Source organism: Bradyrhizobium monzae (assembly GCF_021458635.1).
Classification (GTDB): domain Bacteria; phylum Pseudomonadota; class Alphaproteobacteria; order Rhizobiales; family Xanthobacteraceae; genus Bradyrhizobium.
Window position 1 is genome coordinate 55834 of the sequence record NZ_JAIRDQ010000008.1, and the last position, 55966, is coordinate 111799.

Annotated in this window: 50 protein-coding genes, 3 tRNA genes and 1 pseudogene (1 of these 54 cut by a window edge); 28 read left to right on the top strand and 26 right to left on the bottom strand. The window is 64.4% G+C overall.

The features are described 5' to 3' along the window. Positions 1 to 656, bottom strand: partial view of a GNAT family N-acetyltransferase gene (locus K3F49_RS26400; RefSeq protein ID WP_234683849.1) — the 5' portion only. It extends 526 nt beyond the left edge of the window; the window shows 656 of its 1182 coding nt (coding positions 1–656); it begins with the start codon at positions 654 to 656; its stop codon lies off the left edge, out of view. A gap of 129 nt (positions 657 to 785) precedes the next feature. Between K3F49_RS26400 and K3F49_RS26405 the strand changes: the two genes are divergently transcribed. After that, entirely contained in the window at positions 786 to 1829 is a 1044-nt protein-coding gene (locus K3F49_RS26405; RefSeq protein WP_234683850.1) for a polysaccharide deacetylase family protein, read from the top strand. 55 nt (positions 1830 to 1884) lie between these two features. Here the strand turns inward: K3F49_RS26405 and K3F49_RS26410 are convergent, their stop codons facing one another. Beyond that, positions 1885 to 2094 (bottom strand): DUF2842 domain-containing protein, encoded by a 210-nt coding sequence (locus K3F49_RS26410; protein ID WP_234683851.1) that lies wholly within the window; start codon positions 2092 to 2094, stop codon positions 1885 to 1887. Positions 2095 to 2190: 96 nt separating this feature from the next. On the opposite strand from K3F49_RS26410, the gene K3F49_RS26415 reads away from it, so the two are divergent. After that, the gene (locus K3F49_RS26415) at positions 2191 to 3273 is read left to right on the top strand and encodes a COX15/CtaA family protein (protein ID WP_234683852.1); all 1083 of its coding nucleotides are present in this window, start codon (positions 2191 to 2193) and stop codon (positions 3271 to 3273) included. Positions 3274 to 3280: 7 nt separating this feature from the next. Here K3F49_RS26415 and K3F49_RS26420 read toward each other — a convergent pair whose 3' ends face one another. The 4 genes from K3F49_RS26420 to K3F49_RS26435 form a co-directional block, all read right to left on the bottom strand. Next, positions 3281 to 3622, bottom strand: coding sequence for a hypothetical protein (locus K3F49_RS26420; protein WP_234683853.1), 342 nt, complete (start codon positions 3620 to 3622; stop codon positions 3281 to 3283). Positions 3623 to 3740: 118 nt separating this feature from the next. Then, positions 3741 to 5021, bottom strand: a complete 1281-nt coding sequence (locus K3F49_RS26425) for an O-acetylhomoserine aminocarboxypropyltransferase (RefSeq protein ID WP_234683854.1) — start codon at positions 5019 to 5021, stop codon at positions 3741 to 3743. 138 nt (positions 5022 to 5159) lie between these two features. Continuing rightward, positions 5160 to 5744 carry a CoA-binding protein gene (locus tag K3F49_RS26430; RefSeq protein WP_234683855.1) on the bottom strand — a complete coding sequence of 195 codons (585 nt, stop codon included), beginning with the start codon at positions 5742 to 5744 and terminating at the stop codon, positions 5160 to 5162. A gap of 108 nt (positions 5745 to 5852) precedes the next feature. Then, positions 5853 to 6677: an enoyl-CoA hydratase gene (locus K3F49_RS26435; RefSeq protein ID WP_234683856.1), complete on the bottom strand. Its 825-nt coding sequence runs from the start codon at positions 6675 to 6677 to the stop codon at positions 5853 to 5855. Between the two features lie 86 nt (positions 6678 to 6763). Here K3F49_RS26435 and K3F49_RS26440 point away from each other — a divergent pair, with 86 nt between their 5' ends. From K3F49_RS26440 to K3F49_RS26465, 6 genes are all read left to right on the top strand, one after another. Further along, positions 6764 to 7192, top strand: coding sequence for a PaaI family thioesterase (locus K3F49_RS26440; RefSeq protein ID WP_234683857.1), 429 nt, complete (start codon positions 6764 to 6766; stop codon positions 7190 to 7192). A gap of 158 nt (positions 7193 to 7350) precedes the next feature. Further along, the gene (gene rplM, locus K3F49_RS26445) at positions 7351 to 7815 is read left to right on the top strand and encodes a 50S ribosomal protein L13 (RefSeq protein WP_091965253.1); all 465 of its coding nucleotides are present in this window, start codon (positions 7351 to 7353) and stop codon (positions 7813 to 7815) included. A 2-nt stretch (positions 7816 to 7817) separates the two neighbouring features. After that, positions 7818 to 8297 (top strand): 30S ribosomal protein S9, encoded by a 480-nt coding sequence (gene rpsI, locus K3F49_RS26450; protein ID WP_166097019.1) that lies wholly within the window; start codon positions 7818 to 7820, stop codon positions 8295 to 8297. Positions 8298 to 8526: 229 nt separating this feature from the next. Next, positions 8527 to 9759 (top strand): GGDEF domain-containing protein, encoded by a 1233-nt coding sequence (locus tag K3F49_RS26455; protein ID WP_234683858.1) that lies wholly within the window; start codon positions 8527 to 8529, stop codon positions 9757 to 9759. 57 nt (positions 9760 to 9816) lie between these two features. Further along, positions 9817 to 10053, top strand: a complete 237-nt coding sequence (locus K3F49_RS26460) for a hypothetical protein (protein ID WP_234683859.1) — start codon at positions 9817 to 9819, stop codon at positions 10051 to 10053. A 99-nt stretch (positions 10054 to 10152) separates the two neighbouring features. Continuing rightward, a complete protein-coding gene (locus K3F49_RS26465) occupies positions 10153 to 10449 on the top strand; it encodes an antibiotic biosynthesis monooxygenase family protein (protein WP_025036647.1) in 297 nt (98 codons plus the stop codon). Positions 10450 to 10540: 91 nt separating this feature from the next. Here the strand turns inward: K3F49_RS26465 and K3F49_RS26470 are convergent, their stop codons facing one another. Further along, positions 10541 to 11665: an AI-2E family transporter gene (locus tag K3F49_RS26470; RefSeq protein ID WP_234683860.1), complete on the bottom strand. Its 1125-nt coding sequence runs from the start codon at positions 11663 to 11665 to the stop codon at positions 10541 to 10543. A 247-nt stretch (positions 11666 to 11912) separates the two neighbouring features. Between K3F49_RS26470 and K3F49_RS26475 the strand changes: the two genes are divergently transcribed. Together K3F49_RS26475 and K3F49_RS26480 are read left to right on the top strand one after the other, a co-directional pair. Then, positions 11913 to 12686: a gamma-glutamyl-gamma-aminobutyrate hydrolase family protein gene (locus tag K3F49_RS26475; RefSeq protein WP_234683861.1), complete on the top strand. Its 774-nt coding sequence runs from the start codon at positions 11913 to 11915 to the stop codon at positions 12684 to 12686. A gap of 102 nt (positions 12687 to 12788) precedes the next feature. Beyond that, complete coding sequence (locus tag K3F49_RS26480; RefSeq protein ID WP_234683862.1) at positions 12789 to 13400, top strand: hypothetical protein; 612 nt, start codon at positions 12789 to 12791, stop codon at positions 13398 to 13400. Positions 13401 to 13548: 148 nt separating this feature from the next. Here K3F49_RS26480 and K3F49_RS39475 read toward each other — a convergent pair. Next, a pseudogene (locus K3F49_RS39475) lies at positions 13549 to 13758 on the bottom strand (hypothetical protein); the annotation flags it as partial. Positions 13759 to 13909: 151 nt separating this feature from the next. Between K3F49_RS39475 and K3F49_RS26490 the strand changes: the two are divergent. Further along, positions 13910 to 15283: an NfeD family protein gene (locus tag K3F49_RS26490; protein ID WP_234683863.1), complete on the top strand. Its 1374-nt coding sequence runs from the start codon at positions 13910 to 13912 to the stop codon at positions 15281 to 15283. After that, the gene (locus tag K3F49_RS26495; RefSeq protein ID WP_452101124.1) at positions 15283 to 16041 is read left to right on the top strand and encodes a slipin family protein; all 759 of its coding nucleotides are present in this window, start codon (positions 15283 to 15285) and stop codon (positions 16039 to 16041) included. Before K3F49_RS26490 ends, K3F49_RS26495 begins: the two co-directional genes overlap by 1 nt. A 78-nt stretch (positions 16042 to 16119) precedes the next feature. Here K3F49_RS26495 and glnA read toward each other — a convergent pair whose 3' ends face one another. Both glnA and K3F49_RS26505 read right to left on the bottom strand, forming a co-directional pair. Further along, complete coding sequence (glnA, locus tag K3F49_RS26500) at positions 16120 to 17529, bottom strand: type I glutamate--ammonia ligase (protein ID WP_234683864.1); 1410 nt, start codon at positions 17527 to 17529, stop codon at positions 16120 to 16122. A gap of 150 nt (positions 17530 to 17679) precedes the next feature. After that, positions 17680 to 18018 carry a P-II family nitrogen regulator gene (locus K3F49_RS26505; RefSeq protein ID WP_007603495.1) on the bottom strand — a complete coding sequence of 113 codons (339 nt, stop codon included), beginning with the start codon at positions 18016 to 18018 and terminating at the stop codon, positions 17680 to 17682. A 381-nt stretch (positions 18019 to 18399) separates the two neighbouring features. Here K3F49_RS26505 and K3F49_RS26510 point away from each other — a divergent pair, with 381 nt between their 5' ends. Continuing rightward, entirely contained in the window at positions 18400 to 19899 is a 1500-nt protein-coding gene (locus tag K3F49_RS26510) for an NAD(P)H-hydrate dehydratase (RefSeq protein ID WP_234683865.1), read from the top strand. After that, entirely contained in the window at positions 19899 to 20336 is a 438-nt protein-coding gene (locus tag K3F49_RS26515; protein WP_234683866.1) for a GNAT family N-acetyltransferase, read from the top strand. Before K3F49_RS26510 ends, K3F49_RS26515 begins: the two co-directional genes overlap by 1 nt. Before the next feature lies 1 nt (position 20337). Here K3F49_RS26515 and K3F49_RS26520 read toward each other — a convergent pair whose 3' ends face one another. Beyond that, on the bottom strand, positions 20338 to 21654 hold the full coding sequence (locus K3F49_RS26520; RefSeq protein WP_234683867.1) for a multicopper oxidase family protein: 1317 nt from the start codon (positions 21652 to 21654) through the stop codon (positions 20338 to 20340). 154 nt (positions 21655 to 21808) lie between these two features. On the opposite strand from K3F49_RS26520, the gene K3F49_RS26525 reads away from it, so the two are divergent. The 8 genes from K3F49_RS26525 to K3F49_RS26560 all read left to right on the top strand — a co-directional run bounded on the left by K3F49_RS26525 (position 21809) and on the right by K3F49_RS26560 (position 30376). Then, positions 21809 to 21893: transfer RNA gene (locus K3F49_RS26525), tRNA-Leu, on the top strand. A gap of 182 nt (positions 21894 to 22075) precedes the next feature. Beyond that, the gene (gene tig, locus K3F49_RS26530) at positions 22076 to 23434 is read left to right on the top strand and encodes a trigger factor (RefSeq protein ID WP_234683868.1); all 1359 of its coding nucleotides are present in this window, start codon (positions 22076 to 22078) and stop codon (positions 23432 to 23434) included. Between the two features lie 284 nt (positions 23435 to 23718). After that, positions 23719 to 24351, top strand: coding sequence for an ATP-dependent Clp protease proteolytic subunit (locus tag K3F49_RS26535; protein WP_200515574.1), 633 nt, complete (start codon positions 23719 to 23721; stop codon positions 24349 to 24351). Positions 24352 to 24815: 464 nt separating this feature from the next. Next, positions 24816 to 26087: an ATP-dependent Clp protease ATP-binding subunit ClpX gene (gene clpX, locus K3F49_RS26540; RefSeq protein ID WP_018320118.1), complete on the top strand. Its 1272-nt coding sequence runs from the start codon at positions 24816 to 24818 to the stop codon at positions 26085 to 26087. Positions 26088 to 26409: 322 nt separating this feature from the next. Beyond that, positions 26410 to 28833, top strand: coding sequence for an endopeptidase La (gene lon / locus K3F49_RS26545; RefSeq protein ID WP_234683869.1), 2424 nt, complete (start codon positions 26410 to 26412; stop codon positions 28831 to 28833). Between the two features lie 69 nt (positions 28834 to 28902). Continuing rightward, positions 28903 to 29307 carry a GFA family protein gene (locus K3F49_RS26550; RefSeq protein ID WP_234683870.1) on the top strand — a complete coding sequence of 135 codons (405 nt, stop codon included), beginning with the start codon at positions 28903 to 28905 and terminating at the stop codon, positions 29305 to 29307. 63 nt (positions 29308 to 29370) lie between these two features. Continuing rightward, positions 29371 to 29447: transfer RNA gene (locus tag K3F49_RS26555), tRNA-Val, on the top strand. 68 nt (positions 29448 to 29515) lie between these two features. After that, positions 29516 to 30376 (top strand): class I SAM-dependent methyltransferase, encoded by an 861-nt coding sequence (locus tag K3F49_RS26560; protein ID WP_234683871.1) that lies wholly within the window; start codon positions 29516 to 29518, stop codon positions 30374 to 30376. A gap of 30 nt (positions 30377 to 30406) precedes the next feature. Here K3F49_RS26560 and K3F49_RS26565 read toward each other — a convergent pair whose 3' ends face one another. Genes K3F49_RS26565 through K3F49_RS26585 form a run of 5 tightly spaced genes read right to left on the bottom strand, consistent with a single transcriptional unit; the run spans position 30407 to position 37208 of the window. After that, a complete protein-coding gene (locus K3F49_RS26565) occupies positions 30407 to 31390 on the bottom strand; it encodes a cation diffusion facilitator family transporter (protein ID WP_234683872.1) in 984 nt (327 codons plus the stop codon). A gap of 23 nt (positions 31391 to 31413) precedes the next feature. Continuing rightward, positions 31414 to 34605, bottom strand: coding sequence for an efflux RND transporter permease subunit (locus K3F49_RS26570; protein WP_234683873.1), 3192 nt, complete (start codon positions 34603 to 34605; stop codon positions 31414 to 31416). Beyond that, the gene (gene ihpB, locus K3F49_RS26575; RefSeq protein ID WP_234683874.1) at positions 34598 to 35572 is read right to left on the bottom strand and encodes a divalent metal ion exporter adaptor subunit IhpB; all 975 of its coding nucleotides are present in this window, start codon (positions 35570 to 35572) and stop codon (positions 34598 to 34600) included. The genes K3F49_RS26570 and ihpB overlap by 8 nt, the downstream gene beginning before the upstream one ends. Next, positions 35569 to 36843, bottom strand: coding sequence for a divalent metal ion exporter subunit IhpA (gene ihpA / locus K3F49_RS26580; RefSeq protein WP_234683875.1), 1275 nt, complete (start codon positions 36841 to 36843; stop codon positions 35569 to 35571). The genes ihpB and ihpA overlap by 4 nt, the downstream gene beginning before the upstream one ends. A 56-nt stretch (positions 36844 to 36899) precedes the next feature. Then, entirely contained in the window at positions 36900 to 37208 is a 309-nt protein-coding gene (locus tag K3F49_RS26585) for a hypothetical protein (protein WP_234684097.1), read from the bottom strand. Between the two features lie 276 nt (positions 37209 to 37484). On the opposite strand from K3F49_RS26585, the gene K3F49_RS26590 reads away from it, so the two are divergent. Together K3F49_RS26590 and K3F49_RS26595 are read left to right on the top strand one after the other, a co-directional pair. Then, complete coding sequence (locus K3F49_RS26590; RefSeq protein ID WP_234683876.1) at positions 37485 to 38108, top strand: class I SAM-dependent methyltransferase; 624 nt, start codon at positions 37485 to 37487, stop codon at positions 38106 to 38108. A gap of 414 nt (positions 38109 to 38522) precedes the next feature. Further along, complete coding sequence (locus K3F49_RS26595; protein WP_234683877.1) at positions 38523 to 39413, top strand: hypothetical protein; 891 nt, start codon at positions 38523 to 38525, stop codon at positions 39411 to 39413. A gap of 40 nt (positions 39414 to 39453) precedes the next feature. On the opposite strand, the gene K3F49_RS26600 is transcribed toward K3F49_RS26595, so the two are convergent. The 8 genes from K3F49_RS26600 to K3F49_RS26635 all read right to left on the bottom strand — a co-directional run bounded on the left by K3F49_RS26600 (position 39454) and on the right by K3F49_RS26635 (position 47646). Next, positions 39454 to 42609: an efflux RND transporter permease subunit gene (locus tag K3F49_RS26600; RefSeq protein WP_234683878.1), complete on the bottom strand. Its 3156-nt coding sequence runs from the start codon at positions 42607 to 42609 to the stop codon at positions 39454 to 39456. Then, on the bottom strand, positions 42606 to 44027 hold the full coding sequence (locus tag K3F49_RS26605) for an efflux RND transporter periplasmic adaptor subunit (RefSeq protein WP_234683879.1): 1422 nt from the start codon (positions 44025 to 44027) through the stop codon (positions 42606 to 42608). Before K3F49_RS26605 ends, K3F49_RS26600 begins: the two co-directional genes overlap by 4 nt. Further along, complete coding sequence (locus K3F49_RS26610; RefSeq protein ID WP_234683880.1) at positions 44024 to 44422, bottom strand: FixH family protein; 399 nt, start codon at positions 44420 to 44422, stop codon at positions 44024 to 44026. Before K3F49_RS26610 ends, K3F49_RS26605 begins: the two co-directional genes overlap by 4 nt. Before the next feature lie 129 nt (positions 44423 to 44551). Further along, positions 44552 to 44974 carry a hypothetical protein gene (locus K3F49_RS26615; RefSeq protein WP_234683881.1) on the bottom strand — a complete coding sequence of 141 codons (423 nt, stop codon included), beginning with the start codon at positions 44972 to 44974 and terminating at the stop codon, positions 44552 to 44554. Between the two features lie 123 nt (positions 44975 to 45097). Beyond that, positions 45098 to 46345, bottom strand: coding sequence for a peptidase T (pepT, locus tag K3F49_RS26620; RefSeq protein ID WP_234683882.1), 1248 nt, complete (start codon positions 46343 to 46345; stop codon positions 45098 to 45100). Between the two features lie 106 nt (positions 46346 to 46451). Next, positions 46452 to 46751 (bottom strand): HU family DNA-binding protein, encoded by a 300-nt coding sequence (locus K3F49_RS26625; protein ID WP_234683883.1) that lies wholly within the window; start codon positions 46749 to 46751, stop codon positions 46452 to 46454. Positions 46752 to 46997: 246 nt separating this feature from the next. Continuing rightward, positions 46998 to 47074, bottom strand: a tRNA-Asp gene (locus K3F49_RS26630). Positions 47075 to 47442: 368 nt separating this feature from the next. Further along, positions 47443 to 47646, bottom strand: coding sequence for a hypothetical protein (locus K3F49_RS26635; protein ID WP_148773714.1), 204 nt, complete (start codon positions 47644 to 47646; stop codon positions 47443 to 47445). A 262-nt stretch (positions 47647 to 47908) separates the two neighbouring features. Here K3F49_RS26635 and K3F49_RS26640 point away from each other — a divergent pair, with 262 nt between their 5' ends. Further along, a complete protein-coding gene (locus tag K3F49_RS26640; RefSeq protein ID WP_234683884.1) occupies positions 47909 to 48811 on the top strand; it encodes an alpha/beta fold hydrolase in 903 nt (300 codons plus the stop codon). A 5-nt stretch (positions 48812 to 48816) separates the two neighbouring features. Here K3F49_RS26640 and K3F49_RS26645 read toward each other — a convergent pair whose 3' ends face one another. Continuing rightward, positions 48817 to 50109 (bottom strand): spinster family MFS transporter, encoded by a 1293-nt coding sequence (locus K3F49_RS26645; RefSeq protein WP_234683885.1) that lies wholly within the window; start codon positions 50107 to 50109, stop codon positions 48817 to 48819. A 62-nt stretch (positions 50110 to 50171) separates the two neighbouring features. After that, positions 50172 to 51362 (bottom strand): aromatic ring-hydroxylating dioxygenase subunit alpha, encoded by a 1191-nt coding sequence (locus K3F49_RS26650; protein WP_234683886.1) that lies wholly within the window; start codon positions 51360 to 51362, stop codon positions 50172 to 50174. A 180-nt stretch (positions 51363 to 51542) separates the two neighbouring features. Here K3F49_RS26650 and K3F49_RS26655 point away from each other — a divergent pair, with 180 nt between their 5' ends. The 3 genes from K3F49_RS26655 (at position 51543) to K3F49_RS26665 (ending at position 55691) form a co-directional block, all read left to right on the top strand. After that, complete coding sequence (locus K3F49_RS26655) at positions 51543 to 52058, top strand: MarR family winged helix-turn-helix transcriptional regulator (RefSeq protein WP_234683887.1); 516 nt, start codon at positions 51543 to 51545, stop codon at positions 52056 to 52058. Positions 52059 to 52246: 188 nt separating this feature from the next. Further along, positions 52247 to 54520, top strand: coding sequence for a TonB-dependent siderophore receptor (locus tag K3F49_RS26660; RefSeq protein ID WP_234684098.1), 2274 nt, complete (start codon positions 52247 to 52249; stop codon positions 54518 to 54520). 34 nt (positions 54521 to 54554) lie between these two features. Further along, complete coding sequence (locus tag K3F49_RS26665; protein ID WP_234683888.1) at positions 54555 to 55691, top strand: PepSY-associated TM helix domain-containing protein; 1137 nt, start codon at positions 54555 to 54557, stop codon at positions 55689 to 55691. Positions 55692 to 55966: the final 275 nt, after the last annotated feature.

Consider the following 55966-nt stretch of genomic DNA (forward strand, 5'->3'; position numbering starts at 1 on the left):
ACGTCCGCGTCCGTCGTGGCAAGGTGATAGCGATAGCCGGTGAGCGCCTGGAGTTTCTTCTCCTTGCTCTTCAGCCGGCGGCGGAAGGAGTTGCTGATCCGGAATGCGGGCGGGCCACCCGGCTCCATCGCCAGTAGCGGGCAGCCGTTGATCGCGCTCTGCTGCGGCAGCAGCGCAAACGGGTTTTGCTGGTCATGCCAGCGCCGCGGCTGCTGCGTCAGCGCGAGAACGTCGACCTGGTCATGCAAGGGCGCGAACAGCACGTCGAGATCGGCGGCAACAGCCTGTGCTGCGAACTCGGCGTTCCACAGCCCCATGTTGAAGCTCGTGTGCTTGCCGCCCATGAAGCAGGCCGTGCGCAAGCCGTGGCCTTGGCGCAGCGCGAGCGGAAGCAGCGCGAGCGGCGTCCGCTCGGCATCACGGGCGATCACGACGCAGGAACGGGCGCCTTCGCGTTCCCCGACCGATCGCGCCCATGAACCCAGAAGATCGAACCGCTGATAGGGCGTGAAGAGATGACCGGGCTCCTCGAGGGCACGCCAGACCGTCTCGGCCTCTGCAATATCGCTGATGAGGTCGACATGCGCGATACGGCTCGCTTTCGACCGCGCTGGCGATTCTGCCGTCCGGCTTTGCATCGCCGCAGCCATGGTCATCCGCCAAACCTGTCGAGAAAACGAAGAATACGTATTTCGGCCTGTGGCCGACCTTTGCAAATAAATGTCAACAAAGGGTAATGACAATAGCTGAGGAAACGGGCCGCCGGCGAACGCGAAGGTGGGATATTGGCATCCGACGACAGATGGCTGGAGCGGTTGCGGCTCGAGTTGGCCTGGTTCACCGGCCGACCGCTGCTGCGCAGCCGCGGCGCAGGCGCAATCCTGCGCTTCGAGCGCGTGCGACCGCGGCGGAGAGGCGCATTCCAGCCGCTGCGACAAAACGAGATCACGCCGCAATTTCTCGATCGCGCCATTCGCGCGCTGAAGCGCTGGGATTATGATTTTCTCGGCATGGACGAGGTCTGCCGGCGCGCGGTAACGCTGCCGGAGAAGCACCGTTTCGTGGCGCTGACCTTCGACGGTGCGCCCAAGGACTTCATCCGCTTTGCCTATCCGGTGCTGGCGCGCTACGCCGTGCCGTTCACGCTCTACGTTCCCACCGCCTTTCCCGACGGCGTCGGCGAAGCCTGGTGGCTCGGGCTCGAGCAGGTGATCGCGCGCGAGAGCCGCATCAGCCTGATGATGGACGACAAGGAGCAACGCTTCACCGTGACGGGCAATGCCGAGAAGCAGGCGCTGTTTTCGCATCTCGAGAATTGGCTGCGCTCGCTGGCACCAGCCGATTTGTCGGCGGCGATCGCCGATCTCTGCACGCGCTACCGGATCGATCTCGCCGCACTCTCGCGCGAAGCATCGATGGATTGGGAGGATCTGGCCAAGCTGGCGGCCGATCCGAGTGTCACGATCGGCAGCGCGACCGTGAACTATCCGGTTCTCGCCACCATGAAGGACGCAGCCGCGCTGCGCGAGATGACGATGGGCAAGGCGGTGGCGGAAGCGTCATTCCGCCGCGATATCCGGCATCTGGCATTTCCGTTCGGCGATCGCACCTCGTTTCGGCGCAATCATGTCGTGATGGCGGAGGAGGCCGGCTTTGCCAGCGCGGTGTCCACGATTCCCGGAATCGTGGACGCAGAAGGGCGCACCAATCTGCGCGCGCTGCCGCGAATTTCCTGGGACGGAAGGGTGCGCTCGCTGCGCATGATGCGGGTGTTGGTGTCGGGCGTCGCCTTCGCGCCGGTGAAACCGACGGGCAGCGTTACGAGCTGACTCAGCGATGGTTAGAGCCTTCGCATCCGACAAACGCGCAAGCGCGTTTGCGGAGTTAGGCGCGATCGGGCCGCTGCATCCAGCTCACAATCGGCATGGCCGGCAGCACCCAGCCCATGCCGACCACCACGTAGTAGATCGCCTGCCGCCAGCCGGACTCGGCGATCCACGGCATCTGCGCCGCCGCCATGCCGAGCAGGGCCCAGACCGTGGCCAGCACCAGGAGCAGGATGGCGCCGAGGAACTTGCGGGTGCGGATATTCATGGCGGAGAACTGCGGCTTTCGCGTAACTTGCGCTGCGGGAGCGGGGGACTATAAGGGGCACGCAGTCCGGTTCAAGCTTTGGTTTTAACCCTTGAAATGACGACGAATTCCGCCCCGACCAACCCGCATCGCGCCGTGCGCTGGTGGTTGATTTCCGTGGCCGCCCTGATCGCACTGATGGTGCTGGTCGGCGGCGCGACGAGGCTGACGGAATCCGGCCTGTCGATCGTCGAGTGGAAGCCCGTTACCGGCAGCGTTCCGCCGCTGTCGGACGCGCAGTGGACCGACGCCTTCGAGGCCTACAAGAAGATCCCGCAATATCGCGAGCTCAACGCCGGGATGTCGCTCTCCGAGTTCAAGCAGATTTTCTGGTGGGAATGGAGCCACCGGCTGCTCGGCCGCTTCATCGGGGTCGCCTATCTGCTGCCGTTCCTGTTCTTCCTGTGGCGTGGCGGTCTGCCCGGTGAGTTGAAGCGGCGGCTGTGGCTGCTGTTCGCGCTCGGCGGCCTCCAGGGCGCGGTCGGCTGGTGGATGGTGGCATCGGGGCTGTCCGAGCGGGTCGAGGTGTCGCAATATCGGCTGGCGACGCACCTGGTGCTGGCGCTGCTGATCTTCGCCGGCATCGTCTGGACGGTGCGGCGGCTCGCCGATCGGCCGCAACTTGCCGTTCCGGCGCGGCTGCGGTTCACGAGCGCGGTGCTGGTGATCGTGACCTTCATCCAGATCTATTTCGGTGCACTGGTCGCGGGTTTGCGCGCCGGACGCGCCTTCAACACCTGGCCGCAGATCGACGGCGCCTTCATTCCGTCGGCGGAACGGCTGTGGTTCGAGACGCCGTGGTGGCGCAACATGTTCGACAATGTGCTGACGGTGCAGTTCGAGCACCGCATGACCGCTTATCTGCTGTTCACACTGGCGGCGCTGCATGCGCTCGACGCGCTGCGTTCACGCGCAGGCTCGGCGGCGAGCGGCGCGCTCTGGCTGCTCGCGGCGGTGAGCGTGCAGGCGGTGCTCGGTATCCTGACGCTGCTCAACCAGGTGCCGATCGATCTCGCGCTCTCGCATCAGGCGGTCGCGATCGCCGTGCTCACGCTTGCGGTGATGCAGGCGGAGCGCTTGTCATCGCGGCAATCTGCGGAGGCGCAGTCACGCACGGTCCCGCTCGGCCAGGCTGGTTGATCGCTGATCAGCAATAGCCGTAAACGCCGCAGGCGTAGGGCAGTCGCCAGAAATAGCTGACCTGCGGTCCGCCGTAGTACGGGCCCTGATAGTCGTAATCCCAGGGGCGGCCGTAATAGCCCGGCAGCGTGTTGGAGCCTGGCAGGAGCGGCGTCCCCGGCAGGTTGCGGACGTAACTGCCGACGCCATAGGCCGGCGAGATCAGCGCATCCTGATCTGTCTCGACATACACTCGTCGCTCCGGCGGCGGAACCGCAACCCGCCGCTTCGGCATGGTGGGCAGGTCGGCGGCGAAGGCGCCGGAGATGGTCAGCGTCGCGGCAAGGGCAGGCACCATCCAGCGCAGCATCGTCGGCTCCGAATCAAAAGGGGCGATCCAGTGACGATGTATGCGGCAGGTGTGGTTAATGACTGTTAACTGGAGCCGTCATTCTGGGGCTTCCGCGCGCCCCGGAATGACGGGCAGATTACGCGCCCAGCGCCTGTTCCAGGTCGGCGATCAAATCTTCCTTGTCCTCGATGCCGATCGAGAGCCGGACCACGTCGGGACCTGCGCCGGACTTGATCTTGGCGGCGTCGTCGAGTTGGCTGTGCGTGGTCGAGGCCGGGTGGATCACCAGTGAACGGGTGTCGCCGACATTGGCCAGATGCGAGAACAGCTGCAACTTCGACACCAGATTGACGCCGGCGTCGTAGCCGCCCTTCAGGCTGAAGGTGAACACGGCGCCCGCGCCCTTCGGCGCGTATTTGCGCGCGAGCTGGTTGTACTTGTCGCTTGCCAACCCGGCATAGTTCACCGCGGACACTGCGGGGTGGCCGGCGAGGAATTCGGCGACCGCCTTGGCGTTGTCGCAGTGCTTCTGCATGCGCAGCGGCAAAGTCTCGATGCCGGTGAGGATCATGAAGGCATTGAACGGCGATAGCGCCGGCCCGAGATCGCGCAGGCCAAGCACGCGGCAGGCGATGGCGAAGGCGAAATTGCCAAACGTCTCCTGGAGCCGGATGCCGTGATATTCCGGCCGCGGCTCCGACAGCATCGGATATTTACCGCCGGCCGACCAATCGAAGGTGCCGGCATCGACGATAATGCCGCCGAGCGAATTGCCGTGGCCACCGAGAAACTTCGTCAGCGAATGCACGACAATGTCTGCGCCGTGGTCGATCGGCCGGATCAGATAGGGCGAGGCCAGCGTGTTGTCGACGATCAAGGGCACGCCCGCCTTGCGCGCCACCGTCGAGATCGCCTCGATGTCGGTGATGCTGCCGGCCGGGTTGGCGATGGACTCGATGAAGATCGCTTTCGTGCGCGGCGTCACCGCGCGCTCGAAGCTCGCGACGTCATCGGGATCGGCCCACACCACGTTCCAACCAAAGCTCTTGAACGCATGCGCGAACTGGTTGATCGAGCCGCCGTAGAGTTTTCGCGCGGCGATGAACTCGTCGCCCGGCTGCAGCAATTGCTGCAGCACCACGACCTGTGCGGCATGGCCCGAGGCCACCGCAAGCGCAGCGGTGCCGCCCTCGAGCGCGGCGACGCGCTCTTCCAGCACCGCATTGGTCGGATTGCCGATGCGGGTATAGATATTGCCGAACGCCTGCAGGCCGAACAGCGAGGCGGCGTGGTCGGCATCGTTGAAGACGAAGGATGTCGTCTGATAAATGGGCGTCGCGCGCGCACCGGTGGTCGGATCGGGCTGTGCACCGGCATGCACGGCGAGGGTCGAAAATCCCGGAAGGCGATCGCTCATTGAGGGCGTCCTGTTCTTGTGGTCTGAAATCGCGCGGCATGCTGATCGTGACAGCGCCTGCCGTCAAGCCGCGGCTTCACATCGCAACGATCGTGCTACGCAGTGTCGCGTTCGCGAAACGAATCCTTCGCAATTGAGTCAGCTTTGCTCGCTCTTGTTTTTGGCCGCGCGATCGGAGGCCGCGGTGTCGCCACCGCCGACGCTCATCCGATTGAGGGATAGACGCATGCCCTGCGTCGGCGCCGGCGGGCGCTTGGAACTGAGCGTGCGCGAATTGACGCCCATCCAGGAGATCTCTGACGACAACCGGCCATATTCGATCTTGGGGCAGCGGTTCATCACGACCTTGATACCCGCAGCCTCGGCTTTTTCCGCCGCCGCATCGTCACGCGCGCCAAGCTGCATCCAGATCACCTTCGGCAACAGATCGAGCGTGAGGGCTTCCTCAACGACAGGCATGATGTGGCTGGAGTTGCGAAAGATGTCGATCATGTCGACGGGACGTCCGATGTCGCGCAGCGACGCGACGAAGGGCTTTCCGAGCAGCTCCTTGGCGACATGACCGGGATTGACCGGAATCATGTCGTAGCCGCGCTGCGCCAGATATTTGAACGCGAAATAGCTCGGCCGCACATTGACCGGCGAGGCGCCGACCATCGCGATCGACTTCACGCTGTTGAGGATGCCGCGGATGTAATTGTCGGGATAGGCGTCGTGGTTCATCTGTTGTTCTTCTTCCTTGTCATTGCGAGGAGCAAAGCGACGAAGCAATCCAGTCTGTTTCCGTGGAGGGCTTTCTGGCTTGCTTCGCTTCGCTCGCAATGACGAATGTCACTCATCCCGCCATGTCGGTGTGCGCTTCTCGATGAAGGCGCCGATGCCTTCCTCGGCGTCGCAGGCCATCATGTTCTCGGTCATCACCTCTGCCGCATAGCGATAGGCGTCCGCAAGGCTCATCTCGGCCTGACGGTAGAACGCCTCCTTGCCGAGCTTGACGGTGTAGGCGGACTTCAGCGCGACTTGTTGCGCAAGCTCAATCGCGGCGTCGCGCTCGGTGCCGGCGGCGACGACGCGATTGACGAGGCCGATCTCGCGGGCGCGCGCAGCCGGCACCGGTTCGCCGGTGAGCAGCATCTCCATTGCCTGCTTGCGCGGCACGTTGCGCGACAGCGCCACCATCGGCGTCGAGCAGAACAGGCCGATGTCGACGCCGGGTGTGGCGAAGCTCGCCGCATCCGATGCGATCGCGAGATCGCAGCTCGCCACGAGCTGGCAGCCGGCCGCGGTCGCGATGCCCTGGACCGAAGCGACCACCGGCTTCGGCAGACGCACGACCGCCTGCATCATCGCGCTGCAGGCGTTCATGAGTTCAGCGAAATAGGCGCGGCCGCGATCCGGATCGCTGCGGCGCGCGGTCAGCTCCTTCATGTCGTGACCGGCGGAGAAGGCGGGACCGTTGGCGGCGATCACGACGCCGCGGATGGACTTGTTGTCGCGGATCTCGTCGAGTTCGGCATGCAGGCCGGCGATCATCGCTTCCGACAGGCTGTTGCGCGCTGCCGGCCGGTTGAGGGTCAGCACCGCGATGGCGCCGACCATTTCGCGCAGCAGAATTGGCGGTTGCGGGGACGAGGCGCGGGCGGCCTGGGTGGACATCAAGGCGTTTCCGGTTGGATTATTGCAGTTGGATGATGCAGATAACCTAATGTAACAGGTCCCGTGAAGCGAGGGTGGGGAACAGCATGGCGGCAGCGAAAATGAGCGTGGCGGAGGTCGAGCAGTTTCTCCGTGCCGAGTTTCCCCAGGCGTTCGGCGGCGACGACGTCACGATCGAGAGCGCGGACGGCCAGACCTGCCTTTTGCGCCAGCGCTTCAGCGAACGGATGCTGCGGCCGGGTGGAACCGTCTCAGGCCCGACGCTGATGGCACTGGCCGATTTCGCCATGTACGTGGTGCTGCTGTCGGCCATCGGCCCGGTCGGGCTCGCCGTGACCACCAATCTCAACATCAATTTTCTGCGCAAGGGCCAGCCGGGACAGGACGTGCTGGCGGAGGCCCGGTTGCTCAAGCTCGGCAAGCGCCTCGCGGTCGGGGAGGTGAAGCTGCTGTCCGGGACGTCCCCCGATCCGATTGCCCACGTCACATCGACCTATTCCATTCCAAATATTTGAGCTTTTCGCAGGTAATATCGCACCTTAATTTCAAGATACTGATTTTGTTGATGTAATTTGCGTCGCTGGGCATTGACCGTTGCGCGTGTCTTCTCTAGAAACCCGCGCAGTCCGGTGCGGTGTTCGCGCCGCTATTCCCCGTCCACGGAAACTCTGACATGAAAACCTTTTCGGCAAAGCCGGCCGAGGTGACGAAGAAGTGGGTGCTGATCGACGCCAAGGGTCTGGTCGTCGGCCGTCTCGCCACCATCGTTGCCATGCGCCTGCGCGGCAAGCACCTCCCGACCTACACCCCGCACGTTGATTGCGGCGACAACGTCATCATCATCAACGCCCAGCATGCGGTCCTCACCGGCCGCAAGCGCGAGCAGAAGACCTATTACAAGCACACCGGCTATGTTGGCCACATCAAGGAGCGCACCGCGCGCCAGATCCTTGAAGGCAAGCATCCCGAGCGCGTGCTGGAGAAGGCCGTCGAGCGCATGATCCCGCGTGGTCCGCTCGGTCGCGTCCAGATGGGCAACCTCCGCGTCTATGGCGGTGCTGATCATCCGCACGAGGCCCAGACGCCCGAGAAGATCGACATCGCCAAGTTGAACCGCAAGAACACGAGGGCCGCATAATCATGGCCGAATCCATTCAGTCGCTCGACCAGCTCTCGCAGCTCAAGACCGCGGTGGCGCCCGATGCGCCCAAGCACGAGAAGAAGGTCGACAAGTTCAACCGCGCCTACGCCACCGGCAAGCGCAAGGACGCGGTCGCCCGCGTCTGGATCAAGCCGGGTGCCGGCAAGGTCACGGTCAACTCGCGCGAGGTCGAGGTCTATTTCGCTCGTCCCGTGCTGCGCATGATGATCGAGCAGCCGTTCTCGGTGGCCGCGCGCTCCGGCCAGTACGACGTGATCTGCACCGTCGCCGGCGGCGGTCTGTCCGGTCAGGCCGGTGCCGTCCGTCACGGCATCTCCAAGGCGCTCACCTATTTCGAGCCCGAGCTGCGCACCGTGCTCAAGAAGGGCGGCTTCCTGACCCGCGACTCCCGCGTGGTCGAGCGCAAGAAGTACGGCAAGGCCAAGGCCCGCCGGTCCTTCCAGTTCTCGAAGCGTTAATCGCTTCGGTCACATTCGCCGCGAAAGCGGCTTCAATGAAATGCAAAAGGGCGCTGATTTCAGCGCCCTTTTTGTTGTTCGTTTGTACGCAAATTGAAGACGAGTTTCCCGAAAACTTGGCCTCGGATGAAAACCTGAATGGAACTCGCGGGACATAGCGTCGCATCTGGAAGGGCGCGCAAATCGGATGTGCCGATCGCGTAACTGCTATGTTCAAGAGGGGGCTGACATGATGTCGCTCGATAGCATCACGCTCTATTTGGTCGCCACGATGGTCGCCGCACTGCTCGGCGCCATGATGGTGTTTTTCGGCAGACAGGAGAACAGCCCCGCGCTGAAATGGTGGGGCACCGCCTATCTGCTCGGCGCGGCGTCCGTCGCGTTGTGGACGGCGACCGGCGACAAGCTCGGCCCACACCTGTATCTCGCATTGAATGCGGTCGGCTTCGTTGCCTGCGGCATGGTGTGGAATGCGGCGCGCGTGTTCCACGGCCGCAAGCCGAACTGGCCCGGCCTCGTGCTCGGCGCGCTCGCCTGGGTCGCGACGGTGCTGCTGCTCGATCCCGCCGCGTCGATGCTGCGCATGATCATCGGCGCCGGCATCGTCTCGGTCTATGCGGCGCTGACCGCGAGCGAGCTCTGGGTCGAGCGGCGCAAGAGCCTGCAACGGCGCTGGCCGGCCTTCGTGGTGCCGGTGATGCACGGCTGCGTGCTGATGTTGCCGATCCTGCTCGGCAGCTTCCTGCGCCCGAACGATGCCGGCTTCTCCCACAGCGTCTGGGTCACCGTGTTCGCAGTCGAGCTCGTGCTCTATGCCGTCGGCACCGTGTTCGTGATCTTCATGCTGGTGTCCGAGCGTACCGTCACCGCGCACCGCACCGCGGCGTCGACCGATCCGCTGACCGGCATGCTCAACCGCCGTGGCTTCTCGGAAGCCTGCGCGCGCGTGATCGAGCGCGAGGCCAAGGGCGGCCGGCCCGTCACCGTGATGATCTTCGACATCGACCATTTCAAGTCGATCAACGACCGCTTCGGCCATCCCGCCGGCGACGAGATGCTGAAGCTGTTCTCGACCGTGGTCGTCAACAATCTGCGCATCTCGGACCTGTCGGGCCGTATCGGCGGCGAGGAGTTCGCCGCACTGCTGCCCTGCGCACTGGAGGAGGGGGTGCTGGTCGCCGAGCGCGTGCGCGAAGCGTTCGAGACCTCCGGCGTCGTGGTCGATGAAGGCCCGGTCGACACCACCGTCAGCATCGGCGTGGCCGGCGGCCCCGCCGGCACCGAGCTCGAGGTGCTGCTGGCCTCGGCCGACACCGCACTGTACCAGGCCAAGCGCAGCGGCCGTAACCGTGTTGAGGCCGCCGAGGAGCTGCCGTTGTCGCTGGAGAATTGGCGCCGTCAGAGCGCTGCGCGGATCGGTGTGCCCAAGGCAGAGTCCAAGCCACAGCCGGCGACGGCCTGAGACGAGAAGAGCGCGCGGTAATCCCCTGTTTACCATTCGGTTCCTACCATTGCGGTCATGGAATCGATCCGTCGACAGAACCCGCAGGCTGCCCTGATGTCGCTTGAAGCCGCTGCGGCCTCGGCCCGCGGCGGCTTTGCCTGTCTGTTCTCGACCGCGGACGAATACGAGACCGCGCTGATTGCCGAGCGCCGCGCCCAGGGACGCTACACACAGGGCCGCAGCTATTGGCCGATCGCGCTGTTTCTCGGTTGCGCGCTCATCGTTGCAGGCACCGTGCTGCTGTTCGCCTGAGAGCGCCGCATTTTCGGCCGGGCAGGGCGCCGTTTCGGCGCCTTTTTCTTTGCTCCCGGCTGCGGTAGATACGGCCACCAAACAAGAGGGTGGAAACCGATGATCACCGAGATCGCGCAAATCGACGTCAAGCCGGGCAGCGAAAAGGATTTTGAGGCCGCCGTCGCCAAGGCCAAGGCCGCCTTCGGCCGCTCCAAGGGCTTTCACGGGTTCGAACTGCACAAATCGATCGAGAAGCCGCAGCGCTATCGGCTGATGGTGAAATGGGCGACGCTGGAGAACCACACCGTGGATTTCCGCGGCTCCGAGAATTTCACGGAATGGCGCGGCCTCGTCGGCCAGTATTTTGCAGCGCCCCCGGAGGTCGAGCACACCGAGACCGTGCTGACGACCTGAGTTTGCTCTATTTTTGGAGCATGATCTCCGCGCAAACGCGTTCCGCGTTTGTCGCGAGGGAAAACCGCTTCACACTTTTCCGGATCATGCTCTACGCCGCCTCTGCCAGGGGCGGCGCCTGATACGTCTTGAAATGATCGATCATGACCTTGGCGATGGCGACGAGTGGTAGCGCCAACGCCAGGCCCCAGATCCCGAAGACGACGCCGAGCAGGATCTGGAATGCGAACAGCGTGGCCGGCGGGATGTCCAGCGCTTGGCGCTGGAGGATCGGCGTCAGCACATAGCTCTCCATCGCATGCACGCCGAGGAACAGGACCAGCGCCGATAGCGCCGGGATCCAGCCCGAGGCGAGGCTCGCCAGCACCACGACGACGCCGGCGATGATGGCGCCGACGGTCGGGATGAAGGCGAGCAGACCGGCTTGAATTCCCAGGATGAACGAGCCGGGGATGCCGATGATGGCAAGCCCGATCCAGGTCACGAGTCCGACCGCAATCATCACGATGATCTGCGCGATCAGCCAGCGCTCCAGCGTCTCGCCGATGCGATCGATGATGAGCGTCGCGCGGACGCGATGCTTGGCCGGTGCCAGAAACAGCAGTCCGTCGTGATAGACGCCGGGCTGTGCGGCGAAGGCCAGTCCCAGGAACAGCACGATGAAAACGTTGCCGACGGCGCTGATCGCGCCGAACAGCAGCTTGAAGGTCTGGCTCACGATCGCCCCGCCGCTGGAAGCAAGCGCGCCGGCGTTCGGCAATGGGGCGTGCGGGGCTGGCGTCGCGGCCGTGTCGCTGGCGGAAGAGGCGGGCGCGGCGTTGCCGAGATCGAAGAAGCTGGTGTCGATACCGCGGTGGTCGAGGAAGGATTTGACGTGTGCGATCTGCGATTTGATGGTGTTGCTCAGCAGCGATGCCTGCTCGGCGATGGTCGCGCCGCCGAGATAGGCGACACCTCCGAGCAGCGCCGCCAGCACGATGCAGACGATCGCAAGCCGCGCCGCGTGCGGCAGGTGCATACGGCGGCCGAGCGCATTGGTCAGCGCGTTGAGGCCGACGCCGAGCAGCATGCCGGTGAAGATCAGGAGCAGGGTGGCGGCAAAGTACCAGGTGAAGACCAGCATTGCCGTGAACAGCACGACCCCGATGCCGCCGACCGTGATCGCCCAGGCGAGATCGGAGCGGGTTTTGGGCTGTTCATCTCTGGAGATGGTCACATCACGTCCCTTTCGGAGCCGGCTGGCGCACTCTTTCGTGAAATCTTGCCTGGGATCAAGCCGGGCCCGTGCGCCGGATTGAAGCGCCCGTTGCCGGCAGAAGCCAGCGCCGCGGACGCGCAGGGGTGCCCCAAGGGGCACATTTGCGCAAAAATAGCATTGCCGTCCCGCGATCCCTTCTGTTGAATTTGTTCCATCCGGGGGGCATGTTTGGAGAATCTTTTTCGGCTGGAGGTCGGAACGGGAAATGAGAAAGCCGGTCGTCGGCGTGATCGGGAACGCCCATCGCGTCGAAAATCGATTTCAGGTCCAGATGGTCGGTGAGCGCAATTTGCGCGCAGTGGCCGAGGTCTCCGGCGGCTTGCCGGTGATGTTCGCGGGCTCGCCCGACATTACCGATATCGCCGCACTGCTCGATACCGTCGACGGTGTCGTGCTCACCGGGGCGCGCGCCAACGTGCACCCGACCCGCTTCAACGTCGACCCTTGCGAGAAGCACGAGCCCTACGACATCCACCGCGACGAGGTCGCGCTGGCGCTCTCGGTCGCCTGCGTCGCCCGCGGCATCCCGCTGTTCGGCATCTGCCGCGGCTTGCAGGAGATGAACGTCGCTTTCGGCGGCTCGCTGCACCCCGAGATCCGCGAAATCCCCGGTCGCATGAACCACCGCATGCCCAGGCTCGAGAATGGCGAGATCCATCCCGATCCGACCGTCGTGTTCGCCGACCGTCATGACGTCGACCTCACGCCGGGCGGTGCCTTCGCAAGGCTCCTCGGCTGCGAGAAGATCCGGGTCAATTCGCTGCACGGCCAGGGCATCCTCGAGCCCGGCAAGCGCGTGCTGATCGAAGGCCTCGCCGAGGACGGCACCATCGAGGCGATCCAGATCGCGGAAGCCTCGACCTTCGCGCTCGGCGTGCAATGGCACGCCGAATACGACCCGCAGCGCAATCCGATCAATCGCAAGCTGTTCGAAGCGTTCGGCGAGGCGATGGTGGCGAAACAGAGGGCGGCGGCGTAAGCGCGGACTTTTTGGCCGCATCGACATTGCGAACACAGCGGAGCCGGACGTGCGGCTCCGTGCTATTTCTCCATTGAATTTTCAAGCCGGAATTGCATTCCGATGATTTGCAGACTGACCGTTGCCGTCTCCGTCCTGTTCGCATTTCCCGCCATCGCTCAGACCGCTGCGCCGGCCGAGGGCCCGATCACCTGCGCTTCGCCGGTGGCGCCGAGCGACACCGCCAAGAGCCTGATGCAGCGCTACGGCAAGGAGGCCGTGGTGCAGGAGCTGCCCGGCGCGGAAGGCGAAACTTACAAGGGGCTGGTGTTGTTTCCGAAGGCGAACGACCAGCGGATCGAGGTCGCCTTCGCGGAAGACAAATCGAAGCGCGTCTCCGGCCTGACATTGCGCGACAGTGCCAGGACGAGCAAATGGAACGTCGATGGCATCACGATCGGATCGAGCCTCGCCGACGTGCAGAAGGCGAGCGGTAGAGCGTTCCTGGTCGCCGGTTTTGAATGGGACTACGGCGGCTTCGTCACCGACTGGAAAGGCGGCGCGCTCGGTCGTCCGATGCAGGGCGGCTGTCGCGTGACGATCCGCTTCGACCGGAAGTCCGCCGCGCCCAAATCGCTGCTGGGCGACGGCGTGAAGGTCGCCTCCGACAACGCGACGCTGGTGAAGTGGGCACCCGTGGTGACGGAGATCGGGGTGATTTTTCCGGGCAAGTGAGTGAGACGTGTGACTGCTACGAACCGCGCTCGCAATATCTCGGGCGGAATAAACCAATCAGCAAGAATTGGTGCGCGCCGACTATTTCGATTCCGATTCGTTCTTTGAGAACGAAGTGGAGTCAGATGCAGAACGAAAGTCGGTAGCCTCAAACAAAAAGGAGCCCCGAAGGGCGCCTTTCGTGTGTTGTGACCGTTCGAGCCGATCGAACCGCGACCGGGTGCGGGGTCACCCCCGAAGCGGGCGACTTCGATCACCTTCAGCGCGGGGTAAGCGTCGATGAAGTCGTCGTCGAACACGCCGCCGGCCTCGAGGAGGGGGCCTGATCGAGGCTCTCAAGGGTCTCGCGGAGTGGGCCTCACACCGTCGGGCCCCCGGCTCAGCATCCCGCCAGGGCTGCCGCATTACGCCCCCGTCCATTGCGTCGCACAATCGCAACGGCGGAGGACGCGCCTCCGCATTGAGGTTTGGGAGACGAACACCATATCTGGGGTAAGGGAGCCCTTGCCGTGCAGACCATGAAGGCGGCCCTCGTTGCGGCGATCGGCATCGTCGCTTGTCTTTCCAGTCTCCGTCCCGGCTCAGCGGAGGAGAATCGCCGTCTTGCACTCACCGTCACGATCGAGGGAGCCATTGGCCCGGCGTCGGCGAGCTACGTGAAGGAGGCCTTGGTCAAGGCCGCCGAACGACACGCCGAGATCGTGATTCTCCGAATGAATACGCCCGGCGGTCTCAACTCCAGCATGCGCGAGATCATCGCGGATGTGCTCGGCTCGTCCGTTCCCGTCGTCGGCTACGTCGCGCCGGCAGGCGCCCATGCGGCGAGTGCCGGTACGTATATTCTCTATGCGACCCATATCGCGGCGATGGCCCCAGGTACGAATATCGGCGCCGCGACGCCAGTGCAGATTGGCGGACCGCTTCCGGGCCTGCCAAGCGGCACACCCGACAAGGACAAGAAGGATGAGCCGAAGGATGCGATGACGGCGAAGGTGACGAACGATGCCGTCGCCTTCATCCGCAGCCTCGCCGAACTGCGCGGCCACAATGCCGATTGGGCCGAGAAGGCGGTCCGCGAAGCCGCCACCCTGTCCGCCAATGGCGCGTTGCAGGCGCACGCCATCGACCTCGTCGCGCGCGATCCGGCCGATTTGCTCAGGCAAATCGATGGTCGCGTGGTCGAGCTTGGGGGCGGCACGACGCAACGCCTGGCAACGCAGAACGCGATCATCGAAGCCGTCGATCCCGGGTGGATCTCCCGCTTCCTGGCGGTCGTCACCGATCCCAACGTCGCGTTCATTCTCCTGATGGTCGGTATCTACGGCCTGATTTTCGAATTCATGTCCCCCGGTGCCGTCGCTCCGGGAGTGGTCGGGACGATCTGCCTGCTGCTCGGCCTGTACGCCCTCAACCTGCTGCCGATCAATTATGCCGGGCTCGGCCTGATGCTGGTCGGGATCGCGCTCCTCGCCATCGAGGCGTTCAATCCGACAGTCGTGATCGGCCTCGGAGGCGTCGTGGCCTTTGTGCTCGGCGCCGTCATGCTGGTCAGGGTCGAAGCGCCGGGCTACCGGCTGTCGTGGTCGGTCATCGCCGTTGTCGCGGCGATGCTCACTGGTTTCGTTCTGATCGTGCTTGGCGCGCTTCGGCGCGCCCGCCGCGGCCCGCCACGGGTCGGCGCGCAAGCCATGCGAGGCCTGGCCGCCGAGGTCCTCGACTGGAGCGAGAACGAGGGGCACGTCTTTACCCATGGCGAACGCTGGCAAGCGCGCGGTGCCGACAGCTTCAAGCCCGGCGAGAGGGTCGAGGTCGCCAATATCATCGATTTGACGCTGGTGGTTCGGCGTCCGGGTCCTGTGACCGGCGAGAGAGGTCTACTCTGATGTTTGAATATTCGATTTACGCAGTGCTGGCGCTGATCGTCATTCTGTTTCTCACCCAGGCCGTTCGCATCCTCAGGGAATACGAGCGCGGCGTTGTCTTCACGCTCGGCCGCTTCACCGCGGTGAAGGGGCCGGGTCTCATCATCCTCATTCCGATCGTGCAGCAGCTCGTCAAGGTCGATCTGCGGGTGATGGTGCAGGTCGTGCCGCCCCAGGATGTGATTTCGCGCGACAACGTGTCCGTCAAAGTCAACGCCGTTCTCTACTTCCGCATTGTCGATCCCGAGCGCGCCATCATCAAGGTCGGGGACTACATGGCGGCGACCAGCCAGCTCGCCCAGACCACGCTGCGCTCAGTGCTTGGCAAACACGAACTCGACGAGATGCTCGCCGAACGCGACAGGTTGAACGCCGACATCCAGGAGATCCTCGACAAGCAGACCGACGTCTGGGGCATCAAGGTCACCGGCATAGAGATCAAGGACGTCGATCTCAACGAAACCATGGTACGCGCGATCGCCAAGCAGGCCGAGGCGGAACGGTTGCGACGCGCGAAGGTGATCAACGCGACGGGGGAACAGCAGGCTGCCGAAAAGCTGGTCGAGGCCGGCCGGATTCTGGCGCAGGAGCCGCAGGCGATGCAGCTGCGTTACTTCGCGGCTCTGCACGACATCGCCGGCGAGCGGTCGTCGACCGTCGTGTTTCCGCTGCCAATCGGCCTGCTCGATCATTTGATGCCGCGGCGCGAGACCCCGTAGTCGGAAGGTGCTGCGCTCACAAACGAAAAGGCGCCCCTCGCGGAGCGCCTTTGGTTTGTCGGATACCGTCCGAGCCGATCAGCCCGAATAGTACATGTCGAACTCGACCGGGTGGGGGGTCATTTCGAAGCGGGCGACTTCGGTCATCTTCAGCTCGATGTAAGCGTCGATGAAGTCGTCGTCGAACACGCCGCCGGCCTTGAGGAAGCCGCGGTCCTTGTCGAGGTTTTCGAGCGCCTCGCGGAGCGAACCGCAGACGGTCGGGATCTGCTTCAGCTCTTCCTTCGGCAGGTCGTAGAGGTCCTTGTCCATCGCCGGACCCGGATCGATCTTGTTCTTGATGCCGTCGAGGCCGGCCATCAGCATCGCGGCGAAGCCGAGATAGGGATTGGCGAGCGGATCGGGGAAGCGTACCTCGACGCGCTTGGCCTTCGGCGAAGCGGTGTAGGGGATGCGGCAGGACGCCGAGCGGTTGCGCGCGGAGTAGGCGAGCAGCACGGGAGCCTCATAGCCCGGGACCAGACGCTTGTAGGAGTTGGTCGACGGGTTGGTGAAGGCGTTGATGGCCTTGGCGTGCTTGATGATGCCGCCGATGTAGTGGAGGCAGGTCTCCGACAGGTCGGCGTATTTGTTGCCGGCGAACACCGGCTTGCCGTCCTTCCAGATCGACTGGTGCACGTGCATGCCCGAGCCGTTGTCGCCATAGACCGGCTTCGGCATGAAGGTGGCGGTCTTGCCGTAGATGTGGGCGACCTGGTGGATGCAGTACTTGTAGATCTGCATGTGGTCGGCCATCAGCGTCAGCGTGTCGAACTTCATGCCGAGCTCGTGCTGGGCGGAAGCGACTTCGTGATGGTGCTTCTCGACCTTCACGCCCATCTTGGCCATGGCGCCGAGCATCTCGGAGCGCATGTCCTGCACCGAGTCCTGCGGGGGAACGGGGAAGTAGCCGCCCTTGGTGCGGATGCGGTGGCCGAGATTGCCGCCTTCATACTCGGTGTCGGAGTTGGTCGGCAGCTCCGAGGAATCGACGCGGAAGCCGGTGTTGTAGGGTCCCGACGAGAAGCGCACGTCATCGAACACGAAGAACTCGGCTTCGGGGCCGACGAACACGCTGTCGCCCACGCCCATCGACTTCACCATGGCTTCCGCCTTCTTGGCGATGCCGCGGGGGTCGCGGTTGTAGGGCTCGCCGGTGGTCGGCTCGAGCACGTCGCAGGTGATCACCATGGTGGTCTCGGCGAAGAACGGATCGATCGTCGCAGTCACCGGATCCGGCATCAGGCACATGTCGGACTCGTTGATCGCCTTCCAGCCGGCGATCGAGGAGCCGTCGAACATCGTCCCTTCGGCGAAGATATCGTCGTCGATCATGCTGACGTCGAACGTCACATGCTGCCACTTGCCGCGCGGATCGGTGAAGCGCAGGTCGACGTATTTAACGTCGTTGTCCTTGATCGATTTCAGGACGTCTTTGGCGGTCTTCATGCATACCCCTTTTGGCTCTGCGGGACGGTTTCCAGATGAGCAGATTCGTTCTCGCTTTCGGCGAGTTAGCGCAACCGCACAAACGAAATCAGGCCGCCGAAGCAGCCTTTTTTCTTTCAGAGTGTCGCAAGATTCGGGATAGCACCCGGCTCAGATAGCGTCCAGCCCGGATTCGCCAGTTCGGATGCGGATCGCCTCTTCGATATTGGAGACGAAAATCTTGCCGTCGCCGATGCGCCCGGTTTGCGCGGCGCGGCGGATCGCGTCGATCGCGCGCTCGACCAGGTCGTCGCCGATCACGATCTCGATCTTCACCTTGGGCAGGAAGTCGACGATGTATTCTGCGCCGCGGTAGAGCTCGGCATGGCCTTTCTGGCGACCAAAGCCCTTGGCCTCGGTCACGGTGATGCCCTGAAGGCCGACTTCCTGAAGCGCTTCCTTCACCTCGTCGAGCTTGAATGGCTTGATGATGGCTTCGATCTTCTTCACTGCGCGCCTCCCGGCCTTATCGAACAAATAGCAACGTCTTCGTCAGGATGCGCTTTTCTTAACGCACGATCTTGTCTTCGCTATGCCGGGACCTGACCAGCCCGGCAACAAACGGCCGGCCACACCCAGATAATGCCAGTGAGCACGACGAACCGAAGCGGCTTCCTCGAAAGCAGGGTCTATGCCAAGTTGCAAATGCCCTGATTATTGAAGCGTTATCAGCCTTTTAACGAGCATCCCTGATAGGTGGAGCCGGTCGGCTTAAAATACCGCAGACTACGAAATAGGCAAACGGTTCAATATCTGTGCAGATCGTTGTTCCGTTGGGTAGATCGGCACGGAACGTGCCTGTTGAAAAGGCGTTTGGACCAGGGAAGTGGCATGGAAGTTCTAACCACCGCCGAAATGCAGCGAGCTGATCAACTCAGCATCACGGCCGGCACGCCCGGCTTCAAGCTGATGCTGAGCGCCGGCCAGGCGGTCGCCGAGGCCGCCAATGCGCTTGTGGAGGAGGGGCCGATCCTGATCGTGACCGGCCCTGGCAACAATGGTGGCGACGGGTTTGTCGCAGCCGCCGAGCTCGCCGCGCAGGGCCGCGAGGTCTCGATCATCCTGATGTGCGAGCGCGACCAGCTCCAGGGCGATGCGGCGTCCGCCGCGCGCGGCTGGAAGCAGCCGGTGCTGCCGTTCAATCCGCAGGCGATCGGAAAGCCGGCGCTGATCATCGATGCGCTGTTCGGCGCGGGCTTGAACCGTCCCGTCGACGGCGAGGCGCGGGCGATGATCGAGGCGATCAACGCCAATGGCGCGCCAGTGCTCGCGGTCGATCTGCCGAGCGGCATCAACGGCACCAGCGCAGCCGTGCTGGGCGTCGCGGTCAATGCCACTGAAACCGTCACCTTCTTCCGCAAGAAGCCTGCGCATCTCCTGCTGCCGGGTCGCATGCACTGCGGCCGCGTGCGCGTCGCCGACATCGGCATCGACGCGCAGGTATTGGACGAGATCGTGCCGCAGAGTTTCGAAAACGATCCGGATTTCTGGGGCGCGGCCTTTCCGGTGCCGCGCATCGACGGCCATAAATACGCGCGTGGCCATGTGCTGGCCGTCTCGGGCGATGAGGCCGCGACCGGTGCTGCGCGGCTGGCAGCTCGCGGCGCCTTGCGTGCCGGTGCCGGGCTCGTCACGCTCGCGACCCCGCGCGACGCGCTCGCGATCAATGCAGCCGCGCTGACTGCGGTGATGGTCCGCGCCGTGGACACCGTGGTCGAGTTCGGCGAGCTGCTCGGCGACAAGCGCTACAATACCTGCATGATCGGTCCCGGGGCCGGCGTTGGTGATCGCACATGCGACATCGTTCACACCGCTATCTCGGCGCAGCGCCATGTCGTGCTCGACGCGGATGCGCTGACGAGCTTTGCCGCAAATCCCGAGCGGCTGTTTGAATCGATCAAGTCCGCGGCTGGGGCCGAGGTGGTGCTGACGCCGCACGAGGGAGAGTTTCCGCGGCTGTTCTCCGACCTCAGCAACAAGACTCCGGGCCGCTCGAAGCTCGAGCGCGTGCGCGCCGCGGCCGAACGCTCCGGTGCCGTCGTGCTCCTGAAGGGCCCTGACACCACGATCGCCGCGCCCGACGGCCGTGCCACCATCGCCGCCAACGCCCCGCCCTGGCTCGCGACCGCCGGCGCCGGCGACGTGCTCGCCGGCATCATCGCAGGGCTCTTGGCGCAGGGCGTGCCGGCGTTCGAAGCCGCCAGCATCGGCGTCTGGATGCACGGCGAGGCGGCGAGCGAGGCGGGACCGGGCTTGATCGCCGAAGATCTCACCGAGACGCTGCCGGCGGTGCACCGGCGGATCTACAACGCGCTCGGGATCGCGTACTGATGCTCAGGCCGCTCGCGCTCACCGACATGGGCGCGGCTGCGCAGGTCCATCGGGCCGCGTTTGACCATGCGATGCCGTGGCTCGCCGGGTTGCACACGCCGGATGACGACCGCTGGTTCTACCGCGAGCGCATCTTTCCGACCTGCCGCGTCTGGGGACGCTTCGACGGCGATGAGCTCTGCGGGATCATCGCGGTTCGTGACGATTGGATCGAGCAGCTTTACGTTCTTCCCGCCGCGCAGGGCCGCGGCATTGGCACCGATCTCCTCGACATCGCCAAAGGCGCCAGCAAGCGGCTCGAGCTCTGGACCTTCCAGCGCAACGCGCCGGCGCGGCGCTTCTACGAAGCGCGCGGGTTCAGGCAAGCCGAGGAAACAGACGGGGCGCGTAACGAGGAGAAAGAGCCCGACGCTCGCTACGTCTGGACGCGCGCATAGCTCACTCCACCCCATACCACCGCACCAGCCGCGGCGCGGCCCAATCCGTCACCACGGATTCGATCAGCCATCGTCCCGGTGAGGTCGCGGCGAAGGCGATGCGCTGGGTCTGGCCGGGCTCGATGGCGAGCGTGTCGAGCCAGTAGGGCTTCCAGCCGTCGTCGAGCCGGTCGAGCAGGCGGAAATGGTGGCCGTGCAGGTGGAGGACGGTGGCGATGGGGGCCGGGTTCATCACCGCCAGCACGACGGTCCTGCCGGACTTGGCGCGGAAGGCGGGGGCGGAGGCGGTGGAGAAATTGGCCGTCCGGGTCCAGCCGGCGTCGAGGGCGCCGAGCGCGACATCGAACCGCAGGGCGCCCTTCAGGTCGAGTTTCTCGGGAAGGTTGTTCGAGGGCAGTGGCTCTGGTGGCGGCAGGGCCGCGCGCCGCTCCAGTCTGCCGGCGACTGTGAGGCGCCCGATCGGGCGTGCCTCCTTGCCGTCATGCAGCACCAGCGCGGCCGATGTGGCCGCATCGACAAAGGCGTCGGCGCGGGCGCCCGGGGCCAGCACCAGGGCGCCATTGCGGGCCGGGAACGGCTCGGCCGGCTGCCCGTCCAGCGCCATCACCTGGACCTCGTGGCCTTCCAATTTGATCGCCAGAACAGAGCGTTGCGAACCGTTGATGAAGCGCAGCCGCAGCCGCTCGCCGGCGGCTGCTGAGAGTTCGAATGAAGTCCGGCCGTTCAGCGTGTAGAGCGGGGTCGTGTCCTTGGGGTCACGGCCCGGCGGAAGCGCAGTACCGTCCGGCCGCATGCGCCACTCCTCGATCAGCAGAACCTCGTCGCGGTCGTTGGTGACGGGGCTCGTCTCCGCGGCGATGATCGGGAGCGGGCGGGCCGGCTGGTTCAGGCGGTCCTCAAAGAGACGGAAGTTGGCAAGCAGGGTTCCCGCGTTTGGTATTGAAATAACTGATGTTTCGGTCGAGCCCGGCGCGGTGGGGGCCCGTCCCGCCAGTGGGTCCGGCAGGGCTAAGCCATCGAGGCCATACCAGGCTGGCGCAATCGGCACAGGCAAGTCGTTCTGAAAGACCACTTCGCAGCGGTCCCCGCGCTTGAAACGCACATTCCCGATATGGCTTGCGGCGGCCAGCTCCCAGATCGGTGTCGCCGGCTGACCCGGCCTCAGAGCCAGTGTGGCCGGCCTTGCCTGAAGGAGGACCTGCGCGGTTGGAAGCGGGCCCGCACCGCCGGCGATCAGGCCGGCGGCCGAGGCCCCGAGGGAGGCGCCAACTCCGGCCAAAACCTCGCGCCGGTTCAGATCAAAAATCCGCGGTTTCATGGGCGCGATCCGGACCACGCCGCGCTGGATAAGTCCAGCCATCGTACCTACTTGGAGAGTGCCTCCATCAGGCCATTTTTTTGCTGCGAACAGGCGGGCACATGCTATAAGCCCGCCGCCCGCGGCATCGCGGCCGGTCTTGATGCAAATTTACGCGGGCGTGGCGGAACTGGTAGACGCGCTGGATTTAGGTTCCAGTGACGAAAGTTGTGGGGGTTCGAGTCCCTCCGCCCGCACCAAGCGCTTTCAGCGTTTGCACGGATTACCGAAGGGCCTGCTCCTTGCGGATGTTTGTCCGTCTGGAGCGGGCTCTGATTGAACCCACCGGCGCAGGGGCATTGGCCTCGCGCGCCGGACCGATTGATGACAGCGTCCCGACGCGCGAGCGTGCCGGGACCGAACGAGAAGAAGATTGGACGCCATGCAGGTCACAGAAACCCTCTCGGAAGGCTTGAAGCACGAGTTCAAGATCAACGTTCCCGCGTCTGATCTCGACGCGAGAGCTGGCGCCAAGCTCGTCGACCTCAAGGACAAGGTGCGCCTCAACGGCTTCCGTCCCGGCAAGGTGCCGGTCGGCCACCTCAAGAAGGTCTATGGCCGTTCGGTGATGGCCGAGACCATCGACCAGACCATCCGCGACACCAACACCCAGCTGTTCTCCGAGCGCGGCTTCAAGCTCGCGACCGAGCCGAAGATCACCATGCCGACCGAGCAGGCCGAGGTCGAGGAATTGCTCTTGGGCAAGTCCGATCTGACCTACACGGTCGCAATCGAAGTGGTGCCCGCCATCGCGCTCGCCGACTTCAAGACCTTCCAGGTCGAGAAGCCCGTCGCAGACGTGTCCGATTCGGACGTTGACGAAGCGATCAAGCGCATCGCCGACACCAACCGCGGCTACGCCGCCAAGGCCGACGGCGCGAAGGCTGAATCCGGCGACCGCGTCACCATCAGCTTCAAGGGCACCATCAACGGCGAAGCCTTCGAGGGCGGCACCGGTGAGGGCATCCAGGTCGTGATCGGCTCCAACACCTTCATCCCGGGCTTCGAGGAGCAGCTCGTCGGCATCGGCGCGAACGAGACGCGTACGCTGAAGGTGTCGTTCCCCAAGAACTACATGAGCGAGAAGCTCGCCGGCCAGCCGGCCGAGTTCGAGACCACCGCGACGCTGATCGAGGCGCCGCAGGATCTCACCATCGACGACGAGTTCGCCAAGACACTCGGCCTCGAATCGCTGGACAAGCTCAAGGAAGCCGCGCGCGAGCGGCTGGTTGCCGAATACGGCAATGCAACGCGCCAGCGCCTCAAGCGCGCGCTGCTCGACCGTCTCGACGAGGCGCATCGCTTCGAGGCGCCGCCCTCGCTCGTCGACGAGGAGTTCAATCTGATGTGGAACTCGGTCAAGGCCGAGATGGACTCCGCCGGCAAGACCTTTGCCGACGAGGACACCACTGAGGACAAGGCGAAGGAAGAGTACCGCAAGATCGCCGACCGCCGCGTGCGTCTCGGCCTCGTGCTCTCCGAGATCGGCGAGAAGAACAAGATCACCGTGACCGACGACGAAGTCGGCCGCGCCGTGATCGAGCGCGCCCGCTCGATGCCGGGCCGCGAGAAGGAAGTCTGGGACTATTACCGCAGCAATGCCCAGGCGCTGGCCCAGCTTCGTGCACCGATCTACGAGGACAAGGTCGTCGACTTCATCCTCGAGCTTGCCAACGTGACCGAGAAGAAGGTCTCGCGCGAGGATCTCTACAAGGACGACGAGGAAAAGACTGCAGCCTGAAGGCTTTGAGCAATTCTCCTTCAGCAAGTCTTCTATTAAGGATGATCAGCGAAGTGGCCCAGCTAGCCAGATGGCCGGCTGGGCCTTTTTGCGAGAATCAGCTTCAAGTGCCCAGTCGATTAAGCCTTAATTCGTTCCGTACTTGTCTGGCGCGAATTGGGCTATATCTGTCGATGCACCCTGTACCCAAGCCATCTACTTGCAAGCGTTCTTCTTCTACCAACTTCCTGCATCACGGGACGTCCGGCAAAAGTGGCGACGTCCTCCGAAAACCTAGGTGACTCATGCGCGATCCGGTTGAAACCTACATGAACCTCGTGCCCATGGTGGTCGAGCAGACCAACCGTGGCGAGCGCGCCTACGACATTTTTTCGCGACTCTTGAAAGAGCGCATCATCTTCCTGACCGGACCGGTCGAGGACGGCATGTCGACGCTGGTCGTCGCGCAGCTGTTGTTCCTTGAGGCGGAAAATCCGAAGAAGGAAATCTCGATGTACATCAACTCGCCGGGCGGCGTGGTGACGTCGGGCCTCGCGATCTACGACACCATGCAGTTCATCCGCCCGCCGGTCTCGACGCTGTGCACCGGGCAGGCGGCCTCGATGGGCTCGCTGCTGCTCGCCGCCGGCGAGAAGGACATGCGCTTCTCGCTGCCGAACGCGCGCATCATGGTGCATCAGCCCTCCGGCGGCTTCCAGGGCCAGGCCACCGACATCATGCTGCACGCGCAGGAAATCCTGAACCTGAAGAAGCGGCTCAACGAGATCTACGTGAAGCACACCGGCCAGACCTACAAGAGCATCGAGGATGCGCTGGAACGCGACAAGTTCCTGACCGCCAACGACGCCAAGGAGTTTGGCCTGGTCGACAGGGTCATCGACAAGCGCGCCGAGGAGCCGGCGGCGAAGCCCCAGTAACGCGCGGGGCGGCAACATCGAACCCCTGAATCCCTGTTGGGAATTCTCTGGGGATCGTCAGGGCGACGTTCACGTTAACGGCGCACTTCGCGAAGGGCGCAAAAGACGCGGTTTTGCGCCCTGCGACAGGCAGAAAGTTCCGCTTTCGTGCTTGTTTTTCGTGGTAATCCAGCAACGCTGGGGTGATTTCGGTCACTTCGCCCGTGCCAAGACGTGAAATCACGGTATTGTCACGGGTAGCCAGCGCTCCCCCGATTAGCGAATTCTTGATAGTCGGGTGACAGCATGGTTGGCTACGAATGATCGGCTATGATCGCGGAGTATCGAGCGACCGTGATTCGCACGGGATGTAACGCGTAGGGTCTTTTTTGGTACGGAATTTGCTCTATTTGAGTCCCTTACCCGCCAACGTTTCGGGATGGGACGATCGAGCGGACGGGATCGAACCGCGGACGGAGACATGAATGAGTAAGGTCGGCACGAGCGACTCAAAGAACACGCTATATTGCTCGTTCTGCGGCAAGAGCCAGCACGAAGTCCGCAAACTGATCGCGGGTCCCACGGTCTTCATTTGCGACGAGTGCGTCGAGCTGTGCATGGACATCATCCGCGAGGAGAACAAGTCCTCGCTGGTCAAGTCGCGCGACGGGATTCCGACGCCGAAGGAAATCTGCAAGGTTCTCGACGACTACGTCATCGGCCAGAGCCATGCGAAGAAGGTCCTGTCGGTCGCGGTGCACAACCACTACAAGCGCCTCAACCACCAGACCAAGCACAACGACGTCGAGCTCGCGAAGTCGAACATCCTGCTGATCGGTCCGACCGGTTCGGGCAAGACGCTGCTTGCGCAGACGCTCGCCCGCATCCTGGACGTGCCGTTCACGATGGCGGACGCGACCACGCTGACCGAAGCCGGCTATGTCGGTGAGGACGTCGAGAACATCATCCTGAAGCTGCTCCAGGCCGCCGACTACAATGTCGAGCGCGCCCAGCGCGGCATCGTCTACATCGACGAAATCGACAAGATCAGCCGCAAGTCCGACAATCCCTCGATCACGCGCGACGTGTCGGGTGAGGGCGTGCAGCAGGCGCTGCTGAAGATCATGGAAGGCACGGTGGCTTCGGTCCCGCCGCAGGGCGGCCGCAAGCATCCGCAGCAGGAATTCCTGCAGGTGGATACCACCAACATCCTGTTCATCTGCGGCGGTGCGTTCGCCGGCCTCGAGAAGATCATCTCAGCGCGCGGTCGGTCGACCTCGATCGGTTTCGCCGCCCAGGTCATGGCGCCGGAAGACCGTCGGACCGGCGAGATCTTCCGTCACGTCGAGCCCGAGGATCTCCTGAAGTACGGCCTCATCCCCGAGTTCGTCGGCCGTCTGCCGGTCGTGGCGACGCTCGAGGATCTGGATGAGACTTCGCTGAAGAAGATCCTGACCGAGCCGAAGAACGCGCTGGTGAAACAGTACCAGCGGCTGTTCGAGATGGAGAACATCGAGCTGACCTTCGCCGACGAGGCGCTTGGCGCAGTCGCCCGCAAGGCGATCGAGCGCAAGACCGGCGCGCGTGGTCTGCGTTCGATCCTCGAAGCGATCCTGCTCGAGACCATGTTCGACCTGCCGGGTCTGGAAGGTGTGGAAGAAGTCGTGATTTCCCGCGAAGTCGTGGAAGGCACGGCGCGTCCGCTCTACATCTACGCCGATCGGTCCGATCGCGCCGTCGAGAACGCCAGCGCCTGATTTTACGGCGCTGGAACGCCTCCTATCGTCAGTCATAGTAGCGGCTGCGGACATGTACTCCGCAGCCGGAATTGCGTCGCTTACCCAGTGCGTAAGCGCCTGATGGCGCGCGTTTTTCAATGACTTGACACCCCCCGGGTCGATAGCCACCTAATGTCGGCGGCGAGCGAGAATTCTGTTCAAAGATTCGCCTTAGTTCCGATCCGGCAAGCCCGGTCCAACCTTCAGATGGTAGGCTGGTTTGTGGATCACCTCGGCACCTTGTGGCGGTTGCGCATGAGAGCGGGCTGCGTGCGAGGGGGCAAAGCAAAAGGAAAAGGCCATGACTAATCCAAAACCCCGGCCAACCATCGTCCATGGTGAGACGCACGCTTATCCCGTGTTGCCGCTGCGTGATATCGTCGTCTTTCCGCACATGATCGTTCCGCTCTTCGTCGGTCGCGAGAAGTCGATCCGCGCGCTCGAAGAGGTGATGAAGAACGACGCGCTGATCATGCTCGCGACGCAGAAGAACGCGTCCGACGATGATCCGGCGCCCGATGCCATTTACGAGACCGGTACGCTCGCAAGCGTGCTGCAGCTCTTGAAGCTTCCCGACGGCACCGTGAAGGTGCTGGTCGAAGGGCTCGAGCGTGCGCGCGTGCAGAAGTACACCGATCGCGCCGACTATTACGAAGCGACTGCCGTTGCGCTTGCCGACACCGATGCGAAGTCGGTCGAGGCGGAAGCCTTGTCGCGCTCGGTCGTGTCCGACTTCGAGAGCTACGTGAAGCTCAACAAGAAGATCTCGGCCGAGGTCGTCGGCGTCGTGCAGGCGATCACCGATTTCGCCAAGCTCGCCGACACCGTTGCCTCCCATCTCGCCGTGAAGATCGCGGATCGGCAAGGAATCCTGGAGACGCTGTCCGTCACGACGCGCCTGGAGAAGGTGCTGGGCCTGATGGAGAGCGAGATCTCGGTGCTGCAGGTCGAGAAGCGCATCCGCTCGCGCGTCAAGCGCCAGATGGAGAAGACCCAGCGCGAATACTATCTCAACGAGCAGATGAAGGCGATCCAGAAGGAGCTCGGCGACGACGACGGTCGCGACGAGCTCGCCGATCTCGAAGAGAAGATCTCCAAGACCAAGCTCTCCAAGGAAGCGCGCGAGAAGGCGCAGCATGAATTGAAGAAGCTGCGCCAGATGTCGCCGATGTCCGCGGAAGCGACCGTCGTGCGCAACTATCTGGATTGGCTGCTGTCGATCCCGTGGAACAAGAAGTCCAAGGTGAAGAAGGATCTGGAAGCGGCGCAGGCCATTCTGGACTCCGATCACTACGGGCTCGAGAAGGTCAAGGAACGTATCGTCGAGTATCTCGCGGTGCAGTCGCGCGCCAACAAGTTGACGGGCCCGATCCTGTGCCTCGTCGGACCTCCCGGCGTCGGCAAGACCTCGCTCGGCAAGTCGATCGCGAAGGCTACGGGCCGCGAGTTCGTGCGCGTGTCGCTCGGCGGCGTGCGCGACGAGGCCGAGATCCGCGGTCACCGCCGCACCTATATCGGCTCGATGCCCGGCAAGATCATCCAGTCGATGCGGAAGGCGAAGTCGTCCAATCCGCTGTTCCTGCTGGACGAGATCGACAAGATGGGCGCCGATTTCCGCGGCGATCCGTCCTCGGCCTTGCTCGAGGTTCTCGACCCCGAGCAGAACGGGACGTTTGCCGACCACTATCTGGAGGTCGACTACGATCTGTCGAACGTCATGTTCATCACGACCGCGAATACGCTCAATATTCCGGGACCGCTGATGGACCGCATGGAGATCATCCGGATCGCCGGCTACACCGAGAACGAAAAGGTCGAGATCGCGCGCAAGCATCTGATCCCGACCGCGGTGTCCAAGCACGGCCTGGACTCCAAGGAGTTCTCGATCGACGACGACGCGCTGCTGCTTCTGATCCGCCGCTACACCCGCGAAGCGGGCGTGCGTAACCTGGAGCGTGAGCTCTCCACACTCGCCCGCAAGGCGGTGAAGGAGCTGATGATCTCCAAGAAGAAGTCGGTCAAGGTCACCGAGAAGACTCTGGAAGAGTTGCTCGGCGTGCCGAAGTATCGCTTCGGCGAGATCGAGAGCGAGCCGCAGGTGGGTATCGTCACGGGCCTCGCCTGGACCGATGTCGGCGGCGAGCTGCTGACCATCGAAGGCGTCATGATGCCCGGCAAGGGCAAGATGACGGTCACGGGCAATCTGCGCGACGTGATGAAGGAATCGATCTCGGCGGCGGCGTCCTACGTGCGTTCCCGTGCGATCGTCTATGGCATCGAGCCGCCGTTGTTCGACCGGCGCGACATCCACGTGCACGTGCCGGAAGGCGCGACGCCGAAGGACGGTCCGTCGGCTGGCGTGGCGATGGCCACCGCGATCATCTCGGTCATGACCGGCATCCCGGTCCGCCACGATGTCGCGATGACCGGCGAGATCACGCTGCGCGGCCGCGTGCTGCCGATCGGCGGTCTGAAGGAGAAGCTGCTCGCTGCTGCCCGCGGCGGCATCAAGACGGTGCTGATCCCCGAGGACAACGCCAAGGATCTCACGGAGATTTCCGATGCGATCAAGGGCGGCATGGAGATCATCCCGGTCTCCCGTCTGGACGACGTCGTTGCCAAGGCGCTGGTGAAGAAGCCCGTGCCGATCGTCTGGGAAGAGGACACCAAGGTGACGGTGAAGCCGGACGGTGACGAAGCCGCCGGCGGCCTGACCGCTCACTGAGATCGCAAATCGAAAAGATGATAAAACGGCGCCTTCGGGCGCCGTTCTTGTTTTGGGGAAGGGAATGCGATGCAGGTCGACGGTCACTGCCATTGCGGAAAGATCACCTTCGAAGCCGAGGTCGACCCCGAGACGGTCTCGGTCTGTCACTGCCGCGATTGCCAGACTCTGACAGGCTCACCGTTCCGGGTTACCGCGATCTGCACCGCTGCCGACCTGCACGTCACCGGCGGCACGCCCAAGGTCTACGGCAAGCGCGGCGACAACGGCCGGATGCGCTTCCAGCACTTCTGCGCGGACTGCGGTTCCCCGCTGTTCACCAGCGGCGAGGGCGACCAGGCCGATGATTGGGGCATCCGCTGGGGCGGCATCCGCCAGCGCGACAAATTGCGCCCGGTGAGGCAGATCTGGTGCCAGTCGGCCGCGGTGTGGATCGACGCCGTGCCGCTGCTGCCGGGGCGGCCGGGGGATTGAGGCGGCGGGATTGATGTTCCGTACTTGCCCGTACGGGGCGGGTAGGGATAAAGAAGCGCCGTGGGGCGGTTAGCTCAGCTGGTTAGAGCATCTCGTTTACACCGAGAGGGTCCGCGGTTCGAATCCGTGACCGCCCACCAGCCTGCGCTCGCGAAGCGAGCGATGGCTTCGCAGGCCAGCCCAAGCAGGCCGCCGAACCGGAGGCCCTATGGAACAACCCAGCGGACACCAGCAAAACGCCGACCAGATCGCCTATTGGAACGGCCCCAGCGGACAACGCTGGGCCGATCGCCACAGCGCGCAGGAGAGCCTGCTCGGACCCATTGCCGACGTGCTGATCGACCGCGCCAAGCCGAAGCCCGGCGAGCGCGTTCTCGATGTCGGCTGCGGCTCGGGTGCGACGACCTTTGCGTTCGCGAAGGCGGTGGCGCCGAACGGTCTTGCGCTCGGCCTCGATGTGTCCGATCCGATGCTGTCGCAGGCGCGCGCGTTCGCGCCAAAGGGACTGCCGCTGGATTTCGTGCTGGCGGACGCAACGGTGTATCCGTTCGACCCGGCGAGCTTTGACCTGCTCGCCTCGCGCTTCGGCGTGATGTTCTTCGCCGATCCGATTGCGTCCTTCACCAATCTGCGTCGTGCGCTGAAGCCGACTGGGCGGTTGGCGTTTGCCTGCTGGCGCGAGCCGAAGGAAAATCCGTGGATGATGGCGCCGCTGATGGCGGTCTACAAACATGTGCCGAAGATGCCGCCGGTCGGGCCGGAAGAGCCGGGGCCGTTCGCCTTTGCCTCGGAGGAGCGCGTGACGCGCATCCTGAAAGGAGCCGGCTTCGTCGACGTGGCGATGGAGCCCCATAATCTTGCCATGGACATCGCGATCGGCGGCGGGCTCGATGCCGCGGTCGACGGTTCGCTCCAGATCGGCCCCGCCAGTCGCGCGCTGCAGGGCCACCCGTCGGAGACGTACGCTGCGGCCAAGGCGTCGATCCGCGAGACGCTCGCGCCGTTCCTCAAGGAGCAGTCAGTGGCGCTGCCGGGCGCGATCTGGATCGTGACGGCGAAGGCGGGGTAGCGCCGCTCCCTCCCCACCGTCAGAACGCCCTCACACCACATCCTCCGGCGCCAGCGCGCAGCCGTTGTCCGGATGCGTCTCTACCTGAAGCGTCGTGTGGCCGATGCGGAACGACGTCTTCAGCAGCTGCGCGGTCTCCATCAGGAACGCGTCGGCGGTGCCTGCGGGCATCACGAGGTGGCAGGTCAGCGCGGTCTCGGTGGTCGAGATCGGCCAGACATGAAGATCGTGGATCGCTGACACGCCCGGCCGCGCGAGCAGGAAGGCCTTGATCGCTGCGAGGTCGGTGCCCTTCGGCGCTGCCGCCATCGACATGTCGATGGAGCCGCGGAGCAGGCTGGTCGTGCCCCAGAGGATGCTGGCGCAAATGACGAGGCTGGTGACGGGATCGAGCCAGAGCCAGCCGGTCCAGATGATCAGCGCTGCCGAGACGACGACGCCGAGCGAGATTGCGGCGTCGGCCGCCATGTGCAAGTACGCACCTTCGATGTTGATGTCGTCCTTGCGGCCGCTCGCGAACAGCATGGCGGTCAAGCCGTTGATGAGGATGCCGATGCCGGCGACCACCATCACCGTGACGCCCGCGACCGGCTCCGGCTCGCGCAGCCGCAAGATCGCCTCCCAGCCGATCGCGCCGGTGGCCACCAGCAGGAACACCGCATTCGCGAGCGCTGCCAGAATCGTGGAGGCGCGGAAGCCATAGGTGAAGCGGCCGCTCGGCGCGCGCCGAGCCGCGATCGAGGCGCCCCAGGCCACGACCAGGCCGAGCACGTCGGACAGATTATGGCCGGCGTCGGCGAGGAGTGCGGTGGAGTTGCCGATATAGCCGTAAACCGCCTCGGCCACGACCAGCGCGGTGTTGAGCGTAATGCCGATCGCAAACGCCTTGCCGAAATTGGCGGGCGCATGGACATGCGCGTGGCCGGCGCCGTGCGAGTGGCCATGGTCGTGACCATGATCGTGCGCGTGGCCGTCATCATGGTGGTGATGACCGTGATGGTCGTGGTTGCCCAAACCTAGCGCTCCCCGGAAACCGGCTAATCAGGCGCCATTGTAGGCGTTTCGCCCACGCCGTCACGCCGGAACAGTACGTAGAGCGCCGGCAGCACCAGCAATGTCAGCACAGTGGACGAGATGATGCCGCCGATCACCACGGTCGCGAGCGGTCGCTGCACCTCGGCGCCGGCACCGGTCGCAAGCGCCATCGGCACGAAGCCGAGGGAGGCGACCAGCGCAGTCATCAGCACCGGGCGGAGCCGCGTCAGTGCGCCCTCGCGCACGGCCTCCGCGACAGGGCGTCCCTCGCTGCGCAGACGCTCGATGAAGGCGATGATGACGAGGCCGTTCAGCACGGCGACGCCCGACAGCGCGATGAAGCCGACGCCGGCGCTGATCGACAGCGGAATGCCGCGCAGCAACAGCGCCGCGACACCACCGGTCAGCGCCAGCGGCACGCCGGAGAACACCAGCGCCGCATCCGCCGCCGATCCCATGCTCATGAACAGCAGCAGGAACACCAGCGCGAGCGCCACCGGTACGACGATCGTGAGCCGCTTGCTGGCGGAGACCATCTGCTCGAACTGGCCGCCCCAACCGATCCAGTAGCCCGGCGGTAGTTTGACTTTCCGCGCCACGGCGGCCTCGGCCTCAGCGACGAAGGAGCCGAGGTCGCGGGCGCGGATGTTGACGGTGACGACAATGCGCCGCTTGCCGTTCTCGCGGCTGATCTGGTTCGGGCCGGGCGTCGCGTCGACGGTGGCGACCGACGACAGCGGCACGTAGCGCATCTGGGCGAGGGGAGAGGCCGGCAACGCCGCCCGGATCGGCGCGCTCGCGTCCTCGCCGGGCGGCAGCGGGATCGGAATTGCCCTGATCGCGTCGAGATCGCCGCGAAGGTGCTCCGGCAGGCGCACGACGATCTCGAAACGCCGGTCGCCCTCGAACAGCTTGCCGGCCGACTTGCCGCCGACCGCGATCTCGACGATGCCCTGCACCTCACTGATGCTGAGCCCGTAGCGGGCCAGCGCCTGCCGGTCGAGCCGGACGGTGAGGATCGGCAGGCCCGAGACCTGCTCGATCTTGACGTCGCTGGCGCCCCGGATGCCGCGGATCGCGGCCTCGACCTGCTTCGCTGCGCCCTGCAGGATGTCGAGGTCGTCGCCAAACACCTTGATTCCGACATCGCTGCGCACGCCGGAGATCAACTCGTTGACGCGGAGCTGGACCGGCTGGGAGATTTCATAGGCGCTGCCGGGAATGTCGTCGGCAGCCTTGTCGATGGCCTCGATCACCTCCGATTTCGGCTTCTGCGGATCCGGCCATTCGGGGCGCGGCTTGAGCATGATGTAGCCGTCGGTCTGCGCCGGCGACATCGGGTCGGTGGCTACCTCCGCGGTGCCGAGGCGGGTGAAGAACTCCTTCACCTCCGGAATCTGCGTGATGCGCTTCTCCAGCGCCTTTTGCAGATCCAGTGATTGCGTGAGGCTGGTGCCGGGGATCCGGATCGAGGCCAGCGCCACGTCGCCCTCGTCCAGGCTTGGGATGAACTCGCCGCCCATGCGTGAGGCGGCGACGCCACTTGCAATGACGATGATCGCGGCCATGACGGCAACCGCGACGCGATTGTCGATGGCAAGGCGGAGCAGGGGGAGATAGACGCGCTTCGCCATCCGCATGAACAGGTTTTCGTGCTCGGACACCTTGCCGGTCACGAAGATCGCGACCGCCGCCGGCACGAAGGTGACGGAGAACAGCGCGGCGGCGCCGAGCGCCATCAGCACGGTCAGCGCCATCGGCGTGAACATCTTGCCCTCGACGCCTGTCAGCGTCAGCACGGGCAAATAGACCACCGCGATGATCAGTGTTCCGAACAGGCTCGGCCTGATGACCTCGCTGGACCCGCGCCCGATGGTGCGCAGCCGTTCGGACGTGGAGAGCAGCCCGCCTTTCTCGCGCTGGGCTTCGGCGAGCATGCGCAGGCAATTCTCGACGATGATCACGGCGCCATCGACGATGATGCCGAAGTCGATCGCGCCCAGGCTCATCAGGTTCGCGCTGACTTTTGTCTCGACCATGCCTGTGACCGTCATGGCCATGGAGAGGGGAATGACGCAGGCCACCACGAGCGCGGCGCGGATGTTGCCGAGGATCAGGAACAGCACCGCCACCACCAGCGCCGCGCCTTCGAGAAGGTTGTTCTCGACGGTGCGGATGGTGGCCTCGACCAGATGAGTGCGGTCGTAGACGGTTCGGGTGACGACGCCCTCGGGCAACGATTTGGCGATGTCCGCGAGACGGGCTGCGACGCCGGTCGCCACCGCGCGGCTGTTCTCGCCGATCAGCAGCATGGCGGTGCCGAGCACGGTTTCCTCGCCGTTCCGCGTCGCCGCGCCCGTGCGCAGGTCGCGGCCTTCGGTCACGGTCGCGACATCCCTGATCCTGACCGGATTGCCGCCGCGCGAGCCGATGACGATGTCCCGGATTTCGCTGATATTGCCGACCTGGCCCGGCGAGCGGACCAGATATTGCTCGCCGTTGCGCTCGATATAGCCGGCGCCGACATTGGCGTTGTTGGCGGCGAGCGCCGTCATGACGTCACGGAAGCCGAGCCGGTAGGCCATCAGCTTGCCGGTATCAGGCAGCACGTGGAATTGCCGCTCGAAGCCGCCGATGGTGTTGACTTCGATCACCCCCGGCACGTTGCGCAGCTGCGGCCGGATGATCCAGTCCTGCACGGTGCGCAGGTCCGTCAGCGAATAGTCGTGGCTGCCTTGCGTCTTCGCACCGGCCTTCGCTTCGACGGTGTACATGAAGATCTCGCCGAGCCCGGTCGAGACCGGGCCCATCGCGACCTCGACGCCGGCCGGAAGCTGGTCCTTCACCTGTTGGATGCGCTCACCCACGAGCTGGCGGGCAAAGTAGATATCGGTGCCGTCCTTGAAGACGACCGTCACCTGACTCAGGCCGTAGCGCGACAGCGAGCGCGTGTAGTCGAGCTTGGGCAGGCCGCCCATCGCGGTCTCGACGGGGAAGGTGATGCGCTGCTCGGTCTCCAGCGGCGAATAGCCGGGCGCGCGCGTGTTGATCTGGACCTGGACGTTGGTGATATCTGGCACGGCGTCGATCGGAAGCCGCTGGAAATTCCAGGCTCCCAAGGCTGTGGTGCCGAGCGCGAGCAGGAGGACCAGCCAGCGCTGTTGCAGCGAGACGGCGATGAGGCGCTCAATCATGCTCGGCCTCGCCCTTGCCCATCTCCGCCTTTACGACGAAACTGTTTTCAGCGACATAGTGTTCGCCGGCGGTGAGACCCGCCTTGATCTCGCTGAATTGCGGATCGGAATCCCCAAGCTCCACCGGGCGCGCCTCGATCTTGTCGCTGTCCTCGCGGACGAACACGATGGTCCTGTTTTCCAATGTCTGGATCGCGCTGCGCCGCACGGCGACCGCGACGTTGCGGGCGGCGAGGATCAGCCGCGCGGTGACGAACAGGCCGGGCCGCAAGCGGCCGTCGGGATTGGGCAGCACCACGCGGGCGAGCGCGGTCTGGGTTTCGCTCGAGCCCACGGGCGCAATGTAGGAGATCGTGCCCTTGATCTCGCCGCGGCCGTCGTCGGGATCGATCAGCACTTCGTCGTTGAGCCGGACGCGCTTGAGGTCCTGCCGGTAGATCGAGAGATCGACCCAGATCGTCGAAAGGTCGGCGACGACAAAGGCCGGCTTTTGCTCGGATGCGTATTCGCCGAGCGAGATCTGGCGTTCGATGATGGTGCCGGCGATCGGCGCCTTCAGCTCGTATACGGTGAGACTCTGGTTGCTCTCGATGCTGGCGAGCAGATCGTCCTTGCCGACCTTGTCGCCGATGCGCTTCTGGATCGATTTTGCCACACCCGGAAAGCGTGGCGTCACTTGCACAACGGCCTCCTGATTGGCGCGCAAGATGCCGTTGAAGGACAGCGTTTCGGTCAGCGTGGCGCTCGCGGCTTTCGCCAGCGTGACGCCGGCAGCGGCCAGCTTGACGTCGGAGATGCGGATGCGGTCGGCGCCGTGCTCGTCCTGCTCGACATGGTCGCTCGGTTTCTCCGGCTTCTTTTCTGCGGCATGCTCCGTCGGTGCAACGTTGGCCGGTGCCAGCAGGGAATAGCCGTAGGCGCCGAGTGCGGCGGCGACCACGGCGACGAGGATGGTTGATGTCTTCATCGCGCGCTCTCCCGGGCCAGCGCAAAGGGATTGCCGACGAGGCCTTCGATGGTCGCAACGCCGGCATGGAAGTTCTGCAGCGCCTCCTGCTCGCGCAGGCGCGCCTGGGCAACGCTGGCCTGGGCGTCCAGCACTTCGAGCAGGGTGAAGCGTCCCTGGCCGTAGCCCTGCGAGATCGCGTCGGCCGCTTCCGTGGCCTTGGGGATCGCGGTCTCGCGCAGCACCGCGAGTTCGCGCAGCGAGCCCTGCAGCGAGTCGTAGGCGCGGCCGGCGACCACGATCAGCGTGTTGCGGTTGGCCTCGCGCTCGGCCTTGGTCTTGGCGAGGCTCTCCTGCGCCGAGAGGATATTGCCCTGGTTCTGGTCGAACACCGGGATCGGCACCGAGACGGTGAGGCGGACCGCGTCGTCATTGGTCTCGTTGAAATGGCGCCAGCCGGCGGCGATCCGCACGTCGGGATAAGGTCTCAGCCGCGCCATCAGCAACTCGGCGTTTCGCTGCGCATACACCGCGGTCCAGCGCACCAGCTGCGGATTGGCGTCGATGGCGGCGACGACCGACTGGAAGGTCGGTGGCTTGCCCATCATGTCGAGCCGGCCGGAGACCTCGCCGAATTTTGCGGCAGGGTCGCCCATCAGCACCGCGAGCTCGCGTCGCGCGCTGGCCAGCGTCGCCTTGAATCGCTCGCGGTCGGCCTTCACCAGGGCAGAGGCGACCTCGGCGCGGCCGGTTTCGGCCGGCGAGGAGGCACCGGCCTCGACGCGTCGGCGCAACAGCGGCGTCAGCTTGTCGATCGCCGCAATCTGCTCGTCCAGGATCTGGATGCGCCGCTGCGCGCCGAGGACGCCGAGGAAGGCGATCGCGGTCTCGGACAGCACCTCCAGCCTGATCGCCTTGCGCTGAATCGCGGCGACCTCGGTGCCGGCTGCGCCCGCGGCAATCCGGGCATCGCGCTTGCCGAACAGCTCAAAGGCCTGGCTGATCTGGAGCGTAGTCTCGGCCGATTTGGTGCCGCGATAGATGCCGGAGCCGAACGAGTTGTCCTGCTCATAGGTCAGTTCCGGATTGAGCAGCGCACCGGCCTGGATGCGCTGGCCGGTGGCGATGCCGACGTCGCGCTCCGCCGCCGTCAGGCGCGGGCTTGCGGCCAGCGCACGTGAGAGCGCCGCGCGCATCGTCAGCGTTTGGGCGTGTGCGTGCTGCGTCAGCCAGGGGCCGACGAGAAGCGCCATCGCGCACGCGAGGCGCGCGGCAATCCGTCTGCAAGACATGAAGGTGACCTGTGAACAATAGCATCGTGGGCGCATAGGGCGCCCGGCTGATCAGTTCAGGTCAGGTGCTTGGGGGGCGGGGAGTCGGGATCGGGCGCAATGCCGGTCAGCGCAGGCGCACGCTGCACGAGCGGTGCGGCAACGATGTCGGTCGCGGTTTCGGATTGCAGCGGCTGTGCAACCGCGACGGAGAAGCAGCCGTGGCAGTGATGGCCGCCAAGGGCCTTGTGATCGCCGTGGCCTTCGGAACCATTGTCGAGGATCGAGGCGATCTCCGAACCGCCGGCGGGACTGGTGACGTCAACGTCGTGCGCGCCGTGCAGCAGGCCCGAGAGCAGATACACAGTTGCCACCAGCACAGCCATCAGCCCGCGCCAGTGGCGCACGGAGCAAAAGCTGTAGGGGCTGCGGATCGTGGTCACTGCGACACTCGGGTTCCTGATCCACTTCGGGTAGCATGGCGACAGGAACAGTGTCGACCCGCAACATTGTTACGTGTTGGGAACTTGATGTCGCGGGCAGGGCGCGGCAATTGTTACGAGTAGCGCTCGCCGGAGCGGCTTGCACACCCCGCAATCATCAGGGCTGACGAAGCGTCGCGCAGCAGCCCCGGGAGCGGGAGAGGATGGGGATCAGGCGTTATGACGAGTTCAGGCCGGGCGGCGCATTGGCAGAGCGTCTACGAGAGCAAGGGCGAACGCGAGGTGAGCTGGTTTCAGGAGAACCCGTCGCCGTCGCTCGAGTTGATTGCGCTGGCCGGGGCGAGGCCGACGTCCGCGATTGTCGATATCGGCGGCGGGGCGTCTCGGCTGGTCGATGCGCTCCTGTCCACCGGCTATACGGACCTGACCGTGCTCGATCTGTCCGACGCGGCGCTCGCGGCGTCGCGTGCACGGCTCGGCGCTGCCGGTAACGGCGTGGACTGGATCGTGGCCGATGTGACGCAGTGGCAGCCGATGCGAACGTACGATGTCTGGCATGACCGCGCGGCGTTTCACTTTCTCAACGCGCCAGAAGAACAAGCGGCTTATGTCGCATGTCTCAGACGAGCGGTTAAGACGGGCGGCCATGTCATCATCGGCACATTCGCGATCGACGGTCCCGAAAAATGCAGCGGTCTGCCGGTGACGCGTCACAGCACCGACAGCATCGCCGCTCTGCTCGGCGCCGGCTTCACATCGAAGGATCATCGCCGTCATGTGCATACGACGCCCTGGCAATCGGAGCAGAATTTTCAGTTCAGCAGCTTTGTCAGGTCGTCATAGGCCTCTCGGACATAGCCAACGCAAGATCGGCCATGGCCTGCATGTCGGGATGGTGAGGATTGGCCGGTGCGGTGTTGGCAACCACAGGCGCAGCCCGAGGCGCGAGCGGGTGGAACTCGCGAACCGCGCGACCTCACGACTTGACCAGCCGACGACGAAAAGGCCCCAGCCCGGGCTGACCGGCTGAGGCCTTTGTGCTTGCAATCCCTATCTTTAGGACTCGAACATACAAGTCGCATCCTCCGGTTTCGTTCCGTTCGGCGGACGAAATTAGGAACGTTCCTCGTCTCTCCTCATTAGCGCGCAGCAGCACTTGAGGAGGATAGATTATGAACGGATTGATTTATCTCGTCGGCTTGATCGTGGTGATCATGGCGATCCTGTCATTGTTCGGCCTGCGCTGAGAGGGGTGACATGACCATCGAAGCTCTCGCGCAGGAAGATGTCATCGAACGTCGTTTGCCGGTCACCGAAGATCGCTGGGGCATCCAATGGAGTTCTATCGTCGCGGGCGCATTCGCCGCCGCGGCGTTGTCCTTCATCCTGGTGAGCTTTGGCGTCGCTGTCGGGCTCGGCATCAGCTCGACGTCGCCCACGTGGCGAGATGCATCGGCGGCGCTGGCTCTTCTTTCAGGGTTGTATTTAATCCTGCAGGCGGTCGCCAGTTTTGGCTTCGGCGGCTATATCGCCGGCCGTACCACGCGTCAGGTAGTCGTAGTTTCGGCCATCGATGATGATGGCGAGCGGTGGGACGGGCTCCATGGCCTGATGTCATGGGCGCTGGCCGTGCTGATCGGCGGCGTGTTCCTTGCGTTTCTCGGCGCGGCTGCAGTCGACCGCTCTCCGACCCGGACGTCTGCTGGCAGCGCGACCGCAGCCGAGCCGCTTTTGAGTTATGAATTGGACAAGCTGTTCCGCGCGCCGAGGCGGCCTCCGGTCGACCTCCGGGAAACCCGCGCTGAAGCTGGACGCATCCTGATGACGTCATCGAGCCACGGCGGCGTCAGCAGCGACGATCGAGCCTATCTCGTTCAGCAGGTTACGGCAGTGACGGGATTGTCCGCGCCGGACTCCGAGCGCCGGGTCGACGCTGCGATTGTGGACTCACGGACGGCGATCAACCGTGCGCGACGCAGCTCGATCATCCTCGCATTCTCGATTGCGGCCGCAACTCTGATCGGGGCGGTGGTAGCCTGGGCGGCCGCCGTTGCCGGCGGACGGCATCGCGATGGCGAGCCGCTGCCGAACTGGATCGTGAGTTCGGACCGCTTCCATCACAGTCCCCGCACGATGCCGGTGCCGTAGCAGGGCGACGGCAGCAGGCCAATTAGCAGGGACTGCGAGTTCATTCTGCAGCCCCGCGAAGCCTCGGCACGGCAGTGTCCCTGCTCACCCCCAGCCCAAACCCCTTCACGAGCCCGAAGATCGCGGGGATCACGATCAGCGTCAGCAAGGTCGAGGAGATCATGCCGCCGATCATCGGCAGGGCGATGCGCTGCATGATCTCCGAACCCGTGCCTGTGCTCCACATGATCGGCAGCAGGCCGGTCATGATCGCAACCACGGTCATCATCTTCGGGCGGACGCGTTCGACGGCGCCTTCCATGATGGCGGCGTTGAGGTCGTCGCGGCTGAGGGCGCGGCCGGCGCGTGCGCAGCGCGCGTTGGCTTCAGCGAGGGCCTGGTTGAGATAGATCAGCATCACCACGCCCGTTTCTGCCGCTACGCCTGCGAGCGCGATGAAGCCGACCGCAACCGCAACCGATAGGTTGAAGCCAAGCCACCACATCAGCCAGAGGCCGCCGACGAGGGCAAAAGGCAGCGACAGCATGACGATCGTGGTCTCGGTGACCGAGCGGAAGTTGAGATAGAGCAGCAGGAAGATGATCAGCAACGTCACCGGCACCACGATCTTCAGCCGTGCGGCGGCGCGCTCCAGATATTCGTATTGCCCGCTCCAGACCACATAGTAGCCCGGTGGGAACTGAATGCTTGCCTGCACCGCGCGCTGCGCGTCTGCAACGTAGCCCCCGAGATCGCGGTCGCGGATGTCGACATAGATGTAGGTGGCGAGCTGACCGTTCTCGGTGCGGATCGAGGTCGGTCCGCGCGCCGGCGTCACGCTTGCGACCTCGCCGAGCGGGACGGCTCCGCCCGACGGCATCGGCACCAGGACGTCGCCAGCGATTGCCTTGGGATTGTCGCGGAGGTCGCGCGGATAGCGCATGTTGACGGTGAAGCGCTGCCGGCCCTCCACGGTCGTGGTCACGGTCTGGCCGCCCAGCGCGGTCGCGATCGTGTCCTGCACGTCCTGGATCATGATGCCGTAGCGTGACAGCGCCTCGCGGTCCGGCGTGATTTCGAGGTAGTAGCCGCCGAGGCCACGCTCGGCATAGGCCGAGGAGGTGCCCGGCACGGCCTTCAGCACCTGCTCGACCTGCTTTGCGAGCTTGTCGATCCCGGCGAGATCCGTGCCCATGACCTTGACGCCAACGGGTGTGCGGATGCCGGTCGAGAGCATGTCGATGCGCGCCTTGATCGGCATGGTCCAGGCATTGGAAACACCGGGAAATTGCAGCGACTTGTCCATTTCGGCGATCAGGCTGTCGACCGTCACGCCCGCGCGCCACTCTTCCTTCGGCTTGAGATTGACGATGGTCTCGAACATCTCCGATGGGGCCGGGTCGGTTGCGGTCGCGGCGCGGCCGGCCTTGCCATACACAGATGAGACTTCAGGGAACGACCGGATGATGCGGTCCTGCGTCTGCATCAGCTCGGCGGCCTTGGTCACGGAAATGCCGGGCAGCGTCGTCGGCATGTAGAGCAGGGTGCCTTCATTCAGGTTCGGCATGAACTCGGTGCCGAGCCGCCCAGCCGGCCAGACCGAGGCGGCGAGCACGCCGAGCGCGAGCAGGATCACCATGATCCTGGCCCGCAGCACCGCAGCGATGACCGGGCGGTAGATCCAGATGAGGGCGCGGTTGATCGGGTTCTTGTGCTCCGGGATGATCCTGCCGCGCACGAAGATCACCATCAGCGCCGGCACCAGCGTGACCGACAGCAGCGCGGCTGCCGCCATGGCAAAAGTCTTGGTGAAGGCGAGCGGGCTGAACAGCCGCCCCTCCTGCGATTCCAGCGTGAAGATCGGCATGAACGACACAGTGACGACCAGGAGGCTGAAGAACAGGGCAGGGCCGACCTCGGCTGCGGCCTCGATCAGGATCTCCACCCGCGAACGGCCGGGCTCGGCGCGCTCGAGATGCTTGTGTGCGTTCTCAATCATGACGATTGCGGCGTCGATCATGGCGCCGATCGCGATCGCGATGCCGCCGAGACTCATGATGTTGGAGCCGATCCCGAGCAGCTTCATCGCGCCAAAGGCCATCAGTACGGCGACAGGAAGCATCAGGATGGCGACCAGCGCGCTGCGGACATGCAGCAGGAACACGATGCAGACGAGCGCCACCACGATGCTCTCCTCGAGCAGCGTGTGCCGGAGCGTATCGATCGCGGCGTAAATCAGGTTCGAGCGGTCGTAGACTGGAACGATCTCGACCGATTTCGGCAGGCTGCTCGCGATCTCCTTGAACCGCTTCTTGACGTTCTCGATCACATCGAGCGCGTTCACGCCGAAGCGCTGGAGCACGATTCCGCTTGCCACTTCGCCTTCGCCATTGAGTTCGGCAATGCCGCGCCGCTCGTCGGGCCCGAGCTCGACGCGGGCGACGTCGTGCAGCTTGACCGGCGTGCCGTTGTCGGCCTTCAGCACGATGTTGCCGAGGTCGTCGATGTTCCTCAGATAGCCCTTGCCGCGGATGACATATTCGAATTCGGAAAGCTCGACGGTGCGGCCGCCGACATCGGCATTGCTGGCACGGATGGCGTCGCGCATCTTTTGCATGGTGATGCCGAGATCGCGCATGCGCTGCGGATCGAGGATGACATTGTACTGCCTGACGAAGCCGCCGACGCTGGCGACCTCGGCCACGCCTTCCGCCTTCGCGAGCGCGAACTTCAGGTTCCAGTCCTGGATCGTCCGGGTCTCCGCAAGGTTCAGCTCCCTGGACATCACGGCGTATTGGTAGACCCATCCGACGCCGGTGGCGTCCGGGCCGATCGTGGGCGTGACGCCGGCGGGCAGCCGTGCGGCGGCGCCATTGAGGAATTCAAGCACGCGCGAGCGGGCCCAGTAGATGTCGGTGCCGTCCTCGAAGATGACGTAAACGAAGGAGACCCCGAAGAAGGAGAAGCCGCGCACCACCTTCGATTTCGGCACCGTCAGCATGGCGGTGGTGAGGGGGTAGGTGACCTGGTCTTCGATCACCTGGGGCGCCTGTCCCTGATATTCGGTGTAGACGATGACCTGGGTGTCGGAGAGATCCGGGATCGCGTCGAGCGGCAAATGCAGCAGGGCATAGAGCCCGGCCGCGGCGGCAAATCCGGCGCCGAACAGCACCAGCAGCAGGTTGCGGGCCGACCAGGCGATGATGCGCGCGATCATGGCTTGGCCCCCATCGCCTTGTCGCCGTCCTGCGTGGCGGCGGGTTCAGCAAAGCTTTTGAGGGCTGCCTTCAAATTGCTCTCCGCATCGATCAGGAAGTTGGCGGAGGTGACGACCGCCTCGCCCTCGGCAAGACCGTCTCGGATTTCGACATAGCCGCCGCCACGCCGGCCGAGCTTGACCTCGCGCGGCTCGAAGCGGCCCTGGCCCTTGTCGACGAGGACGGCCTGCCGGCTGCCGGTGTCGAGCACTGCGCTCTCAGTAACCGCGACGACCGATGCCGGATCGCCGGTATCGATCCTGGCATCGACATACATGTCGGGAAGCAGCGCAGAGTCGGGGTTGGCGAGCTCGATCCGCACGCGAGCGGTGCGCGTTTCCCTGTTCACCTGGGGATAGATGACGCTGATCCGGCCTTCGAACTCCCGGTCAGGATAGCTGCGCGCCCGCAGCTTCGCGGGCTGGCCGACGGCGATGCTGCCAAGGTCGCGTTCGGCAACGTCGACGGTGGCCCACACCAGCGCGATATCAGCGATGCGAAACAGCACGTCGCCGGGCTGTGCGCGCATGCCCTCGATCGCATTGCGCTGGAGCACGATGCCGTCGCGCGGGGACGACCATTGGATGGTGACCGGGGCCGTATGGCTTTTCTCCATCTCGGCAATGACGGGCTCGGGAACGTCGAGATTGACCAGGCGCTGCCGCGAACCGCGGCCATAGGGCTCGATGCTGGCCGTCGTCTTCGAGGTAATGGTCGCGAGATATTCGGCTGCTGCGGACGATATCGCGGAGCTGTAGATCTCCATCAGCTGCTGGCCTTTGGTCACGCGGCTGCCGGTAGTGACGTCTGCAACCTTCTGCACAAAGCTTTCGGTACGCATCGCGACAACCGAGACGCGGCGTTCGTCGAGCTGGATGGTGCCGGGCGCGCGGACCAGGGCGAGGATGCGGCGCAGCTCGGCGGGCTCGGATTTGACGCCAGTGCGCTGGATCTTGCCCGGCGAGAGCTTCACCGAGCCGTCGTCAGTGTCGTCGCCCTCGTAGACGGGAATGTAATCCATCCCCATCGAGTCCTTCTTCGGCGTCGGCGAGGTGTCGGGCAACCCCATCGGGTTGCGATAATATTTGACCTTGTGCTCGCCCTTGGGATTGGCCGCGTTCATCGCTGGGGGCTGGTCGGGCGCATCGGTGGCCGCCGGCACCGCGACATAGTCGCGACCGTCCTCCGTCTTTTTTGGCGTCGGCGAATAGAACGGCTTGCCGTCCGGATCCTGATAATACAGCGGAGCAGGCATCTCCGCTGCGTTCGCCACGGATGCGATGAGGTTGTGCGTCGGATGTGGATGACCGACGCACAGCGCGGTGCCTGCCGCAGCGATGATCGCAGCGGCAGTGCCGATGATGCGGTTGCGGGTCATTGCTCGGCCGTGACGACGAGCTTGTTCTCGACCGTGCCGGTTTGGCCCTGCACCTTGGCGCCAAGCGAAAGCTGCCAGCGCCCGGCCATGCCGAATGTGGCCTTGAAGAGGTAGGTGCCGGGCTCGGTGCCTGGCATCGGCGAGACCTTGGTGGCCATCTCCGGCATGCCGTCCGGCGTCATGTCGAGCCGGCTGGCGATGATCACCGCGTCGGGCACAGTCTTGCCGGAGGTCTTGTCGACCAGCCGCACCGTCAGGATGCGATCGGCGCCGGCCTTCACGGTCGGCTGAAGCAGCTGGAATTCGTAATTCTTGATTTCGGCGCGAGCGATACCCGCGAACGCGATGGCGATCAGCGCGGCCATGGCGGCGCGCGCGACGTTGGACATCTTCATGATTTCAATTCCTCGATGGTCTGATGGTGCCGTCTTGTCCGCACGCCATGGCAGGCGCTCAGCGCGACGACAGGCAACGACGTGCGCGTCGGGACCGACATGCACGCTGATCAGGCGCGTAAGCGCCGGTCAGACCGGAGTTCGAGGTGGATGGTCGGGCGGCCTGGCGCCGAGCCCGTCGATCAGAAGATCGTCGCTCAGCGCACGCGAATTTCGCCGGGCGTGACGCTCGATCAACGAAATGGCACCGGACGGGGCAGGGAGAGAGACGCTCAACAGGCACAGCGCCACGAACGGGCAGGACCCGCAATCATTGATCCCGGTTTGGCCGGGACAACAGGGCATGTCGTCAGCCATGGCCTGCGTGTCATCCGACATGGTCTGGATGTCGCCGGACATCGCCGCGGTGTCGTGAGGCATCACCGGCATATCGCGATGATGAGCGGCCTCCGAAGCAGATCTGGCCATCACAGGGGCCGCCAGCGGCGCGAGCAGAAGCCCGGACGCGACCAACAGCATGACGACAGCATTGATGAACCGTCTCAGGAGCATGCGCCCTTGTCGCACGTCACGGCGTAACCCGCAAACTGGCCCGCTATCACGATTTGGCCAGCTCGCAATCTCTATCCCCAGGACTCAAGATACCCAGGACTCAAGTCGTTGACGCCAGCCACCTTACGCCTTCTCCTCCCAGATCATGGCGAGGTGCACGATGGTCTGCACCGCCTTCTCCATGTCCTGCCGGCTCACCCATTCCAGACGCGAATGGAAGGCGTGCTCGCCTGCGAAAATGTTGGGGCAGGGCAGACCCATGAAGGAGAGGCGTGAGCCGTCGGTGCCGCCGCGGATCGCGGTACGCATCGGACGCAGGCCGGCGCGGCGGATCGCCTCGATGGCGTATTCGAGGATGTGCGGGTGACGGTCGATCACCTGCTTCATGTTGCGGTATTGCTCGCGGACCTCGAACCTGTAGGTCGAGCGCGGAAAATCCTTCATCACGTCCTTGACGATGCCCTCGAGCAGGACCTCCTTCTCCTTCAGCCCTTCCTCGGTGAAGTCGCGCACGATGAAGGAGAGCGTCGCCTGTTCCAGCGCGCCTTCGATGCCGACCGGATGCAGAAAACCTTGCTTGCCCGACGTCGTCTCGGGAGAACAGCCTTCCTTGGGCAGACGCTCGACGATGGCGGCCGCGATCTTGATCGCGTGCTCCATCTTGCCCTTGGCATAGCCGGGATGGGCGCTGACGCCCGTGATGGTGATGGTGGCACCGTCGGCCGAGAACGTTTCGTCCTCGACAGAGCCCGCGCTTTCGCCGTCCATGGTGTAGCCGAACTCGGCGCCCAGCTTCTTGATGTCGACATTGTCGACGCCGCGGCCGATCTCTTCATCCGGCGTGAACAGGATCTTGATGGTGCCGTGCTTCACATCGGGGTTGTTGATGAAGAAATGCGCGGCATCCATGATCTCGGCGACGCCGGCCTTGTTGTCGGCCCCGAGCAGCGTGGTGCCGTCGGTGGTGATGATGTCGTTGCCGATCTGGTTCTTCAGCGCGGGATGCTCGGCGAAGCGGATCACCTGGCTGGTGTCGCCCGGGAGGGTGATGTCGCCGCCGCGATAGTTCTTCACGATTTGCGGCTTCACATCCTTGCCGGTCACGTCGGGCGAGGTGTCCATGTGCGAGCAGAAGCAGATCACCGGCACCTTTTTGTCGGTGTTGGCCGGGATCGTGCCGTAGACGTAGCCGTAATCGTCGAGATGGGCGTCCGTGATGCCGATGGCCTTCAGTTCGGTGACGAGAACACGGCCGAGATCCTTCTGCTTCTCGGTCGACGGCGAGGCCGGGGAATTCGGATCGGACTGGGTGTCGATGGTGACGTAGCGCAGGAAGCGCTCGGTCACGGTATGCGCGAAGGTCAGGGACATGTCTGGTCAAACCGCCGGGTCTTTGGGGGGGAGCGGGCAGTATATCAGAAAAGCAGGCCACGTTGCGGCCGGAACGAGAGCGGATCAGGCTTAACGAAAAGTAGCCTCAGATCGCCTCTTTCAGTTCCTTGACCGGACGGAATGCGACCTTCTTGCTGGCCTTGATGTGGATCGGCTCCCCGGTGGCGGGATTGCGGCCGGTGCGGGCGGCGCGCTTGCGGACCTGGAGGATGCCGAGCCCGACGATGCGGACGCGGTCGCCCTTCTTGAGGTGCTTGGTGATCAGCTCGACCACATCGGTCAGAACGGCCTCGGCGTGCTTCTTCGAAAGGTCCTGGCTTTCCGCGATGTCGGCCGCGAGGTGCTTGAGCGTGATCGTGGCTGGAGCAGCTGCCTTCTTCGCCATGTCTGGCCTCCTCGGGTGTCGCGCGGAAGCCTGCCGGGCTCCCAAACTGCCAAGTTCCGGAAGGCCTAGACGATTCGGGATGGGACTGACTATGCCGGCCAGCGGAGGCGGGATTTTTGCGTGATTGTCAGGCAAATCCACGCGTTCCCGCCTGCCGCGGACGCCTGCAAGGCGCGAGAAGCGACTCGGGCGTCGTCAATCAGGCTGAGGATGGTCGGCTAAGTTTTTGAAGATATTGCCATAAAATGGCGCGAGAGACGGGGCTCGAACCCGCGACCTCCGGCGTGACAGGCCGGCGCTCTAACCAACTGAGCTACTCCCGCGTGACGCGTATGTGTCCGCGCGGAACGAGGGGGGACTTAAAGGGGGGACATGGTGAAGTCAAGGACGTTGCGTTGATGGAGCGCAAACGCCTGTTGGCGCGGGGCGGGAGCTTATCGCTACCGGCTCGGGATGTTCTCGCGCAAGCCCGCGCTGATCCAGCTCTCGGCTTGGGGGCGCCGGCCGACGCGGGCCTGAAGACCATCGACTATTTCTTTGCGGACCCGCTCGCGATTACGGAAGGAGCGCGGCCGCGCGGCACAGGCCGGTTGATTCAACCGCTTGGCCTGAACCCTTCAGAGATTGGCCAAAAGCAAAAGGCCGCCCCAAGGCGGCCATTGCGTCTCAAACCGGACCCTTTTTCCCGCAATCAGCGGACCGTCGAGGTGCCCGAGCTCGTGATCGCCACCGGCTTGCCGGCCTTGATCACGTGGGTGGACTGCGCGGTCTGGCTATAGTCGGCGTTGGTGCGGGCTGCGATCCCGAAGGCGGCCACTGCGATGCCGGCCACCAGCGCCACCACCACGATCTTCAGGTGGGTACCCCGATCTGCAGAGTGAATTGAGTGGTTCATCGAAAGCCTCCCGACGGGCTTTGGCGCCGTCTGTAGGCTGATGTCTTAAGGAGCATCTGTTTCCGGATCGTTTCGCGGGTTCCGTAAAATGGTTTCATCCGGCCATTTGGCGGGTTTCGCCATGGAACGGCTGAGGGGCCGCTGCGCGCGCGCCGGATGGGCTCTTACCTGCCGCGTAATCGCGGAGGCGATCCCGCCTTGCCATGATCGCTTCCATCGGCCGCGACCGATGGGCCGAGCGATCCGGCAAGGGAGAAGCACGATGAACCGTCGAACCGTCCTCGAAGCCACGTTGCTTGGAACCGCCTTTGGGGCGTCGGGCGGCACCGCGCCGGTGGCCGCAGCCGAGCACGCGCGATCGCCCTATGTGACCGCAAGGGATGGCACGAAACTGTTCGTGCAGGATTGGGGCAGCGGGCATCCTGTGCTGCTGCTGTCGGCCTGGACCTTCGATGCCAGCAGCTGGGGCAGCCAGATTGCAGCGCTCGACGCAAAAGGCTTCCGCTGCATTGCGCCTGACAGGCGCGGGCATGGCCGGTCCGAGATGCCGTCGTCGGGCTACGATCTGGACACGCTGACCGACGACGTCGCTGCCGTGATCGAGGCGCGCGACCTGCGCGACATCACGCTGGTTGGCTTCTCGATGGGAACGGCTGAGGCGGTGAACTATCTCGGCCGATACGGATCGGACCGGATCGCAAGGCTGGTGCTGGTCGCGCCGACGACGCCGTTCCTGCTCAAGACCGAGGACAATCCGGATGCGGTTCCGAAGGCGATGATTGAGGCTGACAATTCGGCCGTCGCACGCGACTTCGCAAAATGGATCGCGGCGAACGAAGCGCCGTTCTTCACCCCGGACACGCCCGAGATCACGCGGACCTGGATCCGCGAGATGATGCTGAGCGTGCCGCTCCCGGTGGCGCTGGCGTGCCGCAAGGCCATCGCGTTCGCCGATCTGCGCGCCGCTGCCGCCAGGATCGATCGGCCGACGCTGATCCTCCATGGCGACAAGGATGCCAGCGCGCCGCTGCCATTGACGGGCGCCAAGACCGCGAAGCTGATCAAGGGCAGCAAGCTGATTGTCTACGAAGGCGCGCCGCATCCGCTGCCGCTGACGCACAGCGAGCGGCTGATTGCGGACATGCTCGCCTTCATGGGCGCCTGAGCGAGCTAACTCGCCCGCTTGATGTCGGCGCGGATGGTGCGCGCCGCCCAGACGAACAGCAGGGCGCCGAGCGTAGTCGTGACCGCTGCCGAGAGCAGGGAATAGCGCACGGCGTCGGCGCCGTAGCTGCCCTTCAGCGCGTCGTTGACCACACCGACCGCGAGCGGGCCGACGCCCTGGCCGAAGCAGGTTGCGGTGAGCGCGATCAGTGCGGAGGCGAGCGCGCGCATGCTGGGCTTCGCCACCGTCTGCGCGATCGCAAAGATCGGCCCGAGATGGAAGCCGACCAGGAACGAGGTCAGCGCCAGCAGCGCGACCATCATCGCAAAGTCGTGCGTCAGCATGCAGAGCGCAAAGACGGGACCGGCGAGGCCCGAGGTGATCGCCGGCGCCCACAGCTTCCAGCGGTCGTCGCGGCGGCTGATATTGGCAACCACGAAGCCGCCGAGCAGGGTGCCGGCCATGCCGGCGAGCCCCTTGAATGTGCCGGCATAGGTGCCGATCTCGGCGCTCGACAGATGGTGCACGCGCGCCAGGAACGGCGGGATCCAGGCCGCCGTCGCATAGTTCGTGTAGGTGGTGAGGCAGAAGCCGATCAGCACAATCATGAAGCTTTGCTGGGAGGCGAGGAAGCGCAGCGTCGGCCCGAGCGGCTCGGGCACGAAGGTTTCCTGCATCGCGCCGCGCTTCGGCTCCGAGATCGTCAGCCACAGGATCAGCGCCAGCAGTATGCCCGGCACGCCCGCGACATAGAAAGCCATCCGCCAGCCATAGTGCTGGTTGACATAGCCACCGACGAAATAGCCGAGGAAGACGCCGAGATAGGTGCCGATGGCGTAGATGCCGAGCGCGCGCGGGCGCTCGTTCTTGGCAAAGAGATCGGCGACGATCGACTGCGAGGCGGGGGAGCCGGCGGATTCGCCGATGCCGACGCCGATCCTCGCAAAGGCCAGCGCGGTGACGCTCGAGGCCATGCCGCACAGCGCCGTCATCGCGCTCCAGAATGCAAACGCAAGCGCCACGATGTTGCGGCGGTTGAGCCGGTCGGCGACGCGCGCGATGGGAATGCCGAGCAGGGAATAGAACAGCGCGAAGCCGAAGCCCGCGAGCAGGCCCATCATGGTGTCGCTGAGCGAAAACTCCTTCTTGATCGGCTCGATCAGGACGTTGAAGATCGTGCGGTCGAGGAAGTTCAGCGCGTAGATGATCGTGAGCAGGCCCAGCACATAATAGCGCCGCGCCGTGGGCTTCTCCGCGGCGGCCGTTTGCACCGGCACCTGTGATGTCACATCGACCATCGCTTCCCCCAATTTGTCTTTGTTATCTTTATGAGCCTCGTCCGATCATATCGGACGAGGCTCTACCCCTCGCGAATGTAGTTCCCCGCTTCGAACTCGACCAGCGGCGCGCTAGCGTCGAATGAGACACCAATGGGGTCGCGGCCCGCTTCCATCGCTTCGAGCTGGTCGCCCAGCATGCGCCGGATCAACAGGATGCCGCGATCGCTCTGGCCGAAATGCTCCTCGGAATGCACCGTCACCGGACCTTGGCCGACTTGGGCCTCGTAATCGCCGGGGAATTGCTGGTGCTCCTGCTCCGTCATGTCCCACCAGAATTTTCCGTTGAACTTCGAGCGCATGCGACCGATGTCGCCGGAATTCTTGACGCGGCCGGCGACGTAGATGCGGAACGAGGTGTCGTCGATCGGCAGCGTCCAGCCGATCGATTCGACGCGAGCGAACTGCGCCACGCGCGGGTTTGGCACGACGCGCAGAGTGGGGAGGGCTGCTTCAGTGACACGGTAAAACACGCGGCCGTCATCCTGCTTGCGGATCGAGCGCACGGCGATGCCGCGGGGTGTCTTGTCGAACTTCACCTCCGGCATCGAGGCCATCATGTTGGTGAACTGCGGCCCCGAGAACGAGCCGTGCAGCACCGGCACGTGGTAGGGATCGACCACGTTCTCGAAATGCTGCAGCCAGTTGCAGGGGATGACCGCAGGCCCGCCGCCGCCGATCGAGGAATCGTCGGCCTCGACGAACTCACCGTCGTCCATGTTTTCGAGGCACTCGTAGCGCGGCAGCACCGGGCGTTTTTCGGCCGGGCCCATATAGGCGAAGATCAACCCGTAGCGCTCCTCGACCGGATACCAGGGCTGCCGCACCTTGTCCTTGAACTGGCCGCCGTCGGGCTCGCAGGGCTGTTCCAGGCAATGGCCCTCGGTGTCGAACTTCCAGCCGTGATAGCAGCAGCGGATGCCGTCCTCTTCGACCTTGCCATAATAGAGCGTCGTGCCGCGGTGGCAGCAGCGGGCGTGGAGGAGGCCGACGCGACCATGCTTGTCGCGAAACAGGATCAAATCCTCGCCGAGCGCGCGCACTTTCTTCGGCGTGTCGGTGGCGTCGCTGGTCAAGCCGACCGGATGCCAATAGCGGCGCAGCAATTCGCCCATCGGCGTGCCGCGCACGACCGAGGTGAGCTCGGTGCGCGTATGCGCCGGCTTCATCGCATAGGCCGTGCCGAGATCGCGATCCCGCTGGGTGATCGTCATGCTTGTTCCTCCCGCCGCTGACCTTGATGGCCGGGTCGCCTTGTGTTGACCCAGTGAAAAATAATTCGATGACAATGTCAACGATCTTCCTGAGTGCCTCTATAATTGCATTTGGATCAGGTTGGGGAGGTTGCGCTACCAAGGCTTGGCACGTCCTGGCTTTCTTGGCAGAGGTGAACCATGAGCCAGACATCGAGCACGGACGGGCGCGAATCGTCCGAAACGGACGACAACCACTCGCCGGCGCCGATCACCGTCATGCTGTCATCGCGGCTGATGGTGCTCGCCAACCTGCTCAAGCGCGGTGCCATCCTGCGCTACAAGCGCCTCGCCGGGTTGTCCTCGGTCGAGTTCGGTCTGGTTGCCTCGCTCGGCCGGCGACCGCCGATGAGCGTCGCCCGGCTCGCCGAAGCCGTCGGCCAGGACAAGGGCCAGATCAGCCGTGCGTTGGCCGAGTTGGTCTCGCGCAAGCTGATCGCGAAGTCGGCAAATCCGAAAGACAGCCGCGAGGTGTTGGTGTCGCTGACGCCTGCGGGGCTCTCCGCGCATGATGCGATCGTCGAGGGGGCCCAGGAGCGCAACCGGATGCTGCTCGAGCAATTGAGCAAGGACGAGTTGGAGACATTGCTCGCGCAGATCGATCGTCTCACCGCGACTGCGGAAGCGATGCTCGAAGCCGAGAAGGTTTCGCGTTGATCGCGCAGCAATCTCGCGGAAATATTCGAGTGCTTCTAAGAGCCTCTCTAAGAGATGTTCTAAGAGCCTTTCAATTAGGGAAACCGCGCTCTCTCACATAAGCGTCGCCTGAAACGCGTGCCGTTGGGGGAACAACGGCATGACGCATCAGACACACATGTTGGGGTGGCGCGTTGAACAGTCTTCGTATGCTGCGGTCGGCCATCTTGGCGACCGCGTCCGTTTTGGTTTTGATGCCGCGGCCATCGCTCGCACAATCGTCCGCGCAAAGCGGCGCGCAGAGCCTGCCGCCGGTGAATGTGGCTGCACCTGAGCAGCGCCGCCGCGCAGCGGTTCGCGCACCGCGCCGGACGCAGGGCCCCGTGCAAACAGCCAACAGCCGGACACCTCGGCCGCAGCGCAACGTCGGCGTTGTCGAGACGCCGCGCGGCCCGGTGCAGGGCTACGTCGCTCATCGCAGCTCGTCCGGCACCAAGACCAACACGCCGATCATGGAGACGCCGCAGTCGGTGTCGGTGATCGGGGCCGAGCAGATCCGCGACCAGAAGCCGAACAAGCTCGACGAAGTCCTGCGCTACACCGCCGGCGTGCGCGCCGGCACCTTTGGCGCCGACACCCGCAACGATTGGTGGCTGATCCGCGGCTTCAAGTCCGACGACGTCGGGCTGTTCCTCGACGGCATGCAGCTGTTCTACACGTCCTATGCGAGCTGGAAGCTGCAGCCGCCGAACATGGAGCGCGTCGAGGTGCTGCGCGGTCCGTCGGCCGTGCTCTATGGCGGATCGAGCCCGAGCGGCATCGTCAACGTCATCAGCAAGATGCCGCCGACCGAGCCGGTCCGCTATATCGAGACCGGTGTCAACAATTTCGGCAACGCCTATGTCGGCTTCGATGTCGGCGGTCCCGTCGCGACGCAGCCCCGAGATGGCAAACAGGACGGCAAGCTGTTCTACCGCGTCGTCGGCCAGGTCCAGAACGGCAACACGCAGGTCAACTTCACGCCGGACAACAATTACTTCATCGCGCCGTCCTTCACCTGGAAGCCGGACGCCGACACCACCTTCACCGTGCTGGCTTCGGCTTCGAAGCAGGACACCCGCGGCATCAACTTCCTGCCCTATCAGGGCACGGTGACCAACGCCCCGTTCGGCAAGATCCCGACCAGCTTCTTCGTCGGCGATCCCAACGTCGACAAGTTCACGCGCGAGCAGGAAATGCTCGGCTATCAGTTCGAGCGCAATCTCACCGACGACCTCACGTTCCGCCAGAATGCGCGGTTCGCGCATATCGACCTGACCTATCGCGGTTTCGTCGGCAACGGCTGGGATAATATCAACACGGCCACGATGGGCCGCTACAACTGGTATGCGAAGAACACCGCCAATCAGGCCAATCTCGACAACCAGCTTGAGTACCGCTTCAACACCGGTCCGGTGAAGCACACGATGCTGTTCGGGATCGATCTGAAGGGCTATCAGATCGACGACTATCAGGCGTTCAACTTCGGCACGGTGCCGCCGATCAACGTGTTCAATCCTGCCTATGGCCTCGACATTCCGCTGACGGGCGCGCCGTTCCGCAACTTCCTGCTCACGCAGAAGCAGGCCGGCACCTACATTCAGGACCAGATGAAGCTTGGCAACTTCACGCTGGTGCTGAGTGGTCGCAATGACTGGGTCGCGACGACGCAAGCCGCCCGCGACACCGGCGCAAATATTGCCCAACGTGATGACAGCAGGTTCAGTGGGCGGGCCGGGCTGATCTACAATTTCGACAATGGCATCGCGCCCTACGTCTCCTACGCGACGAGCTACAATCCGATCATCGGCCTCAATGCGTCGAACCAGCTATTCCTGCCGGAGACCGGCCAGCAGGCCGAAATCGGCGTGAAGGTCGCGCCGAAGGGATTTGACGGCTATTTCACCGCGTCGCTGTTCGATTTGAAGCGGCAGAACGTGCCGACAACCGCGGTCACCGCCGACGCAGCCGGCAATTTCCTGCAGAATCAGACCGGCGAGGTGACCTCGCGCGGCATCGAGCTCGAGGCGGTGGCCAACGCCACCAAGGAGCTGAAGCTGATCGGTGCCTTCACGTCGTATCATCTCTTCACCAGCAAGGACCTCGATCAGTCCCTGATCGGCAAGACGCCGACCAACACGCCGGAGATGCTGATCTCGGGCTGGGCTGACTACACCTTCAAGGACGGGCCGCTGGAGGGATTCGGGTTTGGCGGGGGCGTGCGTTATGTCGGCTCGTCCTGGGCCGACGCCGCCAATACGCTCGAGGTTCCCGCGGTGGTGCTCGGCGATCTCGCGGTCCACTACGAATGGCAGAACTGGCGCACCGCCATCAACGTGCTCAATCTGACCGACAAGATCTACGTCGCGAGTTGCGCTTCGGCGTCGTCCTGCTTCTACGGCGACCGTCGCCGCGTCACCGCCAGCGTCTCCTACAAATGGTGAGGCGAATGGTAGGGATCGGCGAGGGGAGGGTTTTGTGAAGGCGCGCACGGTCAGGCTCTGGTCCGTGGTCCACACCTGGACCAGCCTGGTCTCGACCTTGTTCCTGTTGTTGCTCTGCCTGACCGGTCTGCCGCTGATCTTCCATCACGAGATCGATGAGCTCCTGGGCTACGCCCCCCAGCCCGAAGCTCATGCGAGCGCGGCGCGCGCGACGCCCCAAGTCGTCGCCGACGCCGCGCTCGCCGCCGATCCCGGCCGCGTCCTGCAATATGTGTCCTGGGACAAGGACGAGCCCGGACTGGTGACGGCCTTCACCAACAGCGCCCCTGACGCTGCGCCCGACGGCACGACCGTGCGTGCCTTCGACGCCGTTTCGGCCAAGCTGCTCGGGCCGGTCGGCGTCGGGCCGATGCTGATCGTGCTCAAGCTGCACACCGACATGTTCGCAGGCCAAACCGGAAAGCTGTTTCTCGGCGCGATGGGGTTGCTGTTTGCGGTCGCCATCGTCTCCGGCGTGGTGCTGTACTGGCCGTTCACCCGCCGCCAGCGCTTTGCCACCATCCGTGACAGTGCCGCGCGCCGCGTCCGCTGGCTCGACTGGCACAATCTGATCGGCGCGGTGACGGTGGCCTGGGCGCTGGTGGTGGGCTTGACCGGCGTCGTCAACACCTGGGCCGAGCTGATGCTCAACCAGTGGAAGGCGACCGAGCTCGCCAGCATGGTCGCGCCCTATGCCGGCAAGCCGCCGCCTATGCATCTCGCCTCGCTCGACGATGTCGTCGCGCGCGCGAAGCAGGCGGCACCGGGCATGGAGGTCGCCTTCATCGCATTCCCGGGCACGCCGTTCACATCCTCGCACCATTTCGCCGCCTTCATGCGCGGCGACACGGTCCTGACGGCGCGGTTGCTGAAGCCCGTGCTGCTCGACGGCGAAACCGGGGAGGTCGCCGATGCCCGCGCGCTGCCGCTCTATCTCCAGGCGCTCCTGATCTCGCAGCCGCTGCATTTCGGCGATTATGGCGGGATGCCGCTGAAAATGATCTGGGCCGCGCTCGACGGGCTCACTATCGTTGTGATCGGCAGCGGCCTCTATCTCTGGGTGGCGCGGCGGCGCAAGCGGGCTCCTGCCAAAGCCGACGCATTCGCCAGACGAGCCCCGGTCCCGTCGTGATGCATGGCTCCTCTGACCGCGCGCGCCTGTGGATACGTGTCTTTGCTGCACCTGGTCTGCTAGCCACCGCGACCATTACAGGTCTGATGGCTGCGTTGCTGTGGGGAACAGTCGGGCAGTATGTCGCCTGGGTGACAGTCGGGGCGCCGATCGCGGTCGTTGCCTGGGTTTGGGTGCGCCGCCGCAGCCAAAAGGCCGGGCCATTTTTGCCGACAAAGCGCGGCAAATAGCCGGCGCGGCCCGTGCGCCGCAATCTCAGACCTGCTACCCTGCAA

What these genes read in the sequence shown, in the direction of transcription:
- K3F49_RS26410 (WP_234683851.1), bottom strand. Translation starts at nt 2,094, where the DNA reads ATGAATATCCGCACCCGCAAGTTCCTCGGCGCCATCCTGCTCCTGGTG.
- K3F49_RS26415 (WP_234683852.1), top strand. Translation starts at nt 2,191, where the DNA reads ATGACGACGAATTCCGCCCCGACCAACCCGCATCGCGCCGTGCGCTGG.
- K3F49_RS26420 (WP_234683853.1), bottom strand. Translation starts at nt 3,622, where the DNA reads ATGCTGCGCTGGATGGTGCCTGCCCTTGCCGCGACGCTGACCATCTCC.
- K3F49_RS26425 (WP_234683854.1), bottom strand. Translation starts at nt 5,021, where the DNA reads ATGAGCGATCGCCTTCCGGGATTTTCGACCCTCGCCGTGCATGCCGGT.
- K3F49_RS26430 (WP_234683855.1), bottom strand. Translation starts at nt 5,744, where the DNA reads ATGAACCACGACGCCTATCCCGACAATTACATCCGCGGCATCCTCAAC.
- K3F49_RS26435 (WP_234683856.1), bottom strand. Translation starts at nt 6,677, where the DNA reads ATGTCCACCCAGGCCGCCCGCGCCTCGTCCCCGCAACCGCCAATTCTG.
- K3F49_RS26440 (WP_234683857.1), top strand. Translation starts at nt 6,764, where the DNA reads ATGGCGGCAGCGAAAATGAGCGTGGCGGAGGTCGAGCAGTTTCTCCGT.
- rplM (WP_091965253.1), top strand. Translation starts at nt 7,351, where the DNA reads ATGAAAACCTTTTCGGCAAAGCCGGCCGAGGTGACGAAGAAGTGGGTG.
- rpsI (WP_166097019.1), top strand. Translation starts at nt 7,818, where the DNA reads ATGGCCGAATCCATTCAGTCGCTCGACCAGCTCTCGCAGCTCAAGACC.
- K3F49_RS26455 (WP_234683858.1), top strand. Translation starts at nt 8,527, where the DNA reads ATGATGTCGCTCGATAGCATCACGCTCTATTTGGTCGCCACGATGGTC.
- K3F49_RS26460 (WP_234683859.1), top strand. Translation starts at nt 9,817, where the DNA reads ATGGAATCGATCCGTCGACAGAACCCGCAGGCTGCCCTGATGTCGCTT.
- K3F49_RS26465 (WP_025036647.1), top strand. Translation starts at nt 10,153, where the DNA reads ATGATCACCGAGATCGCGCAAATCGACGTCAAGCCGGGCAGCGAAAAG.
- K3F49_RS26475 (WP_234683861.1), top strand. Translation starts at nt 11,913, where the DNA reads ATGAGAAAGCCGGTCGTCGGCGTGATCGGGAACGCCCATCGCGTCGAA.
- K3F49_RS26480 (WP_234683862.1), top strand. Translation starts at nt 12,789, where the DNA reads ATGATTTGCAGACTGACCGTTGCCGTCTCCGTCCTGTTCGCATTTCCC.
- K3F49_RS26495 (WP_452101124.1), top strand. Translation starts at nt 15,283, where the DNA reads ATGTTTGAATATTCGATTTACGCAGTGCTGGCGCTGATCGTCATTCTG.
- glnA (WP_234683864.1), bottom strand. Translation starts at nt 17,529, where the DNA reads ATGAAGACCGCCAAAGACGTCCTGAAATCGATCAAGGACAACGACGTT.
- K3F49_RS26510 (WP_234683865.1), top strand. Translation starts at nt 18,400, where the DNA reads ATGGAAGTTCTAACCACCGCCGAAATGCAGCGAGCTGATCAACTCAGC.
- K3F49_RS26515 (WP_234683866.1), top strand. Translation starts at nt 19,899, where the DNA reads ATGCTCAGGCCGCTCGCGCTCACCGACATGGGCGCGGCTGCGCAGGTC.
- K3F49_RS26520 (WP_234683867.1), bottom strand. Translation starts at nt 21,654, where the DNA reads ATGAAACCGCGGATTTTTGATCTGAACCGGCGCGAGGTTTTGGCCGGA.
- tig (WP_234683868.1), top strand. Translation starts at nt 22,076, where the DNA reads ATGCAGGTCACAGAAACCCTCTCGGAAGGCTTGAAGCACGAGTTCAAG.
- K3F49_RS26535 (WP_200515574.1), top strand. Translation starts at nt 23,719, where the DNA reads ATGCGCGATCCGGTTGAAACCTACATGAACCTCGTGCCCATGGTGGTC.
- clpX (WP_018320118.1), top strand. Translation starts at nt 24,816, where the DNA reads ATGAGTAAGGTCGGCACGAGCGACTCAAAGAACACGCTATATTGCTCG.
- lon (WP_234683869.1), top strand. Translation starts at nt 26,410, where the DNA reads ATGACTAATCCAAAACCCCGGCCAACCATCGTCCATGGTGAGACGCAC.
- K3F49_RS26550 (WP_234683870.1), top strand. Translation starts at nt 28,903, where the DNA reads ATGCAGGTCGACGGTCACTGCCATTGCGGAAAGATCACCTTCGAAGCC.
- K3F49_RS26560 (WP_234683871.1), top strand. Translation starts at nt 29,516, where the DNA reads ATGGAACAACCCAGCGGACACCAGCAAAACGCCGACCAGATCGCCTAT.
- K3F49_RS26570 (WP_234683873.1), bottom strand. Translation starts at nt 34,605, where the DNA reads ATGATTGAGCGCCTCATCGCCGTCTCGCTGCAACAGCGCTGGCTGGTC.
- ihpB (WP_234683874.1), bottom strand. Translation starts at nt 35,572, where the DNA reads ATGAAGACATCAACCATCCTCGTCGCCGTGGTCGCCGCCGCACTCGGC.
- ihpA (WP_234683875.1), bottom strand. Translation starts at nt 36,843, where the DNA reads ATGTCTTGCAGACGGATTGCCGCGCGCCTCGCGTGCGCGATGGCGCTT.
- K3F49_RS26585 (WP_234684097.1), bottom strand. Translation starts at nt 37,208, where the DNA reads ATGGCTGTGCTGGTGGCAACTGTGTATCTGCTCTCGGGCCTGCTGCAC.
- K3F49_RS26590 (WP_234683876.1), top strand. Translation starts at nt 37,485, where the DNA reads ATGACGAGTTCAGGCCGGGCGGCGCATTGGCAGAGCGTCTACGAGAGC.
- K3F49_RS26595 (WP_234683877.1), top strand. Translation starts at nt 38,523, where the DNA reads ATGACCATCGAAGCTCTCGCGCAGGAAGATGTCATCGAACGTCGTTTG.
- K3F49_RS26600 (WP_234683878.1), bottom strand. Translation starts at nt 42,609, where the DNA reads ATGATCGCGCGCATCATCGCCTGGTCGGCCCGCAACCTGCTGCTGGTG.
- K3F49_RS26605 (WP_234683879.1), bottom strand. Translation starts at nt 44,027, where the DNA reads ATGACCCGCAACCGCATCATCGGCACTGCCGCTGCGATCATCGCTGCG.
- K3F49_RS26610 (WP_234683880.1), bottom strand. Translation starts at nt 44,422, where the DNA reads ATGAAGATGTCCAACGTCGCGCGCGCCGCCATGGCCGCGCTGATCGCC.
- K3F49_RS26615 (WP_234683881.1), bottom strand. Translation starts at nt 44,974, where the DNA reads ATGCTCCTGAGACGGTTCATCAATGCTGTCGTCATGCTGTTGGTCGCG.
- pepT (WP_234683882.1), bottom strand. Translation starts at nt 46,345, where the DNA reads ATGTCCCTGACCTTCGCGCATACCGTGACCGAGCGCTTCCTGCGCTAC.
- K3F49_RS26625 (WP_234683883.1), bottom strand. Translation starts at nt 46,751, where the DNA reads ATGGCGAAGAAGGCAGCTGCTCCAGCCACGATCACGCTCAAGCACCTC.
- K3F49_RS26635 (WP_148773714.1), bottom strand. Translation starts at nt 47,646, where the DNA reads ATGAACCACTCAATTCACTCTGCAGATCGGGGTACCCACCTGAAGATC.
- K3F49_RS26640 (WP_234683884.1), top strand. Translation starts at nt 47,909, where the DNA reads ATGAACCGTCGAACCGTCCTCGAAGCCACGTTGCTTGGAACCGCCTTT.
- K3F49_RS26645 (WP_234683885.1), bottom strand. Translation starts at nt 50,109, where the DNA reads ATGGTCGATGTGACATCACAGGTGCCGGTGCAAACGGCCGCCGCGGAG.
- K3F49_RS26650 (WP_234683886.1), bottom strand. Translation starts at nt 51,362, where the DNA reads ATGACGATCACCCAGCGGGATCGCGATCTCGGCACGGCCTATGCGATG.
- K3F49_RS26655 (WP_234683887.1), top strand. Translation starts at nt 51,543, where the DNA reads ATGAGCCAGACATCGAGCACGGACGGGCGCGAATCGTCCGAAACGGAC.
- K3F49_RS26660 (WP_234684098.1), top strand. Translation starts at nt 52,247, where the DNA reads ATGCTGCGGTCGGCCATCTTGGCGACCGCGTCCGTTTTGGTTTTGATG.